The sequence below is a fragment of the Sinomicrobium pectinilyticum genome (assembly GCF_003725735.1).
In the GTDB taxonomy this organism is placed as follows: Bacteria; Bacteroidota; Bacteroidia; order Flavobacteriales; family Flavobacteriaceae; genus Sinomicrobium; species Sinomicrobium pectinilyticum.
Map to the genome: position 1 here is coordinate 1 of NZ_RJTM01000091.1, position 55,822 is coordinate 55,822.

The following is a 55,822-nucleotide window of genomic DNA, read 5'->3' on the forward strand; positions in this document are numbered from 1 at the left end:
CTAATCGGTTAGATGTAATTCGCCATTGAACATTTCGTCCCGATAGTCCCGATAGTTATCGGGATCGGGAGGGATCAACCCCAATTGTTATGGCTCATTTCATATAATGTGATTTTTTCCAAAGAAAATGTTAAACGGTTAACTGGAAGTTATTTCAGTAAGAAATTAATGTTAACATCCCATACTGTTCATTTCCGGATTTATACGACCCACCCCCTGATATGACCGCCTGACAGAATTTACCTTGCTCCCGCCTTTCGGCGGCATAGATTTGCAGTCAAACAAGCCGCTTATGAAGCTATCGGTCATTTTCACACTCTTTTGTATACTGCTTTTTTTCAGGAGTGCCGCTTCACAGGAACAGGGTTGGAAAACGGCAAGGAATGAAAAGGGCATTGTCATCAGCTATCGGTGGGTCCGGGCCCCGGAAGGAAGAAAGGTCCGGGAAATGAAGGCTGTTTTTACCGTAGATTCGGATGTACACGCTCTTATCCGCCAGTTCAAAGATGCCGAAAAGTTCCGGAAATGGTCCGTAACCGTTCATAGCTGTAATTTTCGGCTGAAAACCGAAGAACTGTGGGAAGCCCATATGGAGTTCCGTTTCCCCTGGCCCTTACGGTCCCGGGACCTGGTCACGAGAAACGAACTGATAACTTCCGGAAGCACTGTTCTCCTGAAAATGAACAGTATTCCACAGGCAAGACCCCAACTGCCCGGTATAAAGCGGATAGAATCCTACCAGGCTACCTGGCAATTTTCCGGAATTCCCGGAGGAAGGACGGTAATAACCCATCGCGTCATCACTTATGATCCCCCCGACTTCCCCAGGATAATTGCAGATCCCGTAATACAGGACAAGCTTATAGAATCCGTAGAGCAACTGCGGCAACAAATTTGAAAAAGTTTTTTTTTATGCGGGAAGTTTTGATTATCTTAAAGAAAAAGATTTTTGCTCTGAAAGGCAGTCCGGAGCAAATTGCCAGGGGGTTTGCCCTTGGCTCTTTTATTGGGATGATGCCCATACCCGGACTACAGGTTTTTGTATCCCTTGGTTTGGCAACCTGTATAGGTGTAAACAAGAAAGCCGCATGTCTCGCCGTTTTTAATACCAACCTCTTCACCGGGGCTTTCATATTTGCATTTAACTACTGGTTGGGTAAGACCATTTTGGGAGTATCTCCCGATTTTGTCTTTCCGGATAAGATCGGTACGGATTTCATATATGTCATGGCATCCTCCGGGGAAAATATTTTTTCTTCCCTTTTAACAGGCGGGTGCATCACCGGCATATGTTCTGCATGGATAAGCTACCATTTGGTTTTGCTTTGGTTTCAAAAAAAAACATATAGATAATGCGCTATCAAAATACATTTACAGTAATTACAGGGGCCAGCCAGGGACTGGGCAAGGCCCTTGCCGGAGTATGCGCCCGACAGGGCCGTAACCTCATCCTCATCTCCCTGCCGGGGGAACATATACACCTTACAGCCAAAGAACTCATGCGGCAACATGCCGTTGAAGTTATTTGTCTTGAAACCGACCTCACCCTGGAGGAAAACATATCGGAAATGGTTTCCAGTATTAAAAAATACAATATCAATATCCTTATCAATAATGCGGGAATCGGCGGAACAAAAAAGTTTATGGACGCTGACCTCGCTTATATAAACGGTATTCTGCAGCTGAATATGAAATCGCTGGTAATACTCACGCACCAGTTACTCCCTATCCTCAAAAAACAGAAGCAATCATATATACTCAATATCTCCAGCCTTGCGGCCTTTTCTCCCATGCCCTACAAAACCGTCTATCCCGCAACAAAGGCTTTCGTCTATTCTTTTTCCAGGGGGCTGAATGCCGAACTCAAAGAGAGCAACATTCACGTAGCCGTCGCCCATCCGGGCGGAATGCCCACCAACGGGGATACGACCAAAAGGATAAATACGCACAGTAAATTCATTCGCTTTTCCATACTATCGGCCGAAACGACGGCTGCCATCTGCATGGAAAAACTGCTCCAGGGAGAAAACATCATCATTCCGGGAAAAATGAACAGGTTCAGTTCCATTTTACAGAAATTTATGCCGGTAGATCTCCAGCTAAGGATTTTCAGCACTAAATTGCAACGCGAATTACAACAGTAGTATAATGACAGATACCGTATTGGTAACAGGTGCCAACGGCTTCCTGGGAAATCATATCGTAAGGATACTCCTGCAACGGAAATACCGGGTCATTGCCATGGTCCGTCCGGGCAGTGATATCCGTGGCCTGAAAGGAATGGATTGTACCATCCGCAGAGGTGAATTACACAACCCGGGAGACATCCGCCCGCCGGTCATGGAATCCGATTATGTCATCCATTGCGCTTCCATGACCTCACCGAACAGCACTGACCTCAACCTCTATAAAAAAGCCAATCTCGCTTCTACCGAATTACTGGTAAAAGCCTGCCGGGAGCACAATATCCGGCGTTTTGTTCTGGTAAGTACGGCAAATTGCTTCACCAACGGTACCCTCGACAAGCCCGGCAACGAAAACTCCGGCTTTATGCCGTGGCTCCGGTACTCCGGTTACGCTTACAGCAAACATCTTGCCCAGGAATACGTACTTCAGAAGAGCAGGGAAGAAAATTTTCCGGGAATAGTTGTAGCCCCTACCTTTTTGGTAGGTCCCTACGATATGAAACCGTCCAGTGGTGCACTGCTGTTATATGCCGTGAAGAACCGCATACTGTTTTGCCCGAAGGGAGGCAAAAGCTTTGTAGATGTCCGTGCCGTGGCCATTGCCACCGCAAATGCCCTTACCATGGGCAGAACAGGAGAATGTTACCTGCTTTCCGGTGTTAATCTCGACTACAGGACCTATTTCAGGAAGACAGGGCAAATTACCGGACGGCGCAAACGGATGATCCCCCTGCCGGGACAACTGGAAAACCTCTTTGGTATAGCATGCCGTATTTTTCCTCATCAGAGAATACGTCTTTTGAAAACACATATGCGGATGTTGTCCCTGGACAATTACTTCAGCAATGCCAAAGCAAAAGAAGAACTTCATATGCCAGATACCGACATAGATGAAGCCATAAAAAATTCCGTAAGCTGGTTTGCGGGAGAAGGTTATTTAAAAAAATAAGCCCTATTTTAGGATGAGCGTAATATATAACTGTGAAAAGTAAGGCCATACATATCTTTCTGGCACGTCTGCTCCTTATTTACGGGCTGCATCTTATTATAAAATGGGGAGATGAGACTTTCCATCATTTTTTTGATTTTACCCGTAGAGGAATTTATTTTTCCTTTTTTGTCATAAGCCTGTGGATGCTATGCCTGTACCTCCTGGACTATATAAAAAAGAAGTGGTTCACCCCCCGGAAAAAGCCTTTTGCCTACCTGCTTTTCTGCATAGCATACGGTTATGTTTTTGCGCTTATAACCAATGTGGTCTACAGGTATACCGATATCCGTTATTTCGGAACGGATTGGGGCGATATCGGGTACTTTAACCCCATGCTTATCCTGGGCATACTGATACTTTTTATTTCCGCCCTGAGTTTTTACGAATATTTTCAGACCGAACTGACCGTAAAGGAAAACCAGTTGCTCACGGAAAAACTGAAAAAAGAAAACGCCATTGCCCATTACAAATTATTAAAAGCACAGATAGAGCCGCATTTTTTGTTCAACAGTCTCAGCGTGCTGTCTTCGCTGGTTCACAAAGATGCCGATCTCGCATCCGATTTCATTCTGAAATTATCACGGTTGCTGCGTTTTTCCATAGACCGGAATGAGCAAATGTATGTCTTCCTCGATGAAGAAACCGATTTTATGAAGGACTACTTCTTTCTTATCAGGACCCGCTTCGGAAACTCCGTAACCCTGAAAAATGACCTGGACATACCGGACAGACGGGATGTTATCCTGCCTCCCGGCACCTTACAGACACTTACGGAAAATGCGGTTAAGCACAATGGCTACGGGCCGGAAAACCCTTTAAATATCCGGCTTTATAATGACAAAGAATTTATCTATGTAAGTAATAATATCATTCCGAAAGAAAATCCGTATGAGTCCACCGGGATAGGACTTGTCAATTTATCCCGAAGGTTTCATTTATTATGCCGGAAGGACCTGGATTTTGGTATTACGGGAGAAAATTTCACAGTTCGTTTACCACTCATCTCCAAAACCACAGACTATGCGTATCTTGATCATTGAGGACGAAACACATACGGCCGACCGGCTCCGTGACCTGCTGCTCGGATATGATAGAACGATAAAGATCGGAGGCATCCTGGCATCGAACAAAGATGCGGTTAAATGGTATCGCAGCAACGGTATGCCTGACCTGGTGTTCCAGGACATAGAATTGGCCGATGGCCATTGCTTCCGGACATTCGAGCAGGTAGAGGTAACGGCACCCGTTATTTTCACTACGGCATACAGCAACTATGCCCTGAAGTCTTTCCGCATGAACAGTATAGATTATATTGTCAAGCCTTACGGAAAAGAAGATATTTCGAGGGCACTCCAAAAACTGGACCGGATGAAAAATATATTCCGCCTTCCCGAAAAAGAAATCTTGAGAGAAGTACTAAGCCCCGATAAACCCAGAAACCGGGTGCTGGTAAAACTGGGCGATTTTTACAAATCGATCCGTACGGGAGATATTGCCTACTTTAAATCGGAAGACGGATTGACCTCCGCACATACTTTTTCAGGGGAAAGACATTTTGTAGACCCGCCGGTAAACAAACTGGCGGAAGAACTGGACCCGTTGGTATTCTTCCAGATAAACCGAAAGTTTATCCTGAATATCTCGGCAATAGCCTCTATCCGGCAATGGTTCGGGAACCGCCTGAAAATAGAGCTCAATGTACCGGGTGAAGAAGATGTTATCGTAAGCAGGGACCGTGTCCGGTATTTTAAAAGCTGGCTGGACCAGTAGCGAGGGGTTATTCCGGATTACATACCTTGCAGTCATCCTGGTGCTCACCTACCAGGTACCCCCGTTCGTTCAATTTATAATCACAGCAATCCATATATCCGTATTGCAATAACTTTCGCCCCCTTTGTATGCGCGATTTGGCACCGGAGACGGAGATTTGCAATATTCCGGCAACTTCCGCCTGCTTTTTCCCCTGTATCTCACTGAGCAGCAAAGCCTCCCTGTATTTTTCCGGCAATTGGTCAATAAGAGGCAAAAGGCAGTCCCTTTCTGTCATTCCTTTCCCTGTTTCAGGTTCGGCAGATACGACATCTTCCGGAAATAACACTTCGGTCCTGCTTTTCCTGTAATAATCAATGATTGCATTACGGGCAATCGCATATAACCACGATTTGAGTTTTGCCTCGTCCTCCAGGTCGCCCAGGCGAAGGTGTACTTTTGCAAAAACCTCCTGTAACAGGTCTTTCGCCGTTTCCGGATCATTGACCCTGTCACGGATATATGCTTTCATTTCACCGGAAAAGCGTTTCCATATTTCTGCTGTTTCCATAATCTTCAATATACGAAAAAATTAACTACCTCGGGGCAATCCCGATAATTATCGGGACGCGAGGCATAAATCGGAAAAACCGAAAAAAAGCGTTTCGACGCAAGCGTCGGAGCATTTTAAATCTCACTTAGTGAGTAAAAAAGTCTCAATCATAAATTACCGGGAGTTGCTGGTGGTGACCACTGCAAAAAACTCCCGGCACTTTCTGTCTTTTGCCTCCTGCCTTCTAGCATTCGCAATGCGCACAGGTACAGTTTTCGCAGGTGCATTCCGGACAATGCCCTTCTTTACAGGATGTACACTGGCATTTACAATCTTGTATTGTTTCCATAGTATAGAATTTTCGATTACATTTATTAAGACGGAACATCCCCAGAAAAGACGCATTTTTTTCTCCTTTTTTCGGTTGTGGTTCCCCGGGAAAGAAAATATCTGAAAAAAAACGGGAAAGGATAAAATATTTCCCCGGGTATTCCGACTATATAAGTATAACGCATCTTCATTGCATGGATCAACAGGAAAAAAATATTGTCATACAACGGGTAACAATCTCCGAGGAAGGCAAATTGATCCACTTTCTGAAACAATGGATACCTAACAGGGAAGATGCCAGAGATATAGTACAGGATGTCTTTTACAACCTGGTGCTTGGCTTTGAAGAGATCCGGGACCTCGACAAAATTTCTTCCTGGCTTTACAGTACAGCCAGGTTCAAGGCCATCGACTTTTTACGTAAAAAGAGGCCTACACCCGAATCCGACCTGGCGGGGCCTGCGGATACGGATGAGAACGAAACAAGTCTTTTCGAGTGGTTGCAGGAGCATATTCCGGCACACCAGGAGACTGAGATGTGGCAGGAAGAAGTATACCGGGTCCTGGAATACACCCTGGAGGCCCTTCCGGAGGAGCAGCGTGATGCCTTTGCCCTCCACGAACTGGAAGGTATCCCTATTGCAGAGATCGCCCGGAAACAGAACGTTTCGGTAAATACCGTCCTGTCCAGAAAACGATATGCCGTGGTCCGGCTTAAAAAAGAACTGCAACTTTTGTATAACGAATTAAATGATTGACCCATGAAACCGATATCATCGGAATGATGATTAACACAGAGAGAACGATTATTTCAAATATCAGAAGTTCCGTACGACCGATAAAAAACAATAAAAAATAAACAGATGAAAGTATTAAAGATCATAGGACTCGTAGTTGTAAAACTGGCCTGCATTGCGCTCTATGTATTTGTGGTAATGCAACTGTGGAACTGGTTAATGCCATACGTATTCGGTATTACCACACTTACCTTCTGGCAGACCCTGGGTGTTTTGCTGTTGTGCAAACTGTTATTCCTGGGAAGCGGCTGGAACTACAGACGAAGAAAATACGGACCTCCCGGTTATGCCAGACGCCAATGGAAATCCGGGTTCCGGCAAAAATGGAAAGAAAAACTGTGCAACCGTCAAGAAAACGACAATGAACAATAGAACTGCCCCTCTGGAAGTGCTGGTATTTGCCACCAGTATAAATTCCACCTATGAAGCCAATGCCATACTGGAAGCACTTTTGCTTCACAAAGGCGTAAAACAGGCCAATTTCGACCTGGAAGATGTGGATAATATTCTCCGTATCGTCTCCTGCGGGATTACGGAAGAAGAAGTGGAAAGCATCCTTACATACCGGAACACACAATGTAAAGCACTGGTGTAACCCGCGAAAACAAAGATCCCGGACATTCCCCGAAAGAAAGAGATCACGACTGAGGGAATGCCCGGAATCCGGTATTGAAAAGTATGACTATTGATCTTCTTTTCTTATCATATGTCTTTCCCTGGCCAGGAGTGTGTTTTTCAGGAGCATTGCTATGGTCATCGGTCCCACGCCGCCGGGTACCGGGGTAATATAGCTTGCTTTTTTACTTACATTTTCAAAATCGACATCCCCTACAATACGATATCCCCTCGCAGCCGATTCATCCGGAACCCGGGTTATGCCCACATCGATAATAACGGCATCGTCTTTTACCATTTCTGCTTTCAGGTAGTTGGGCTGCCCCAGTGCGGTAATAATAATATCGGCCTGTGAAGTGATCTGGGTGATATTCTTGGTATGGCTGTGCGTAAGGGTCACCGTGGAATTTCCCGGGAATCCTCTTCTTCCCATCAGGATGCTCATAGGCCTCCCCACGATATGGCTCCGTCCTATAACTACGGTGTGCTTTCCTTTGGTCTCTACATTATAACGTTCCAGCAGTTCCAGTATACCAAAAGGCGTTGCGGGAATGAACGTGGTCATATCCAGCGCCATTTTACCGAAGTTTACGGGGTGAAACCCGTCTACGTCCTTATCGGGGTCCACGGCCATCAGTACCTTTTGGGTATCTATCTGCTTTGGCAGTGGTAATTGTACGATAAAACCGTCTATATCGTCATCTTCATTGAGGTCCTTGATCTTCTTCAGCAACTCCACCTCACTGATGGTACTGGGCAGTTTAACAAGAGTGGACTCAAAACCAACCCTTTCGCAGGCTTTTACCTTACTTCCCACATAGGTCAGGCTGGCCCCGTCATTTCCTACCAGTACGGCTGCAAGATGCGGTACCTTCTCCCCTTTTTTCTTCATTTCCGCTACTTCTGCGGCTATTTCATCCTTAATTTGATTGGAAATTTTCTTCCCGTCGAGTAATTCCATGTTGTGGTTTGTATAGTTCCTGGTTTGTAGTTTATTGGTTTTGACGCCGGGGAATATTCCCTTTGCCTGCGGCACCTCCCCGAAGGGGAGAGTATAATTTTTTTAACGCATTCCCTTCATTCCGCTCATCATCTGCATCATTTTACGGCCGCTGCCTCCCTGCATCATTTTCATCATCTTGCTCATCTGGTTGAACTGCTTCAACAACTGGTTAACTTCCTGCACGGATGTCCCGGAACCTTTGGCTATTCTCTTTTTACGGGAAGCGTTCAGCATGGAAGGAGTGGAGCGCTCTCCCGGGGTCATGGAATGGATAATGGCTTCTATATGTTTAAATGCGTCATCGTCTATGTCCACATCTTTAAGTGCCTTACCAGCTCCGGGTATCATGCCCATAAGGTCTTTCATGCTACCCATCTTTTTGATCTGCTGTATCTGCGAAAGGAAATCATCAAAACCAAACTGGTTCTTGGCTATCTTTTTCTGTAATTTTCTCGCTTCTTCTTCATCGTACTGTTCCTGCGCCCGTTCCACAAGTGAAACCACATCCCCCATCCCGAGGATACGGTCGGCCATACGCGAAGGGTAGAAGACATCGATGGCATCCATTTTTTCTCCCGTACCTATAAACTTGATAGGTTTGTTCACTACGGATTTTATGGAAATCGCCGCCCCTCCACGGGTATCCCCGTCGAGTTTGGTAAGGATTACCCCGTCAAAATCCAGGCGGTCGTTAAATGCCTTGGCGGTATTCACCGCGTCCTGCCCGGTCATGGCATCTACCACAAACAGGGTTTCCTCGGGCGTAACGGCCTTGTGAATATCGGATATTTCCGCCATCATCTCTTCATCCACCGCAAGACGACCGGCCGTGTCGACGATCACCACATTATGTCCGTTGGCTCTGGCGTGTTGGATACCCGCTTTGGCAATGGCCACAGGATCGTTATTATCCCGGTCGGAATAGACTTCTACCCCTATTTGTTCTCCAACCACATGCAACTGGTCTATCGCCGCGGGGCGATATACGTCACAGGCTACCAGAAGAGGTTTCTTTGTCTTTTTATTCTTGAGGTAATTGGCAAGTTTTCCGGAAAAGGTTGTTTTACCGGACCCCTGGAGTCCCGACATGAGGATCACGGAAGGATTTCCGGAGAGGTTTATCCCTTCGGCATCCCCGCCCATTAGCTCGGTGAGCTCGTCTTTGACGAGTTTTACCATAAGCTGCCCGGGCTGTAAGGTGGTCAATACATTCTGCCCGAGAGCCTTTTCCTTCACACTATTGGTAAAATCCTTGGCTATCTTGAAATTAACGTCGGCATCGAGAAGTGCTCTTCTCACCTCCTTCAGGGTCTCCGCTACATTGATCTCCGTAATCTGCCCGTGTCCTTTAAGGACGTGAAGGGCTTTATCCAGCTTTTCACTTAAATTGTCAAACATAATTACCTGCTTCTTTTTTTACAAGACTACCACTTCGTTTCGCGGCAGGTGCAAATTTAAGAATTTGTACCGAAGACAACCAGGCTGAAGCCCTAATTTTAAACATTTTCCATTCACAGCCTGACAGGAAACCGGAAAGTTCAGGTCATTTTAACAAAAAATTTTCTTTTTCATAAATCTGCCGATACGGTCCGGGTGCTTTCAAAATAGTAACTTACCCTTCTTATAAACCACAAATCAAAAACTTATGAAAAAACCTGACCTGCTTTTGCTAACCGGAAAGATCCCGGTTTTATTGTTCTTGTGCACCCTGCTGGCCTGTAGTAATCCCGAAACGGAAGATCTAGCCCTCCCCGGAACAGAGGCCATGACCTATGCTTCCGGAAGCTCCGCCCTCGCCAAACGCTGGGCTCCTGTGCATTACATGGACGTCGATGCTACCGGCACATATTCCGAAGGCGGCAAATCCGATTACATTACCGCAATAGATTACGACGGCGACTGGAATGCGGAAAACAACTGGGAAAACCTGCCCGCCTATGGCAATGCCCTGTATGCTCACTGCTATTATTCTGTAGTGGAAACCACTACCCACTGGTTTATCATCTACGCCTTTTTTCATCCCAGGGACTGGACGGACATTTTTTTCCTTTACGAACTCGACCAGCATGAAAATGACCTGGAAGGGGTAATGATGATCGTACAAAAAGACGGCTCCGCTTACGGTTCCCTGCAGGGCGCCGTTACTGTAAGCCATTCGGATTTCTATTCCTACACCACAGCCGGCAGTCCCTTATACAGCGGACCGGAAAGTGTGGACGGTGTATTACAGACAGTGGAATACCAGGGAGAACAACACCCGGTGACCGCCCAGGAGGCCAAAGGTCACGGCCTGAAGGCCTGGCCCCAGTACGACATAAATGGCGACGGTGTCATCTACTATCCTTCCATGACCGACAATGCCCAGGCGCCCGCAGACAACTATGATACTCATGTGGAATACAAACTGGTAGACATTTTCGAAGCCGGGGGATTATGGGACCAACGGTCAAACACTCAATTGTTCTTCAATGCCGGGGGCGGTTTTAAAGGAAATAATTTCGGCACGGGAGGAGCAAATGCCCCGTGGGCGTGGAATGACGGGGACGACGGGCTGGTACAGTCGGGCGAAATGGCTACGGACCCGGCCAAACTCACGGATAATTATTTCTACGGATTGGGCAACTTTTCACACGTGTATCTCAACAACCCATACAACAATGCTGCCGGAGGGGTTGCTACATTCTATGAACACTGCAACTATGAAGGCTATGCCGTATCTCTCCCCCCGGGAGATTACACACTTGCCGATTTGCAGTCCCGCGGTATTTCAAACGATGAGATCTCCTCTTTAAAACTGGAAAACGGGTATGGGATCATCCTGTACCGGGACAATAACCTGAACGGCGGTTCCCTGGTAAAAACGGCATCCGACGAATGTCTCGGAGACGACGGGTTTAATGATGAAGTCAGCTCTGTAAGGATATCGGCAATATAGAGTACGGAGTGAAAAAGTCGGGAAGTCCCGGCATTCGGAGTTGTTTTTGTAATGATCTGGTCCCGTTTTGTTCCGGATAAATATTTAAGGTTCAGTACCAACTAAGTACCTGAGCAATCAGGTAACAACTACAACCTATCAACTCCAGAACTAACAACTCCCAAAAGACTAGTATAAAAGAGAAAGAGGCCTCACGGCCTCTTTTCTGGCTGCCAGGCACCCCTACCCGACAGCTCAATCCAAACAACCTAAATTTAACAGTTGATAATTGTATTGGTAAAAAATATAGACAGATTGTTAAACCAAAATATCAACTGTATATCTGTATATCTTCAAGTTCATTACTTTAAATGCGGTAACCGCTTTTTGTCCTTTTTTCCGATGCTGACTTCGTTTTTCACATGTCCGCATCCCACCGTTTTGTCACTCATCCTCCGTTGGAATCACAAATATTTTTGCCTTCCTTTACTACGGAGATCATTTCGCTGTTCGTACTTATTTCCACTTCCTCCCCGGTAATGTATTTTGCTACCAAAGGGTAATTTATGCTGGTATGCAGATTACCAATCTGGTCAATGAACTTATAAAAGTCCTCATCATCATCTATGGTAACGCTACCATTGGACTGGTTATTAGCGTTGTATGTCAGCATTTCCAGCGGATACTGAAAACTGACACAGGTAATCCGGTCTTCCGGAGTACGGGTACACATTTCTTTCAGCATGGCAAACTCTTCTGCGGAGTTCACTCTTATTTCTGTATATCCCTTTGACAATATCGTCACCGGGAATTGCAGTGTTACCGGTATCTCCAACTCCTCCGTTATCCGTTTCACGATGCTCAGGTCCCCTTCATTGTTTATCATTCGTACCGCCCCGTTCAGGGATACTGCTACGGGAAACTTTACGGTTCCGCAACTATAACCGTCCAGAAAATCATCAGCGCTTCCGTTATTGGCGGTAGCTCTCTGTATCCATACGGCCATTTCGGAACCGGATGTAATTACCAGGTCCGGATCTTCCCCTATCATCTCACTCACTTCGCTCTGGCAGGAAAAAAATAAAAAGAACGTTATCCATACTACCCGAAGGCTTCCCGGAAAACCTCTCTCTATTTTCCCGGCGTATTTCGTCATTAAAACAGTTGTAATTCCAAATACCCTACCCTTCATTTTAATTTTTTTGATTTTTTCCTGAAAAATATCCCTGCGGACATTTGCAGGATACAGATTTAACATTCGTTATCACCCTATGTGACTGCAATGTACACAGACGGTTTACAGTATACAAGTCCCCGTAGAAGAATAAAAATAAATATTGCTTTTTCCGAATACCTGCATTTTTCTCAGGTTTAATGTATATCGGGCTTCCCTTCTATTTTCAAAATAAATATCTTTGTTGCTAGACAGATGTTAGATCTATGTTACGACAAGACAGCCCGGTATGCTCGGAAAAGACATATACCTCTCTTTATAATACCTATGCGGAAACGCTGAACAACTTTATTTATTACAAATGCGGGGACAGCAAGGAGGCAGAGGACATTGTACAGGAATCCTTTGTCAGACTCTGGAAAAACTGTAGCAAGGTACCCTTTGAAAAAGCCAGATCCTTTTTATTTACGGTAGCCAACAATTTGTTTCTGAATATCGTGGCCCATAAAAAGGTCGTACTCCATTATGCCAAGGAAAAAACCGGTGATGTAGACAGTGAAAGCCCACAGTTTGTCCTGGAAGAAAAGGAATATATGGATAAACTGCAGACGGCCATTGCCAATCTCAGCGATGCACAGCGAACGGCCTTCCTTCTGAACCGGATAGACGGTATGAAATATGCTGAAATAGCGGATTCTCTCGGCATATCGGTAAAGGCTGTGGAAAAAAGGATCCACAAGGCCCTGATAAGCCTCAGGAGTGAAATAGAGGGGTTTTAGACGAAATGTCCCTGATGATGAAACAACAGAAACCGGAAGGTCCTTACACCTCCTTCCGGGTTGATAATAACAAACCTGAAAAGGTAGGGTTTTTGCCCTTCAAACTGTTAAATGATTAAATACCAGAAATGAAGAACGATATCTTGTTAGCAAAATGGTTGAGCGGTGAGATTTCTGAAGAAGAACTGGAAACCCTGAAAAAATCCGGGGATTTGGCTGCTTACGAGAAGATCGCCACATATGCGAGTAAGTTAAAGGCCCCGCCCTTTGACAAGGATGCCGTTTTGCAAAAAATACAACAGGGCAGACAACACGCTTCTTCCGGGGTACGGCAAATCCGTCCGTGGAAACGTTTTGCCCGGGTAGCTGCCGTAATAAGCGTTGTTCTGGTCTCCTATATCTTCCTCCTTGGGGAGGACACTGTGATCTCCACCGCCAATGCGGAAAAGACGGACCTGGTACTTCCGGATGAATCCCTGGTAATATTGAATGCCGGCTCCGTGCTGACGTACAACCGTAAAAAATGGGATGAAAGAAGAGAAGTACTACTGGAGGGAGAAGGCTTTTTTAAGGTGGTTAACGGTAGCACTTTCGATGTAAAGACTTATGCCGGAACGGTTTCTGTTCTGGGAACGGAATTCAATGTGAAAAACCGGGAAGACTATTTTGAGGTAAACTGCTATAAAGGGGCCGTCAGGATCATCCACCGGAAAGACACCCTAAAACTCCTGCCCGGCGGGACCTTCAGGGCCCTCGGAGGGAAAAAGGCGGAAACAAAAAATACCCCGGACACCGAACCTTCGTGGTTGCGTGACGAAAGTTCTTTTAAAAGCGTTCCTTACCCATTGGTTTTGAAGGAATTCGAAAGACAATATAACGTTCGTGTTCATCTACGGGCAGAAACGAACCTCGATTTTACCGGAAGTTTTAGTAATAAGGATATAGAAACCGCCTTAAAAAGTATTACCTTGCCATTCCGTCTAAAGTATAAGTTCACGGATGGCAAAAAGGACGAGATCACTATATACACCGATAAAGATTAGATTGGCAGGGGTTTTATTATCCCTATTTTTCCTTTGTTTTTCTCCTGGTCTTTCTGCCCAGGACAAGGAATCTCTTGCCCGTGTTTTACCCGCACTGGAAAACCATTTTCATATAAAGTTTTCTTATGCGGACGAAGATATCGCCCCGTACAGGATAGATCCTCCCGACCTGGAAAAACAGCTTCCGGAGATCCTCTCGGAGATAGAGGTCCAAACTTCACTGAACTTCAAAAAACTGGACAACCGGTACTATACCATTACCCGGAAAACAACAGACATCTGTATCACGGTAAAAGATGCTCTCAGCGGCGATCCGGTTATAGGTGCTACAGTAGAGGTTACGGGTAGTAACCGTTTTGCCGTGACCGATACCCTGGGGGATTTCCGTTTGGCCGGTATTTCGGGGAATGCGGAGCTCCTTATCCGGTCTATGGGATACGGGACTACGAACATCCGTGCAGCGGAATGGACAGCCTCCCCCTGTAAGCCCCTGTTGCTCCGGCCCGAATACCAGGAACTGGAAGAAGTTGTGGTTAAACAGTACCTTACAACAGGGCTTCAAAAGAAAATGGACGGGAGCGTAGGGATAAGCACCGAAAGTTTCGGTATACTTCCCGGGTTGGCAGAACCGGATATACTCCATACCATACAGGCCCTTCCGGGGGTAAAAAGCGTCAACGAAACCGTGTCTAATATTAATATACGCGGCGGCTCCCACGACCAGAACCTCATCCTTTGGGACGGTATAAAAATGTACCAGTCCGGCCACTTCTTCGGGTTGATTTCCGCTTTCAACCCTTATCTCACCCGGAACGTATCGGTAATCAAGAACGGGGCAAGTGCCCTTTACGGCGACGGCGTAAGCGGTACCATAGACATGCGGTCTGCCGACGAGATCGATAATGCCTTTACCGGCGGGGCAGGGTTTAACCTCATCGGGGCAGACGCTTTTGCACGCATACCCCTGGACAAAAAGCTGGCCGTACATATTTCCGCCAGGCGTTCCGTTACCGATTTTGTTTCCACCCCTACATACAACTCCTATTTCGACCGTGTTTTCCAGGATTCCAAAATAACCGACATAGATAACCAGGAAGTCTCCGAAGACATCCGGAGAAATGAAAATTTCTTCTTTTACGACGCCAGCCTGAAAATCCTCTACGACCCACATGAAAAGCACAAGGTACGGGCAAATGCCATTATATTCAAAAACAGCCTGTTGTACGATGAAAGTACGGCTTCTACATCCGAATCCAAACAGAGTACACTGGACCAGCAGAACCTCGCTTTCGGGGCCAGCGTGGAAAGCGAATGGTCTGCCAGGTTCACCTCTTCCGTAAATGCCTATTACACCAAATACAACCTCGATGCCATAAATTACACCCTTTTTACGGACCAGCGGCTCATATTGAACAACGAGGTACTGGAAAGCGGCGTAAGGCTGCATACCAATTATAAGATAACCAACACCATAAACCTGCTGAACGGGTACCAGTTTTACGAAGTGGGTATTACCAATACGGACGATATCAATACCCCGAGATTTCGGGTAAAAGAAAAGGATGTCATAAAAAACCACGCTTTTTTCTCGGAAGTCAGCTATCAGTCACCACAGAAAAAGACATATATCAGAGGCGGGCTCCGGGTCAACTACATCGGGAAATTTGAAAAATACATCTACGAACCCCGGCTGAACATACGCCAAAAACTCAACCGCCGGTTTGCCCTGGAACTACAGGGAGAAATGAGGAGCCAGGTCACGAACCAGGTCATCGACCTGCAACGCGATTTTCTGGGGGTAGAGAAAAGACGGTGGATATTGTCCAATAATGACGATCTCCCGGTAACCAGGAGCAAACAGGCCTCTGTCGGGATCAATTACAACAGAAGTAGTTTTTATACGGGCTTGGAAGTTTTTTACAAAACGGTAGACGGTATTACCACATCCGGACAAGAGTTCCAGAATGAAGGACAATACCTGAGAACAGCAGGAAGCTATACGACCAAAGGCCTGGAATTCCTCATCAACAAAAAGACGGAGAGATACAGTACATGGCTGAGTTATACCTATTCCGTGAACGACTACGAGTTTGAGGCCCTCGATCCGGCCTCTTTTCCGAATAACCTCGACATCCGCCATTCCGTTTCCTTTGCCGGCACCTATATTATAAACAAGCTGAAACTGGCCCTCGGACTCAACTGGCACTCCGGCCGGCCTTTTACCATGCCGCAGGAAGGCTATGAGGTCATAGAAAGACAAACGGGCAATACCATTAACTACAACAGTTCCAATAGCGACAGGCTTCCCGAATTCCTGCGTGCCGACCTGTCCTCCACCTATAATTTCTCCATAAGCGAAAAAGTGAATGCCACCGTAGGTATAGCCATATTGAACGTATTCAACAAAAAGAACACCCTGGATATCTATTACCGGCTGGAAGATGACCAGAGTACGGATATACAACGGGTGGAAAACCTTTCACTGGGTATAACCCCTAATATGACCTTCCGCGTTTTCTTTTAAGGAATTCCCTGAATACAAAACCCCGGCAACGCACAATTACCGGGGTTTCTGCAACTAAAAATAAAAAACTTAAAAACTAACTAACTTCAAAATAATTGATATGAAAACATCATTCTAATAATTCGTATTTAAATTGCGGATATCCGCGGTGCCCGAAAGCATTCATAAATGCGGTAAACTGTAATTTGTAATAGTTTCCGGAAGCATCTTTTACGACAAAGTACCTGTCATTCCTTACCTGTGCTGTTCCACCTCCAAAACCCGGGGTTTGTCTCCAGTCACTGCCAATAACAGCCCTGTCGTTGTATTTCAGTTCGGACTCTTTTACATCTGCCCTGGTAAATTCATCGAAAGAAGGTGCTCCGGTCTCAACGGTTTCCCCATCCGTGGTCTCCGCTGTAAATACGGTATATAATCCTACATTACCCAGAGTGTTGTGTAAAGCATAGTCTGAATAAGCCGCCCCTGCTACCAATCCTCCCATATTCCCGTAATAGGAATACACACTGGTAAAATTGATGTCCCAGTCTTCTTTTGGAGGCTCTACAGCTACCTCGGCCCCGTTTACTATGCTAAAAGCTTTTATATTATAACTGTCGTCTTTAGTAATAACCACTTCTTCATGGGTAGTAGCATCCAGTTCTGCATATTGCAGGGTGTAACTACTTCCGTCGGTCAGTATGCGGATCTTGTAGAAACCTCTATGATCTCCTGTAGTTAATATATCTCCGGGATCTGGTGTCCCCGCAGGGATCTCACTTCCTGCAGAAACGATATATACTTTATTGTTCGACTCCGTTGTAGAAACCTCTGCAATTGTTGTTCCGCTCAACGCTCCTTCTTTACTATCCGTAAAAATGATCCCGTTGTCCAGGTCCCCGTACATATAATAACTCAAAGGCAGACCTGCTTTCAATTCTTCAACCCCTGCAACGGACACATCTGCTAACTGGAACTGTGCATTCAGGCCTTTTAAGGCGAGAGGTGTTTCAAAAACCGTACTGCTGTTCACTTCATCTATATCGGTAAATTCCGAAAGTTCTGCAGCCGTTACCAGGATGGCGGCATTGAGGAACACCCTGTTTTGCGAACCGGAATAAAAGCCCAGCTCCCAGGTATCTCTTTTTACTACCGTGGTTTCGGAAGTACTCAGGTCTATGTACACCTGGTTGGGCTGGTTAGGCCCCCCGGACTCCACATCAATAGTCGCGGATTCCACCACAGGTATTTCGGGTGTTGTTCCCGGACTGTCATCATCGCTGCTACAGCCGGCGATCAATAAACCCGTAACAAGGATTTGTGAAATAAAAAATCGTTTCATATTTAGGTCAGAATTTAAAATTAAACAAAAGTTTGAGGTAAAAAGACCTTCCGTACCCCAGCAGGATATTGCCGGGAGGAGCACCATGTGCGGACCCTGCCATTGCGGTGGTATTTACACTAACCACATCGAGCAGGTTTCTCGCCCCCGCGGTGAGTTCCAGTTGCTTGTTGAAAAAGTTCCTGCGCACACTGGCGTCCAGCCAGGTAAAGGCATCCTGTTTTCCCTTGACATATACGGCATCACCGGAGTCGTTTGTTTGCTGCACGTACTGCTGCTCTTTACCGTTGTATTTTAACTGGGCAAAAAACGTAGTCTGTATGGAAGGAACCGTATAACTCAGCGATGCATTTGCGGTAAATGTAAACAGGTAATCGTCCTGCGCATTATTCTCCCCTCCCAGTTCCTGAGATACTCCGATGTAACTCAGCCCCAGCCCGGCACGCATATTTTTATAATACAACATATTTTCCAGGGAAGCCCCCAAAATCCGGTGCTTGTCCAGATTCATATAGCGGAAACTGCCTGCGGAATTATCGCCGCTGACCAATGCCAGGTTTATCTTGTCTTTGATATCATAATAAAATCCTTTAAAACCATTGACAAGCTTAACTTTCTTCAGATCGGACTTTTTCTCTGCGGAAAGTAATACCGATATACCGTCTTCCGGCTTCAGGTCGGTATTTCCCTGCACATCGTGGTTCGCGTCCACGAAGTAATAGAACAGCTGACTGAAAGTAGGCGTCTTGTAAGCAGAGCCGAAAACACCCTTCAATTCTATATCGTCCTCTGGTTTGAAAGCTGCGGTAAGTCCCCATATCCAATGATTGTCGTACATGGAGCTGTTATTGAGGCGGAGCCCGGGATACAGGGAGAACCGGTCTGTGAAATTAAGGTCTGCCGAAGCGAAAACATCGTAATTCTCCAGCCTGTTCTCTACGATATCTGCAGAATATCCGCTTGCGGTTACATCATATCCTTTTTGATTGGTAAATTCGTACCCGACAGCCAGGTCGAAAAAGTCCGATCGGGAAAAAATGCGGCTCAGGGTTCCTTTGGAAAACAGTAAGTCGCTGGATTGATCGGTAATATCAAGGGTTACTTCTTCTTTCCTTTTTTCTCCTATGTTATAGATGTATGCCATATTATTGCGTTCCTGTTTCTGAAATGAAAGGGAAAGCGTATAATTCATCGATTTCAGTTTCCCGTCTGCGTAAAACTGGTGTAAAAAACGGGACGAACTGTACCTGGTATCATTGGCAGTAATCCTGTAATTATTGTTTTCTATCCTGGCATTGACGGCGTGGTTGTATATATCCAGGGTCTCATCGAGATAGCCGAATTTATAATAGAAACTAAAATCCGGGGCCGTATAATTAAGACTTCCCGTAAGATTTATTTGCTCTTTGGGGTTCCATTCGTGCCCCCTCAGCCCGTCATTGATGACGCTGTTCCCCTGTACTTTAAAGTAGTCTTTACCGCGATAGTCATTAAAAAATCCCTGGAAATCATTCCGGTTAAACCCGGCGGTAACATATAGTCTGTTCGTCAGGTTATGCCCGATATTCAGGGTCTGAATGTGCCTCCCCTTGCGGGACCAGTCGTATTCCCCTCCTACCGTTTCTTCCTGAACAGCGGTTTGTATCTTCCATTTTCCCTCTATTCCCCTTTTGGTGATAATATTAATAACACCCGCTACGGCATTATCCCCGTACAGGACACCCATTGCCCCTTCCACGATTTCTATACGTTCCACATCATCCAGGTTGATCTGGGTTATGTCTATGTTGCTTCCGTACCCGTTATCACTTACCAGCGGAATATTATCTACCAGTATTTTCACATAATCCCCGCTAAGCCCGAACATCCTCACGGTAGACCTTCCGGACTGCGCATCGGGAATTACATTAATATTCAAGTAGTAGTGAAGTACATCGGCCAGGTTATTGCCGGCAACCTTGTCTATGGTTTGGCGGTCTATCTGGCTTACGGGGAATAATTTCCCCGGAATGTTCCTTCTCTTAAACTGGTCTGTTACAATAACCTCTCGGAGTTCGGTCAGCTTTGCGGAAGTAGTATCCGGTTGCGATTGTGCCCGGGCCGAAAACGGTATGGGTATCACGAAGAAAAACAGTAATATGTATTGACGTAAATGTGTAATCATTATCCTTTTACAGTAAATCCTATTATCCCTTTCTCTTTATCACCATATTTTATCCATCACAATTTGTTTCCATTTCGGATAGGCCGCTACGATCAGCCAGATATTTATAGCAAGCAGTCCCAGGGTCTGTAATAGCTCCCGTATTTGATCCGGCTCCAGGAAAAGGTGAAAAAAGAATATATTGAGGGTCACAGGCAAGGCAATTACAGCCCCCAGAATACCAAATACCTGGCTGAGCAGCAATATCCCGGCGAGAAATTCCACCACTCCCAGAAAGGGCCAGAAATACCCGGTTTGTTTCATCCCGAAAATATAATTCCGGATCTTCAGCACCTTAATATCCGAAGTAAGGTCTTCCCCGTTCCGGACCTGTTCTATCATTTGGGTAGGCTCCGGAACGGGCCTGGAGAACTTTGCTATTCCGCCATATGCCAGCATTCCTCCCAGTATCAACCGAAGCACAATATGGATGATCTTTACGGCCATTATCTTTTATTTAGAATGATTATCAATAATTTTGAGGCAAATATATAATTTATTTTTATTCAATCTAAATAAAATTACTAAATTTGTCCACAGATCACCGGATGATTTCCGGATAACAAGTCATCTGTAATATTTTAAACTAAACCACAAATTATGATGAAAAACGCCGTTTTGCTTCAGGCACTATTAGCATTCGGAGTCATTATCTCTAGCCATGCACAGACCGCAAAGAAAAAAGATATCCGATCTATCAAAGATATGTGCGGATGCTATGAAATAACCTTTAATTTCGCCGAGACTTTTGCCCCGGACAAGGACTACGAATTTCACGATCGTTATAAAGCGGGAGCCCTGGAATGGGTAACCCCGGTAGAAGAAGACAACAATAAGATTGTTCTGCAGCATCTTCTTATTGTAAATGACACTATGATCATCAAACACTGGCGGCAGGACTGGCTTTATGAAAATACCGACCTGTATACCTTCTATAAAGACAACCAGTGGAATTATACAAAACTGGACCCTGCCGATGTAAAAGGCCAGTGGACACAGAAAGTATACCAGGTAGATGACAGTCCCCGTTACGAAGGTTCGGCAACGTGGGTCCATGTGGACGGTAAGGATTACTGGGAAAATACCACGGATGCGCCCCTGCCCCGGAGGGAACACACCAAGAGGAACGATTATAATGTAACCAGGCGGACCAACCGCCAGGAAATTACCGGCTACGGCTGGCTGCACGAACAGGATAACGATAAGGTGATAAGGGATGATAACGGCGAAGATACCGTCCTTGCACAGGAAAAAGGTATGAATTACTACAGAAAAGTAGCAGATTCCAAATGCGAACCTGCCCGAAAATGGTGGAAAGAAAACCAGGATTACTGGGCCAGAGTCCGCGCAGAATGGGATGAGATTTTCGCAAGGAAAACCACTTTAAAACTGCTCCCCAAAGCCAATGACAAAAGATTATACGAAGTATTGTTTGACATGGACACCAATGCTTCTGCCCAGGATATTAAAAATGCAATAGTGCCCTTTATTGCCCCCGATAATTATCGGGATTAGTTTTCATCTATGGTTAACTATGAACCGTCTTGTCCCAAGCAAGGCGGTTTTTTTAGTTTGGAGTTGATGAAGGGCTATATAACTCCGGGAATGTCCGAAACTAAAAAATTAATACCTCCTCAACCAGATACGCTCCACACTTCGCGCTTCATGCTCCGTACTTCCCACTTCATCCTCACATCCTTTCCGGCACATCGATACCCAACATACGCAGACCGGACGCTATCACTTCCCCCACTTTCTTGGAAAGTAAGACCCGGAATGCTTTACGGCTCTCTTCTTCTGCTCCCAGTATGGAAACATTCTGATAAAAAGAATTAAATTCCCTCACGAGGTCATAGGTATAATTGGCAATCACCGCCGGGCTGTAATTTCCCGCCGCACTACTAATGATCTCCGGAAAGGCTTCGAGCAGTTTCAGTAATTCCTTTTCCTTCTCATGCAGTACAATTTCTCCTGTCTCCCGGTTCAGGTCCGTATCTTCCGCCTTTCGTAATATGGATTGTATCCTCGCATAGGTATACTGTATGAACGGCCCTGTATTTCCCGCAAAATCCACAGACTCTTCAGGATTGAAAAGTATCCGCTTTTTAGGGTCTACTTTCAGAATATAGTACTTCAAGGCCCCGAGACCGATTATCCGGTACAATTCCTTTTTTTCTTCTTTCGAATAACCGTCCAGTTTACCAAGCTCCCTGGATATTTCTTCGGCGGTATCTGTCATTTCCACAATAAGATCATCGGCATCCACTACCGTCCCTTCCCTGCTCTTCATTTTTCCGCTGGGCAGGTCTACCATGCCATAACTCAAATGGTACAGGCGCTGTGCCCAGTCATAGCCAAGTTTCTGCAATATAAGGAAGAGCACCTTAAAGTGATAATCCTGCTCATTTCCCACCGTATATACCATACCACCGATATCCGGGTAATCTTTTACCCGCTGGATTGCCGTACCGATATCCTGGGTCATGTACACAGCGGTACCATCTGCCCGCAATACGATCTTCTCGTCCAGGCCTTCATCAGTGAGGTCTATCCATACGCTTCCGTCCTCCTTTCTGTAAAATACACCCCGCGCCAGGCCGTCTTCCACGACATCTTTACCTAAAAGGTAGGTATTGCTTTCGTAATAGTAAGAATCAAAATCTACGCCCAGATTCTTATAGGTAATCTCAAATCCGTCATATACCCATTGGTTCATGGTCTTCCACAAACTGACCACTTCTTCGTCTCCTGCTTCCCACTTCCTGAGCATTTCCTGGGCCTCCAGCAAAAGGGGTGCTTTTTTGGCCGCCTCTTCCCTGTTCACACCTTCGGAAACAAGGGTTTCTATTTCCTTTTTATATTCCTTATCGAAAATCACATAATAATTTCCCACCAGTTTATCTCCCTTCAGCCCGGTAGATTCGGGGGTAGCACCATTTCCAAACTTCTTCCAGGCCAGCATGGACTTACAGATATGTATCCCCCTGTCATTGATTATCTGAGTTTTATATACTTTCTTCCCGGCTGCCTTGAGTATCTCCGCTACCGAATATCCGAGCAGGTTGTTCCGTATATGACCCAGGTGCAGAGGTTTGTTGGTATTGGGAGAAGAATATTCCACCAAAACGGCTTTCCCTTCCGGATCGGGGGTGACGTACCCGTAATTCTCCCGGTCTTTGATCTCCCGAAAGAAATCCAGGTAGTACCTGTCGCTTATCACCAGGTTCAAAAAACCTTTAACCACATTAAAGCGGGCTACTTCTTCTACATTTTCCTCCAGGAATGTCCCGATCTGTTCCCCGATAGCCTGCGGATTCCCCTTGACCTGGCGGAGCATAGGGAAAACAACTACAGTTATATCTCCTTCAAAATCCTTCCGGGTAGGCTGTAGTTCTACCGTTGTAATTTCGGTATCAAATATCTTTTTTACGGCTTCTTTTACTCTGGTAATGATAAGGTCTTGTATATCCATCTACATATTTTTTGTCCTGTACAGGCGTGCAAAGATAAAAAGACTTTGGCTTTTTCGGGTGAGAGAGGGTGAGAAAGTGAGAGCGGGTGAGAAGGTGAAAGAAGATGTGGAACAGGTAATAGGCTCATATGGACCGGGAGATACCTCTTATACGATGACATTATACCACAACAAATAAAAATCCCGTCTGAATCCCGCCTCTCACCTGTCATCCTCTCATATCCAAAAAAATAGTATCTTTATAAAAAAAATTCCCATGCTTCTTTACGCTTCTTGTAATGACACCAAAAACAAGAAAAAAATCGAAAAGGCAGTAGGCAAACCCTGTACTATTGCAGACAGAGTAAAGATCGGGGGAGTCCACTCCCCGAAGATGGATATTGTATCGTCTTCCGTACAACTTCACAACCTGCTTATCTTAAACAAGGCGATCAGCACATCGTGTACCATAGAGCTGAGACCAGGGGGAATTATTCTGCGGTTTTACGCTATCCTGGACAAGTACCTCCTCGTGATTCCCTATCACAAGCTTTCCATTCACAAGATCAATACCAATATTTACGCTATCCACAAAGATGATTATCATGTAAAAATAGATGTCAGAAGTGAAGAGGGGCGCGATTTTATCAAAAAAATCCTCAAATCCAAATCGGATAGTTATCCGACTTTTGTCGATGATCTCTAAGAAACGGAGAGCCTGTTTACCACTCCTGTCATTTTTGTTACTCTTGTTTATCTTCAAACCAGGCTTTGAAACAACATGCCCGGGGACCTTTCCCGGAAATTAATAACCAGGTATAAATATCCGCTGCGCTATGCCGTATCTTCCGGGAAATTCAAAATCAGAGGAAACAAAAAGCCCGGGAATACAAGACCCCCGGGCTTTTTTATATTAAGATTAACTTATTATGGCTTCTTTTATACCGCCTGCTTTTGTGCGGGTATATGCAATCCGCACTCCCTGTTCTCCAGAACTTTGGTAGGGTCATAATACTTGAATTCGTTTTCCAGGTTGTTTTCTTCCAGGTATTCATCCAGTTGCTCGTCCGACCAGTAAAAGAAAGGGGAAACTTTTATTACCCCGTCATTTCCCAGGGTAACAATGTCCAGCGAATCCCGGAATGCTGTCTGCCCTTTTCTGAGATTGGTAAACCATACATCCGGCTGGTGCTCTTCCATTGCTCTCCGGAAAGGCTCCAGTTTTACCTGTTCCGTAAACTCTTTATGCAAAGGAGAATCTATATCGGGTATCCCCATCACCGCATCGCGATGTGCTGCTGTTTGTTTAGGAACAAATAAATGAATCCGCAGGTCCAGTTTTTCTATAAGTCTTTCTGCGTGTTTATAAGTCTGCGGAGTATTGTACCCCGTATCGCACCAAATCACGGGGATATCGTTTTTCACTATGGTGGTGGCGTGCAGAATCGCCGCTTCATATGGCCTGAAATTAGTGGTTACCACAGGACGGTTTGCAGTTTCCAGCGCCCATTCCACGATCTCTTCGGGAGATTTGTCTTTCAGATATCCGTTTATCTTTTTTAAGTCCATGATCATTTGTTTTTTGTGATTCGCAACCAGGCTCTTTCATGCAAATAATAGAGTACCATTTTGGAAACGACTTCTATACTCCCGATTCCCAGAGCGATCTTAATATCTCCGGTAAGGATATAGGAAATAACCATAGTATCTATTGTTCCGACCAGACGCCATGAAACAGCCTTTAAAACAGACACCCTGTGACTGTCCGATGCCGGTTTTAATTTCTGTGTTTTTAGCAAATCGAGTATCATAATAACGGTAATAGGATACAAATATACTATTAATCTATCGATTTACTAGAGTTTAAAAAGATTTTTTTTTTCAACTTTCGGCCGAAAGGTCTGCCAGGGTCTTCTTTTCCAACACGCTGAGCATGCTGTCCCTGAGTTCTACCATAACCCGGTTCAGAGAGCATGCTTCCTCTGTTTTGCAATCACTGCACTTTTCATAGAAATGCAGGCTGACGCATGGCAACGGCGCAATGGGTCCCTCCAGTATACGCATCAGGGCGGCAATAGTTATCTGTTCGGGATCTTTCAACAGGTAGTACCCTCCGCCCTTCCCTTTTTTGGAACCGAGAAAGCCGGAATTTTTTAATTGTAGTAATATGATTTCCAGGAATTTTTTGGAAATATTTTCACTTTCCGCAATTTCCGATATCAATACCGGTTTGCTATCTTCCCTCCTGGCCATATAAACCAGGGCCTTCAGCCCGTATTTGGTCTTTTTTGATAACATATCTTAACTTGCCCTTAACTGTACTTCCGGAAGCGGGTCCCGGAAGTAAGTTCTGCTCTAATATAACAATTATTTTTCGGTCTGTCCTTTTTCCAGGAACACCTCGGCCATCATACATCTCGCGCTCCCACCCCCGCAGGCTTCTATAACATCCAGCGAAGATGACAATATCCTGCAATGCTTTTCTATGGCCGCTTTTTGTCCGGGTGTCAGGCTATTGCGGGCAGCAGTACTCATAACGAGATATTTCGTACCATCCTGTCCCGCTACCTGCAGCATATTACCTGCAAAATTATTGACCTGATCTTCCGTGATACTGATAATTTCCTTTCCGTCTTCCTTAAGATGGTTTACTACATTCCTGCGCTCTTTTTTGTCATCGAGGGAATCCAGGCAAATGACGGCAAAATCCTCGGCAATACACATCATTACGTTAGTGTGATATATTACCCTCCGCTTGCCTTCCACTGTCTGATAAGCGGTGAAAATGACCGGTGTATATTCGAAATTTTCACAAAATTCGATAAACAGTTCTTCATTTGCACGGGGGGATAATGCACAGTAAGCTTTACGGTTTACCCGGTCCAGCACCATACTTCCGGTCCCCTCCAGGAAAACCTCATCTTCTTCGGCCTCGGTATAATCGACAATCGTTTCTATACGGAACCCCTGTTCTTCTACGACATCGAGTACTTCTTCGCGGCGCTCCGCTCTTCGGTTTTCGGCAAACATGGGGTACAGGGCCACAGTAGCCTCGGCATGGAAGGATATCCAGTTATTGGGAAAAATGGAATCCGGCGTGTCCGGTTCGCGGGTATCTTCCACAACGATAACGGAGATCCCTGCCGCCCTAAGTTCTTCCACAAAAGTATCGAATTCCTGCAAAGCCTTTGCCTGAACCGTTTCCGGAAGCAGGTTATCCAGGACTTTCTGGTAATAATTGTTTACTGCGGTCTGTTCGTTCATCCGGAAATTCACCGGACGGATCATCAGAATGGTATCGGTTATCTGTCTTTCCATAGTTAATCCCTGGTTAATGGCATTGTTGAGCAACGAAATAACCCTTCCTGTTTGGCTATTTCGGCATAGGCTACTTCTTCCACTACAAATCCGTTCTCCCTGAGCCAGTTGTTCAGACGTGTAAAATTACGTTCGGAAACCACTACATTGGTATCTATTGAAAATACGTTGGAGAACATATAATACATTTCATCCCTGGTAATGTGAAACAGGTTGTCTTTTCCGAAAAGGCCCAGCAGATATTCATAATCTTCCTGCACCCGGAAACCTCCTTTGTAAATGATCCCCCTGTCTTTTCCTACGGGCTGGAAACAACAATCCAGGTGCAGGGCATTATCCCTGGCATCGGTCTTTGATTTCACCAGGTCAAACTCTTTTACTTTCTTGTTCGGGAACATATCGCGGATAAACCCGACACCATGCATATTGGTCCTTGCCGTTATCTGGTCAGGATAATCATCGCCCTTATAGGTCCCCACAAAAATATGGTCGTTCCACAGCATAACATCTCCGCCCTCTATATGTGCTTCTTCGGGCGGTGTGATGATCTTCCCCGGGGGTATCTCATCCATGACATACTGAATGGCTTTCAGTTCCTTTTCCCTGTCGGGCAGGATATTGGATTTTATAAACAGGTCATCGATCACAAAAGCGATATCCCTGGCAAAAATCTGGTTACAGTCTGTTATAATTTCAGGGCGGAAAACCTGTATATCATATTTGTTCAACACACTGGCAAAGGCTTCTATCTCTGTTACCATATCTTCTTCCTTCGGATAGGTCCCGGCCAGAATATGTTCCAGTGATTTAGGATCATAGGCTTCTTCGGGTCCGGGCACGGGGCCGTTACTTTTTGCTGTCCCGAGTACCAATGCCCTTAACCTGGAGGTCTCGTCTTTTACATTCAGCTTCAACATAAAGGTGATGATTTGTTACAAATATAAAAAAAGCAGGGATGCACAGCCGTGCGTCCCTGCCTGTTTTTCCAAAAAAGATCGAGAAAATTTCCGGTCTTTTATGCTTGTTATTTTATCTTTTGGCTATATCCTCGAACGGACGTTGGTTTTCCCCGATATACACTTGTCTCGGTCTTCCGATAGGTTCATTGCGCAGACGCATTTCCCTCCATTGTGCTATCCATCCGGGAAGTCGTCCCATAGCGAACATTACGGTAAACATTTCCGTAGGGATGCCCAGTGCCCTGTAGATAATTCCGGAGTAGAAATCCACATTCGGATAGAGTTTTCTGTCGACGAAATACGGATCTTCCAACGCTTCTTTTTCCAGGCCTTTTGCAATATCCAGTACCGGGTCTACAACGCCGAGGTCCCCGAGAACTTCATCTGCCGCTTTTTTAATAATCCTTGCACGGGGATCGAAATTCTTATATACCCTGTGACCAAATCCCATCAGTCGGAAAGGGTCTTCTTTATCCTTGGCCTTGGCCATATATTTTTTAGTATCTCCTCCGTCGGCCTTGATGCCTTCGAGCATTTCTATAACGGCCTGGTTAGCGCCGCCGTGAAGCGGCCCCCAAAGCGCCGAAATACCCGCAGAGATCGAGGCAAACAGACCTGCATGGGAAGATCCTACGATCCGGACCGTAGACGTGGAACAGTTTTGCTCATGATCCGCATGAAGTATCAGCAACTTGTCCAGGGCATTGATGACAATCTCATTTCTTTTATATTCCTTGTTAGGTCTTTTGAACATCATTTTGGCGATGTTTTCTACGTATCCGAGGGTATCATCCCCGTAGTCCAGCGGAAGTCCTTCTTTTTTGCGCAGTGTCCATGCCACGAGGACCGGAAATTTCGCCATCAGTTTCACTATGGCCTTATACATATCCTCCTCAGAAGATACGTTGACCGAAGAAGGGTTAAATGCAATAAGAGCACTGGTTAAAGACGCCAGGACTCCCATAGGATGAGCAGATTTCGGAAAGCTGTCGAGTATTTTCTTCATTTCCTCATCTACCACGGCCTGGTCTTTTATATCATCGTGGAATTTCTCCAGTTGACTTTTTGTAGGCAACTCGCCAAAGATCAAAAGATATGCAACCTCAAGGAAATCGGCCTTCTCGGCCAGTTCTTCGATAGTATAACCCCGGTAACGGAGAATTCCTTTTTCACCGTCCAGATAGGTAATAGCACTCTCACAAGATCCGGTATTCTTATACCCGGGATCAAGAGTTATGATCCCGCTTTTTGCCCGGAGCGTCTTGATATCTATCGCTATTTCATCTTCTGTTCCTATGGTTACAGGAAACTCATATTTCTCACCGTTATACTCTAAGGTAGCAATTTTTGACATAATAATTCTATAGATTTTAGATTCACTTATTTCCCCATCCCGGTAATCCGGCAGAAGCCCGGACAAGAGATGTGGACGAGAGTTGCGAAAATACAAAATAATGTGTTAATATAAGGTTAATTACCACTATTTTTGCTTGTTTCACGACACAAAAAAAGGATATTCCGTACCGGTACGGCACGAGCTGTTCGCCTTGAATTATAACGCATTCTCTGTATGCTCCGGGACCGGCTTCTGCACATTTCAAAAAAACCGCAGGGAACGATGTTTAACCCGAAATCCGAACAAGGGGAAAAGCTTCAAAAGCAAAAACCCCGGGCGTTCTGTTTCCGGGGTTTTTCTTATCTGTCATACTTCCGGGCGGAAATACTTATTTCACTTTAAAAGCCTTTTCTTTCGGATAATACGCTACATCTCCCAGTTCTTCTTCTATACGGAGCAACTGGTTATATTTGGCCATACGATCACTTCGGGAAGCAGATCCGGTTTTTATCTGACCTGTGTTCAGTGCCACGGCAAGATCGGCAATAGTATTGTCTTCGGTTTCTCCGGAACGGTGTGACATTACGGAAGTATAACCGGCATTATGTGCCATGTTTACCGCCGCAATAGTTTCGGTAAGGGTACCTATCTGGTTTACTTTAATAAGAATAGAATTGGCAATTCCGTTCTCTATACCGCGGGAAAGTCTTTCTACGTTCGTTACGAACAGGTCGTCTCCTACCAGCTGAACTTTGTCCCCGATCTTCTCGGTAAGGTATTTCCAGCCTTCCCAGTCGTTCTCATCCATACCGTCCTCGATAGAGATGATAGGATATTTACCTGCCAGTTCGGCCAGGTAATCCGCCTGCTCCTGCGATGTCCTCACTTTTCCTTTGTCTCCTTCGAATTTAGTATAGTCGTACTTGCCATCTACATAGAATTCGGCAGAAGCACAATCCAGGGCGATCTTTACTTCATCACCGGCTTTGTAGCCTGCCTTTTCAATAGCTTTTATTATAGTCTCGAGCGCATCTTCGGTACCATCCAGGGTAGGTGCAAAACCGCCTTCATCTCCCACGGCTGTACTAAGGCCTCTGTCGTGTAATACTTTTTTGAGATTGTGGAATATCTCCGTTCCCATCTGCATGGCATGCGTAAAGCTTTCGGCTTTTACTGGCATAATCATGAACTCCTGGAAGGCAATAGGAGCATCGGAGTGAGATCCGCCATTAATAATGTTCATCATAGGCACCGGAAGTGTATTGGCACTTACCCCTCCGACATAACGGTACAAAGGCATCCCCAGTTCGTTTGCTGCAGCTTTCGCTACGGCCAGGGAAACCCCGAGTATGGCATTAGCGCCCAGCTTGGATTTGTTCGGTGTACCATCGAGCGCTATCATTTTTTTATCGATAGCGTTCTGCTCGAAAACGGATGTCCCTACAAGCTCTTCTGCAAGGATGTTGTTTACATTGTCTACTGCTTTGGAAACTCCCTTGCCCATATAAGAAGAACCTCCGTCTCTAAGTTCAACGGCTTCGTGCTCTCCCGTAGACGCTCCCGAAGGTACTGCTGCCCTTCCCAGGATTCCACTTTCGGTAACTATATCTACTTCTACGGTAGGGTTACCTCTCGAATCTAAAATCTGCCTTGCGTGAACACTAATAATTATACTCATAATATTACTTTGTTATATTCTTTTTCTTTTTCGTTTGTTATGGCTGAATATTATTACACTAACTGTTTACTATTGGCCTTTTGGCGATCATTTCTATGAACTGATCAAAAAGGTAAGAGGCATCGTGAGGTCCGGGACTGGCTTCCGGGTGATATTGAACAGAAAAGCAGTTCTTCCCTTTGATACGGATACCTGCAACGGTATTGTCGTTCAGATGCAGGTGTGTGATTTCCACTTCCGGATGGTTCTCTACTTCTTCCCGGTTTACCGCAAACCCGTGGTTCTGCGACGTTATCTCTCCTTTACCGGATATCTCATTTTTTACGGGGTGATTGATCCCTCTGTGCCCATTGTGCATTTTGTATGTGGATATACCCTGGGACAGGGCTATGATCTGATGCCCGAGGCAAATACCGAAAAGAGGAAGGTCCTCGTCGATTATCCTTTTTGCTACTGCAATGGCACTATCCAGCGGTTCGGGGTCTCCCGGGCCATTGGACAGGAAATAACCGTCCGGATTCCATGCCTGTAATTCCTCAAAGCCGGTATCGTAAGGAAAAACTTTAACATAAGCATCTCTTGCCGCAAGGTTTCTCAGAATGTTCTTTTTGATCCCCAGGTCCAGTGCTGCAATTTTGTATGTAGCATCCGGATTACCGAAGTAGTAAGGTTCTTTTGTGGACACTTTCGAGGATAATTCCAGTCCCTCCATATCGGGAACCTCTGCCAGCTGTGCTTTCAATTCGTCAATTTTTTCTATCTCCGTGGAAATTACGGCATTCATGGCGCCATGGTCCCTGATGTAACTCACCAAAGCCCTTGTATCCACATCGGAAATAGCGAACAGGTTATTTTCTTCCAGAAACTCTTTCAGGGAACCTTTGGCATCCACCCGTGAGTAATCGTAACTGAAGTTCTTGCAAACAAGTCCTGCTATTTTAACCGAATCCGATTCTACCTCTTCCTCGTTAACGCCATAGTTACCGATGTGTGCATTTGTGGTTACCATGATCTGACCGAAATAGGAGGGGTCCGTAAAGATCTCCTGATAACCGGTCATCCCGGTATTAAAACACACTTCACCGAAGGCAGTTCCTTCTTTACCTACTGCTTTTCCATAAAAAATGGTCCCATCCGCAAGGATAATGACCGCTTTCTTTCTTGATTGATACTTCATGTACGGATAAGTATTTTTATAAAAATTCTTCCGGAGTCCTTTTGATCTCAGGCCTTACCTGGTATTACAGAATTATTCAGACCATCTGTTCCGGACATTCCGAAGAACTTTAAAAAGTTTTACAAAATAACATAAAAAAAAGGATAAACTAAAATGTTTATCCTTTTGATATGTAATGATTTCGTTATCATTTGTTATTCCTCCGACGAAGGTTTTTTATCTTCTCCTTCCGCGGCTTTATCGGCTTTTTCTGCCTTAGGTTCTTTCTTAGGGGCCTCTGCTTTCTTTTCTTCAGTAGCTTTTTCTTCCTTTACGGCAGTTTCGGCTTTTGCAGTTTCCTCCTGAGATTTTTTGCTTCGTCCCCTTCTGGTAGACTTCTTCTTGGCTCCTTTACCTGTTTCGTAAGTTTCGTTGTAATCTACAAGTTCAATAAGGGCCATATCTGCGTTATCACCTAAACGATTACCCAGCTTAATAATCCTGGTGTATCCTCCGGGACGATCCGCAACTTTAACAGCCACATCCCTGAAGAGCTCGGTTACGGCATATTTATTTCTCAGCTTGCTGAAAACTACTCTCCGGTTATGGGTAGTATCTTCTTTGGACTTGGTTACCAAAGGCTCGATAAATTGCTTCAGAGCTTTAGCCTTTGCTACTGTTGTGTTAATACGCTTGTGTTCTATTAAAGAGCACGCCATATTTGCCAACATAGCCTTCCGGTGTGCTGATTTCCTCCCTAAGTGGTTTATTTTCTTTCCGTGTCTCATCTTAATTCCCTAATTGTTCTTTTCCGAAAATGTACTCCCCTGACGGGGAATACATTCGAAAAAGGAAAAGATTAATCTTTATCTAATTTATATTTTGACAAATCCATCCCGAAGCTCAGTCCTTTCACGCTTACCAGTTCTTCCAGTTCAGTCAGGGACTTTTTACCGAAGTTTCGGAATTTCATTAAATCGTTCTTGTTAAAGGACACCAGGTCTCCCAGGGTATCCACCTCTGCGGCTTTCAGACAGTTCAATGCACGTACGGACAGGTCCATGTCCACCAGTTTGGTTTTCAGCAATTGCCTCATGTGCAGGGATTCCTCATCATAAGTTTCTGTCTGTGCAATCTCATCGGCTTCGAGTGTTATCCTCTCATCGGAGAACAACATAAAGTGATGGATCAGTATTTTGGCCGCTTCGGTAAGGGCATCTTTAGGATGAATGGAACCGTCGGTGATAATTTCAAAAACCAGTTTTTCATAATCAGTCTTCTGTTCCACACGATAGTTCTCTATACTATATTTTACGTTCTTTATCGGAGTAAAGATAGAATCCGTAAAAATAGTTCCTATAGGAGCGTTGGGCTTTTTGTTTTCTTCAGCAGGAACATACCCCCTTCCTTTTTCTATGGTGAGCTCCAGGTTGATGTTAACACTTGGCTCCATATTACAGATTACCAGATCCGGGTTCAGCACCTGAAAACCGGAAATGAATTTCTGAAAGTCTCCTGCTGTCAACTGCTCCTTACCGGTAACGGAAACAGAAACCGTCTCGTTATCCACATCTTCTATCTGTCTTTTAAAACAAATCTGCTTCAGATTGAGGATGATTTCCGTAACGTCTTCTACCACACCGGATATAGTGGAAAATTCATGTTCCACACTATCTATTTTTACCGATGTAATAGCAAAACCGTCCAAAGAAGCCAGCAAGACTCTTCGCAATGCGTTACCAACGGTCAATCCGTATCCGGGTTCCAAAGGACGAAATTCAAATTTCCCTTCGAAATCGGAAGAATCGATCATTATAACTTTATCGGGCTTTTGAAAATTAAATATTGCCATAATACGACAGCTGTCTGATTATTATTTAGAGTATAACTCGACGATTAATTGTTCTTTGATGTTTTCCGGAATTTGTATTCTTTCCGGAACGGCTACGAAAGAACCTTCTTTTTTCTCTGTATTCCAGGTAATCCATTCATACACGCTGGAGTTGTTTGCCAGGGAATTCTCTATAACTTCAAGAGATTTTGACTTTTCACGAACTCCAACAACATCGCCGGGTTTTAAAGTATAAGAAGGAATATTTACGATTTCCCCGTTTACGGTAATATGACGGTGTGACACCAATTGTCTTGCCCCCCTTCTGGAAGGTGCAACTCCCATCCTGTAGACCACATTGTCCAGACGGGACTCACATAATTGCAGTAATACCTCACCGGTAACCCCTTTGCTTCGGTTAGCCTTTTCAAACAGGTTCCTGAATTGTTTTTCGAGGATTCCGTAAGTATATTTTGCTTTTTGCTTCTCCATTAACTGGATAGCATATTCTGATTTTTTCCCTCTCCTGCGGTTGTTACCGTGTTGTCCAGGAGGGTAATTTTTCTTTTCAAAAGATTTGTCGTCTCCAAAGATCGGCTCTCCGAATTTTCTTGCGATCTTCGTTTTTGGACCTGTATATCTTGCCATGTTTTTAAATATTTTTGAGGATGATTATGAATTAAGGCTTATCCTTCGATAATCGTTAACTATCCCCGTTGTATAACTGATTAAATTACTTAAACTCTTCTTCTTTTCGGCGGACGACATCCGTTGTGAGGTAACGGAGTAACATCAATGATTTCTGTTACTTCTATACCTGCATTGTGAATGGTACGGATAGCTGATTCTCTTCCGTTACCCGGTCCTTTCACATAAACTTTTACCTTCCTCAGACCGGCTTCCTGCGCTATTTTAGCAGCATCTTCCGCAGCTACCTGGGCGGCATAGGGCGTATTTTTCTTAGATCCCCTAAAACCCATTTTCCCGGCAGATGACCATGACACCACGTCTCCTTTTTTATTGGTCAGAGATATGATGATATTGTTGAATGATGCAGAAATATGCGCCTCACCTACAGATTCTACAACGACCTTGCGTTTTTTAGAAGTTTTTGTATTTGACTTTGCCATATTACCCTACGTATTATTTAGTTGCTTTCTTCTTGTTGGCAACAGTTTTTCGTTTACCTTTTCTAGTCCTGGAATTATTCTTGGTCCTCTGTCCTCTCAGCGGTAAACCAATCCTGTGACGGATACCTCTGTAACATCCGATATCCATCAATCGCTTGATGTGAATCTGCACTTCAGAACGCAACTCTCCTTCAATCTTGAAAGCACCTACGGCTTCACGGATACGGTTAATTTCGTCATCGGTCCATTCAGACACTTTGGTATCTTCATTTACTTCCGCTTTAGCCAAAATTTCTTTGGCCCTGCTTTTTCCAATACCAAAAATATAGGTTAACGAAATAACCCCTCTTTTGTGTTTTGGTATATCAACTCCTGCGATTCTTGCCATAATTACCCTTGTCTTTGTTTAAATCTAGGATTCTTTTTATTAATTACGTACAATTTCCCCTTACGACGCACAATCTTGCACTCGGGACTTCTCTTCTTTAATGATGCTCTTACTTTCATGATAATTCAATGTTCAAGGTTCAAGGTCCAAGTTTAACTTTGAGGTCCGAACCATTTAATATCTATAAGTGATTCTTGCTTTTGAAAGGTCATAAGGACTCATCTCCAGTTTTACCTTATCGCCAGGCAACAGTTTTATATAATGCATACGCATTTTACCGGATATATGAGCAGTAACCACATGACCGTTTTCCAGTTCTACCCGAAACATTGCATTGGACAATGCTTCGATTATCGTTCCGTCTTGCTCTATTGCTGCTTGTTTAGCCATTTATATACTTCTCAATTTTTTGACCTGCCTGTGCGGCAGATAGGTTTATGATTTATGATGTCGTCGATATTCCCAACCCATAAAGCCATCGCTATCTTTACGCCACTACCTTTCTGTTTTTACCGGTTTTCATCAAACCGTCATAATGCCTGTTCAGCAGATACGAATTTACCTGTTGCATCGTATCTATCGCAACTCCAACCATAATAAGCAATGAAGTACCTCCGTAAAACAAGGCCCATCCTTGCTGCATTCCCACGATCTTTACCACAAAAGCGGGCAAAATAGCTATAATGGCCAGGAATATGGATCCGGGGAAAGTGATCAAAGACATTATTCTGTCCAGATAATCTCCGGTTTCCTTTCCGGGTTTTATACCGGGTATGAACCCTCCGCTTCTTTTAAGATCGTCTGCCATTTTATTGGTAGGTACCGTAATGGCGGTGTAAAAATACGTAAAAACTATGATCAGCAATGCAAAGACCAGGTTATACCAGAAACCGAAGATGTCCATAAAAGCCGTTTTCACCGATTGTGCAGCTTCGGAATTGGACAATCCTGCCAGTGCTCCCGGAACGAACATAATGGCCTGTGCAAAAATTATAGGCATTACTCCCGAAGCATTGAGCTTCAAAGGAATGTATTGCCTTGATCCGAATACATTTTTCTCATAACCCCCGGAAGCTGTTCTCCTGGCATATTGTACCGGTATCTGTCTTGTTGCCATAACCAGCATAATACTGGCCAGAATAACTACAAACCAGATGACAAGTTCAATAAGGACAAGCATCAGCCCTCCGTTATTCTCAGAGACCCTGGATGCGAATTCCTGGGCGAAAGACTGGGGTAACCGGGCGATAATCCCCACCATAATAAGCAGTGAGATACCATTACCGATACCTTTATCCGTAATCTTTTCACCGAGCCACATCGCAAATATCGTACCGGTCACCAAAATAATTACCGACGGAATGATAAAGTCGAGCCCTTTACCCAGCAGGAAAGCGCTGTCGGGCACACCTAATGCTCCGAGTCCGTACAAATATGCCGGTGCCTGAACCACACATATGGCAATGGTAAGCCAGCGTGTGATCTGGTTAATGGTCTTCCTGCCGCTTTCTCCCTCCTTTTGCAGCTTTTGCAGGTATGGAATAGCGATTCCCATAAGCTGTACCACAATAGAGGCCGATATATAAGGCATAATACCCAAAGCGAAAACGGAAGCATTGGCAAAGGCCCCTCCCGTAAAAGCATTAAGGATTCCCAATAAACCGGTGTCTGTTTTGCTCGACAGTTCCGCCAGTTGTACCGAATCAACACCCGGAAGCACAATTTGCGTACCGAAACGGTACACCAGCAGTAACCCCAGGGTTACTACTATTCTGCTTTTCAGCTCTTCTATCTTCCAGATGTTGCTAAGTGTCTCTAAAAATTTCTTCATGGTCGGTTTTTTCTTATAAAGTTACCGCTTCTCCTCCTGCCCCTTCTATGGCAGCTTTAGCACTTGCAGTAAATTTATGTACAGATATTTTCAGCTTTGCCTTTAGTTCTCCGCCACCCAGTATTTTTACCAGGTCAGATCTTTTAACTATTCGGTTGTTTACTAAGATATCCATGTCCACGGTATCGGTGATAACACCTTTATCTACCATGTCCTGTAATTTCCCCAGATTTATCCCAACGTACTCTTTACGGTTTATGTTCTTAAACCCGAACTTGGGAACACGTCTCTGAAGTGGCATCTGCCCACCTTCAAAACCGATTTTCTTAGAGTATCCGGAACGAGACTTAGCCCCTTTGTGACCTCTTGTGGCGGTACCGCCTTTTCCGGATCCCTCTCCACGGCCAACTCTCTTCCCGTCCTTATGTACTGAACCTTCTGCAGGTTTTAAGTTACTTAAGTTCATAACTATATTGTTAATTAAGCCTCTTCTACAGAAACTAAGTGTTTAACTTTATTTACCATACCAAGGATATTAGGTGTAGCATCGTGCTCTACAACCTGTCCTATCTTTTTCAGGCCAAGAGCTTCTAAGGTTCTCTTTTGATCCTGAGGACGCTTAATGTTGCTCTTTACTTGTGTAACTCTGATCTTTCCCATTTTTAATCCTTGTTTATCCTTTAAAAACTTTCTCCAGAGAAATACCCCGCTGAGCAGCTATGGTACCGGCACCTCTCAACTGCAATAAAGCATCGAAAGTAGCTTTCACCACATTGTGAGGGTTGGATGATCCCTGAGACTTAGACAATACATCGTGTACCCCTACGGCCTCCAGTACGGAACGAACCGCACCTCCGGCTATAACTCCGGTACCGTGAGAAGCAGGCTGAAGATACACCCTTGCTCCGCCGTACTTTCCTTTTTGTTCATGAGGCAGTGTGCCTTTGTTCAAAGGAATACGGACCATGTTTTTCTTAGCATCTTCCACAGCTTTGGAAATAGCGTCGGCAACTTCTTTGGACTTACCCAATCCGTGACCAACAACACCGTTTTCATCTCCGACTACCACAATAGCAGAAAATCCGAATGCTCTACCTCCTTTAGTAACCTTAGTAACTCTCTGTACGCCAACCAGACGGTCTTTCAGTTCCAGCCCGCCGGGTTTTACCAATTCTGCGCTTTTGTATTTCTGATACATAATTTCTTAGAATTTTAGTCCTGCTTCCCTAGCTCCTTCTGCTAATGATTTTACTCTTCCGTGATACAGATAACCACCCCTGTCAAAAGAAACGGTTTCTATCCCGGCTTTCAATGCTTTCTCAGCAATCGCCTTTCCAACCAAAGCAGATACTTCTGTCTTTGTGCCTTTAGAGTCGGCAATGTCCTTATCCCTGGAAGATGCCGATGCCAAAGTAACTCCCTGTACATCATCTACCAGCTGTGCATAAATCTCTTTATTGCTTCTAAAAACAGCCAGTCTCGGCTTTTCAGCAGTTCCGCTGATAACCTTTCTGATCCTGTTTTTGATACGTATTCTTCTTTCCGTCTTTGATAATGCCATAATGCTAATTATTAAGCTGATTTACCTGCTTTTCTCCTTAATTGCTCACCGACAAATTTAATCCCTTTCCCTTTATAAGGTTCAGGTTTACGGAACGAACGGATCTTAGCCGCCACCTGGCCGACCAATTGTTTATCGTACGATGTCAGTTTAATAATAGGGTTCTTCCCCTTTTCGGAAATGGTTTCTACCTTAACTTCAGGCGCCAGTTCCAAAACTATATTGTGAGAAAAACCAAGAGCTAGATCAAGTTTCTGACCCTGGTTGCTGGCTCTGTATCCCACACCTACCAGTTCCAATTCCTTGGTAAACCCTTCAGAAACTCCTATCACCATATTGTTGATCAAAGTACGGTAAAGTCCGTGCTTTGCCCTTTGGTCTTTGCTTTCTTCCTTAGTTTCCAATATAATCTGTCCATCCTCTTGCTTAACAGCAATGTCTTTAACTTCTTGAGTTAATTCGCCTAATTTACCCTTTACAACAACATTATCACCGTCTATGGTAACGGTAACTCCGTCAGGTATATTAACTGGACTTTTTCCTATTCTTGACATTTTCTTTGTCTTTATTTGTTAGTAAACGTAACACAACACTTCACCACCAACATTATCCTGCTTGGCCTGCTTGCTGGTCATTACTCCGTGAGAAGTAGAGACAATAGCTACTCCCAGACCGTTCAGGACCCTGGGCAGATCGGCAGAACCAACATACTTACGCAACCCGGGTTTACTCACACGTTGTATCTTTTTGATAACGGGTTCCTTCGTAGCTTTGTCATATTTCAAAGCTATTTTTATGGTTCCCTGCACAGAGTTATCCTCAAATTTATAACTGAGGATATATCCCTGATCAAACAAGATCTTGGTTATTTCTTTTTTCAAATTAGAAGCAGGAATTTCCACTACACGGTGTCCCGCACTGTTAGCGTTCCTGATTCTTGTCAAATAATCTGCTATAGGATCTGTATACATCTGTATTTATTTGCGGTTGCAGTTTTCAGGCAAGGCCCGAACTTACTACCAGTTAAAATCTACCAACTTGCTTTTTTAACGCCCGGAATCAATCCCTGGTTAGCCATTTCCCGGAAGGTAACCCGGGATATACCAAAAACTCTCATATACCCTCTGGGTCTACCTGTAAGCTTACATCTGTTGTGAAGTCTTACGGGTGAAGCGTTTTTAGGCAGTTTTTGCAAAGCCTCATAATCTCCGGCTTCTTTAAGAGCCTTGCGCTTCTGAGCATATTTTGCAACCAGCTTTTGTCTCTTCTCCTCGCGGGCTTTCATGGATTCTTTAGCCATACTTAATTCTTTTTAAAAGGTAATCCTAATTCGCTTAACAATGATTTTGCCTCTTTATCAGTCTCGGCAGAGGTTACAAAAGTGATATCCATACCGGAAATCTTATTTACCTTATCGATATCTATCTCCGGGAATATAATCTGCTCGGTTACCCCCAGGTTATAATTTCCTCTTCCGTCAAAACCAGTAGCCTTAATACCGTTAAAGTCTCTTACCCTGGGCAATGCACTTGTTACCAATCTGTCCAGGAACTCATACATCCGTTCTCCTCTAAGGGTCACTTTGGCCCCGATGGGCATCCCCTTACGAAGTTTAAAAGAAGCAACGTCCTTTTTAGACACGGTAGACACCGCTTTTTGCCCAGTTATCCTTCCCAGCTCCTCTACGGCATGGTCTATAAGTTTCTTATCGGCAACAGCAGCTCCGACACCACGGCTAACTACGATCTTTTTCAGTTTAGGCACTTGCATTACGTTCTTGTACCCGAACTCTTCTGTAAGAGCAGCAACTATCCTGTCCTTATACTCTTGTTTCAATCTCGGAATGTAAGCCATAACTAAATTACTTCATTAGATTTCTTTGAAACTCTCACTTTCTTACCGTCCTTTACTTCATATCCTACCCTGGTTACTTCTTTCGATTTAGGATCGATCAAAGACAGGTTGGATATATGTATAGGAGCTTCTTTTTCAACGATTCCTCCCTGAGGGTTGTTAGCACTCGGCTTTTGATGTTTGCGAACCGTGTTCACTCCCTCAACAATCGCTTTATTCTTCTCACGATCTACTTTAAGGACTTTACCTTCCGAACCTTTGTGGTCTCCGGCAATAACCTTTACAGTATCTCCTGATTTTATTTTTAGCTTTGTCATTTTGCAATCTATTACAGCACCTCAGGCGCTAATGATACGATCTTCATAAACTGCTTGTCGCGAAGTTCTCTGGCAACCGGACCGAAAACACGTGTTCCACGCATTTCACCGGCAGCATTCAACAGCACACAAGCATTGTCATCGAAACGAATGTAAGAACCATCAGGTCTTCTTACCTCTTTCTTGGTACGAACAACCACTGCAGTGGATACTTGCCCTTTTTTAACGTTTCCGTTAGGAGTGGCCTCTTTTACAGTAACCACAATCTTATCACCTACAGAAGCATATCTTCTTTTTGTACCACCGAGAACACGAATTGTCAGAACTTCTTTAGCTCCTGTATTATCGGCCACTTTTAATCTGGATTCTTGCTGTACCATAACTACTTAGCTCTTTCAATGATTTCAACTAACCTCCAACACTTGGTTCTACTCAACGGACGTGTTTCCATTATCTTCACAGTATCTCCAATATTGCAATCGTTCTTTTCGTCGTGTGCGACATATTTTTTAGTCTTCAACACGAACTTTCCGTACATAGGGTGCTTTACTCGTTTCACTTCGGAAACAACAATGGATTTCTCCATTTTATTACTGGTAACAACACCTATTCTTTCTTTTCTTAATTTTCTTTTTTCTTCCATCTTAAAGCAGCATAGAATTATTGTAATTCTCTTTTAGTGAGCTCAGTGGCCAACCTTGCAACCGTTCTTCTTGCTTTTCTAAGCTGAAGCGGATTTTCCAGCGGGGTAATAGCGTGAGCCATTTTTAAGTCTGCATAATTCTTTTTGAATTCACCAAGCTTTTCCTGCAGCTCGGCAACAGATAATTCTTTAATTTCTGACTGTTTCATAATTCCTCAAGTATTAAGCTGAATAATCCCTTGCCACAATGAATTTGGTCTTTACCGGAAGTTTTTGAGCTGCGAGACGCAATGCCTCTTTAGCAACATCTAACGGCACACCTCCGACTTCGAACATAATTCTGCCTGGTTTAACAACTGCAGCCCAGTATTCCACTGCACCTTTACCTTTACCCATACGTACTTCAAGAGGTTTCTTGGTTATAGGTTTATCCGGAAATATCTTAATCCACAACTGCCCTTCCCTTTTCATATAACGGGTAGCCGCGATACGCGCAGCTTCGATCTGACGTGCAGTTATAAATGAAGAATCCATAGATTTTATACCAAACATTCCGTTGGAAAGTTCATGTCCTCTTTGGGAAATCCCTTTCATACGCCCCTTCTGCTGTTTGCGATATTTGGTTCTTTTTGGCTGTAACATTTTTTCTTACTTTAAAAAATTACTTTCTGCGACGAGCTTTTTTCGGACCGCTTTTTCCTCCCTGCTGTTTCTTGGACATCCCAACCAGCGGAGATAATTCTCTCTTCCCGTAAACCTCGCCTTTCATGATCCACACTTTCACTCCAAGCCTACCATAAGTGGTATGGGCCTCGACAAGCGCATAATCGATATCAGCTCTGAAGGTAGACAAAGGTATCCTTCCTTCTTTATAGGATTCAGAACGCGCCATTTCCGCTCCGTTCAAACGGCCGGAAATCTGCACTTTAACACCTTCCGCATTCATTCGCATTGCAGCCGCAATAGCCATTTTAATGGCACGTCTGTAGCTGATCCTGCCCTCTATCTGACGTGCTATACTTGCAGCAACGAGATTAGCGTCCAGTTCCGGCCTTTTAATCTCGAAAATGTTAATCTGAACTTCCTTATCGGTAATTTTCTTAAGCTCTTCTTTCAGCTTGTCTACCTCCTGACCGCCTTTCCCGATAATTATGCCGGGACGCGCTGTGGTGATAGTAACGGTTACAAGCTTCAGGGTACGCTCAATAATTACCCTTGAAACACTAGCTTTTGACAAACGAGCATGAACATATTTTCTGATCTTATCGTCTTCGGCGATCTTATCACCGTAGTCTTTACCGCCATACCAGTTAGATTCCCATCCTCTGATAATACCAAGGCGATTTCCGATTGGATTTGTCTTTTGTCCCATTTATCTCCTAGCTTTGTGTGTTATTATTAGCCCCAAGTACCAATGTCACATGGTTGGAACGTTTTCTTATCCTGTGAGCACGGCCCTGAGGCGCCGGACGAAGTCTTTTCAGCATACTTCCGCCATCCACACGGATCTCTTTTACAAACAGGTCTGCTTCTTCTATGCTTGCATCCTCGTTTTTAGCCTGCCAGTTAGCTATTGCAGATAACAACAGTTTTTCCAAACGACGGGATGCTTCCTTTTGACTGAATTTCAAAATAGCAAGCGCTTTTTCTACTTTCTGTCCCCTTACCAGATCCGCAACAAGACGCATCTTTCTGGGGGAAGTAGGGCAGTTATTCAACTTTGCAAATGCTAATTCTTTCTTAGCTGCTTTTATTTGCTCTGCTCTTTCTCTTTTGCGAACTCCCATAGCTTCCTATTATTTTTTTCCTTTATTTTTCGCACCGGCATGCCCCCGGAAGGACCTTGTCGGTGAAAACTCTCCTAACTTATGTCCCACCATGTTTTCTGTAACATAAACAGGAACAAACTGACGACCATTGTGTACGGCTATAGTCTGTCCGACAAAATCCGGCGTGATCATAGAGGCCCGAGACCAGGTTTTGATAACCGTCTTTTTCCCTGACTCTATATTTTGCTGTACTTTTTTCTCGAGACTATAGTGAACGTAAGGTCCTTTCTTTAACGAACGTGCCATCTGTAATTTCTTTTATTTCTTTCTACGTTCTACAATATACCTATTACTTGCCTTGGTGCGTGTACGGGTTTTGAATCCTTTGGCAGGAACTCCGTTTCTGGACCTCGGATGTCCTCCGGAAGCCCTTCCTTCACCACCACCCATCGGGTGATCTACCGGGTTCATAGCCACAGGCCTTGTTCTCGGCCTTCTGCCAAGCCATCTGCTTCTACCCGCTTTACCAGACACAATCAACTGATGATCGGAGTTAGACACTACCCCAACGGTAGCAAAACAAGCTCCTAAAATCAACCTGGTCTCTCCGGAAGGAAGCTTAACCGTAGCATACTTCCCTTCCCTTGCCATCAATTGAGCAAAGGCACCGGCACTACGAGCCATAACAGCTCCTTGTCCCGGGCGCAGTTCTATACAAGAAATCACTGTACCCAATGGAAGATCAGACAAAGGCATAGCATTACCGATCTCAGGCGCACTACCCGGACCGGAAACTACAGTCTGACCAACTTTTAAACCGTTCTGAGCAATAACATATCGTTTCTCACCATCGCTGTATTTCAGCAAAGCGATAAACGCTGTTCTGTTCGGATCGTACTGAATAGACTCCACTGTAGCCTCGACACCAACTTTCTCCCTCTTGAAGTCTATAACACGATACTTTCTTTTATGACCACCACCTCTGTAGCGCATGGTCATCTTCCCTTGACTGTTTCTCCCCCCGGACTTTTTTAACGGAGCGAGCAAACTCTTCTCCGGCTTATCAGTAGTAATCGCGTCAAATCCGTTTACTACTCTAAAACGCTGCCCCGGGGTTATCGGTTTTAATTTTCTAACTGACATTTTTGTCTTTCCTTATATATTACTATAAAAATCAATAGTATCTCCTTCCGCTACCTGAACAATGGCTTTTTTATAAGCATTGGTCTTGCCGTATTGTATACCAGCTTTAGTGTAGCGCACACTTCTCTTGGGACCGTAATTCATTGTCCGAACTTTCTCCACGGAAACTCCGTAAGCAGCCTCAACGGCATCCTTGATCTCCAGCTTATTGGCGTTACCGTTTACAATGAAACCAAAGCGATTGTTTACCTCGCTGTCAGCGGTCACTTTTTCCGTAATTATAGGCTTGATTAACACACTCATGGTCCATTTATTTACTTAAATTCGACTCAATTCCTTCCAAAGCACCCTCCAGAAGCACAACATTGTTAGCGTTGAGTATTTTGTAAGTGCTTAATTCTGAAATACTTACAACCTCAGACGTCTTTAAATTGCGTGACGACAAATATACATTTTTATTTGGCTCACCCAATACAAACAACGATTTTTTATTCTCTAACCCTAAGGCTTTCAGGACAGAAGTAAAATCTTTAGTCTTCGGACCATCCAGTTTGAAATCTTCCAAAACCACGATCGCCTCTTCTTTTGCCTTCATGCTTAAAGCAGATTTACGCGCAAGGCGCTTCAGCCCTTTATTAAGTTTTTGCGTGTAATCCTTAGGTCTCGGTCCGAAAATTCGTCCACCTCCGACAAATACAGGAGATTTTATACTACCCGCACGTGCGGTACCGGTACCTTTTTGTTTCTTAATCTTTCTGGTACTACCGGCAATCTCTCCTCTTTCTTTGGCTTTATGGGTCCCCTGACGCTGATTTGCCAGGTAACGTTTTACATCGAGATAAACAGCATGATTGTTTGGCTCTATTGCATAAACAGCATCAGAAAGACTAACCTTTCTACCTGTTTCTTTTCCGTTTATATCTAATACTGCTATTTCCATTACTTCTGAACTATTACGTAAGCGTTCTTATGCCCGGGCACACAACCTTTAATCACTATAAGGTTTTTTTCCGGAACCACTTTCAACACTTTCAGGTTTTCAACTGTTACTCTTTCAGCACCTGTTCTACCGGCCATACGCATTCCTTTGAATACCCTGGCAGGATAAGATGCCGCACCAATGGATCCGGGCGCCCTGAGACGATTATGCTGACCGTGAGTAGCTTGACCTACACCGCCAAAGCCATGTCTCTTTACAACACCCTGAAATCCTTTTCCTTTGGATGTACCTGTCACATCGACAAATTCTCCCTCCCGGAAGTGCTCTACCGTAATGGTATCACCCAATTTAAAATCCCCTTCAAAGCCCTGGAACTCGACGATCTTTTTCTTAGGCGAAACCCCTGCTTTCTTAAAATGACCTACTTCGGCCTTACTAGCACGTTTTTCTGCCTTGTCATCGAAACCAAGCTGAAGAGCCTCATACCCGTCAACCTCATTGGTTCTGACTTGGGTAACTACGCAAGGACCTGCTTCAATAACGGTACAGGGAATATTTTTCCCGTTCTCGTCAAAAATGCTGGTCATGCCAATCTTTTTACCAATTAACCCAGACATACTGATTTTAGATTTTAGATTTTAGATTTTATACTGACTGCATAAAACCCAAACCCACGTTATTAATTAAATTACTATTCCAAAAAATTCAGGGTCAAAAAACATATTTCAACCCTGAATATATTTTTATCTCCGTTTTTCCTTTGCGAAACGCTCCGGACATGTACTTCGGTTCCGCCCGGGAACCGACGATCTGCTTCAGTTCGGCTTCTCTACTATCGCACAACCCCTTTCCGGGTTGTCGGGCGAAGCCGAATCATCACACTTTGATCTCCACTTCAACTCCACTCGGCAATTCGAGTTTCATCAAGGCATCGATAGTCTTTGACGAGGAGCTGTAAATATCGAGCAATCTTTTATAAGAACTCAACTGGAACTGCTCCCTGGACTTCTTATTTACGTGAGGCGAACGCAATACCGTAAAGAGTTTTTTATGGGTAGGCAACGGAATAGGTCCGGTTACCACAGCTCCGGTAGTTTTTACCGTTTTTACGATTTTCTCTGCAGATTTATCTACCAGGTTATGATCGTATGATTTTAATTTTATTCTTATTTTCTGACTCATTTTCGTAAAGTTTAAGCTTCAACTCCTTTTGCTTTCTTAATCACTTCTTCAGCTATATTCGGAGGAGTTTCCGCATAGTGAGAAAATTCCATGGTAGAAGTTGCCCTACCGGAAGACAAAGTCCGAAGCGAAGTCACATAGCCAAACATCTCGGAAAGCGGGACCAAAGCCTTGATCACTTTGGCACCGGCCCTGTCATCCATATTGTTTACCTGACCACGACGACGGTTAAGGTCTCCTACGATATCTCCCATATTTTCTTCAGGAGTAAGAACCTCCAGCTTCATTATAGGCTCCATCAGAACAGCTCTTGCCGCTTTGGCAGCGACCTTATAACCCATTCTGGCAGCAAGTTCGAACGAAAGCGAATCCGAATCCACAGGGTGGAAAGATCCGTCTTTCAGGACAATCTTCATGGCATCCATTTCGAATCCTGCCAAAGGACCATTCTTCATAGCCTCTCTGAACCCTTTCTCTACGGAAGGCACATATTCTTTAGGAATGTTACCACCTTTAATCTCGTTAACAAACTCAAGGCCTGTTTTTCCTTCCTCTGCAGGCTGCATAGTAAACACGATATCCGCAAATTTACCACGACCACCCGTTTGTTTCTTATAAACCTCCCTGTGATCTGCAGAAGCCGTAATAGCTTCTTTGTACTCCACCTGAGGCTGACCCTGGCTAACTTCTACTTTAAACTCACGTTTCAAACGGTCTACGATAATATCCAGGTGAAGCTCACCCATTCCGGATATAATTGTCTGACCTGAAGCTTCATCGGTTTTTACCTGGAAGGTAGGATCTTCTTCGGCAAGCTTGGAAAGCGCCATACCCAGTTTATCCACATCCGCCTTTGTTTTAGGCTCCACCGCAATACCGATAACCGGATCGGGGAAATTCATGCTTTCCAGAACGATCGGGTGTTTCTCATCACTCAGAGTGTCCCCGGTCTTGATCTCTTTAAAACCGACAGCAGCCCCGATATCACCCGCAGAGATAGACTCTATGGCATTTTGCTTATTGGAGTGCATCTGATAGATCCGCGAGATACGCTCTTTTTTCCCGGAACGCGTGTTTAACACATAAGATCCGGCATCCAGTTTTCCTGAATACGCCCTGAAGAATGCCAGGCGCCCAACGAACGGGTCGGTAGCAATCTTAAATGCCAGAGCAGCAAAAGGAGCATTTACATCCGGCTTACGGGAAATCTCTTCACCGGTATCCGGGTTGGTTCCCACGATAGCATCCTTATCCACAGGAGAAGGCAAATACCTGCAAACGGCATCCAGCAAAAACTGAACTCCTTTGTTCTTAAAGGAAGAACCACACACCATAGGTATTATACTCATATCCATAACCGCAGCACGCAGCGCAGCATGAATTTCATCCTCGGTAATGGAATCTTCATCTTCAAAGAACTTCTCCATCAAACTCTCATCATACTCGGCAACAGCTTCTATCAGCATGGCCCTGTACTCGTCTACTTCCTCTTTCATATCTTCCGGTATATCCACCACATCGAAGGTAGAACCGAAATTATCTTCGTGCCATACAACAGCCCTGTTCTTAATAAGGTCAACTATACCTTTAAAATCAGCCTCTTCACCGATAGGAAGCACGATCGGCACCGCATTGGACCCTAACATTTCCTTCACTTGCTTACAAACATTGAGGAAGTTGGAACCCTGACGGTCCATTTTATTCACGAATCCCATCCTCGGGACCTTATAGTTATCGGCAAGCCTCCAGTTGGTTTCGGACTGCGGCTCAACACCGTCTACCGCACTAAACAAGAAAACCAATCCATCAAGAACTCTTAAAGACCGGTTTACCTCCACTGTAAAGTCAACGTGACCGGGAGTATCTATAATATTAAAGTGATACGGCTTCGTCTCCGGAGTAGGCTGTGCATTTTCCATAGGGAAATTCCAGGTACAGGTAGTCGCTGCCGATGTAATGGTAATACCGCGCTCCTGCTCCTGCTCCATCCAGTCCATAGTAGCTGCCCCATCGTGCACCTCTCCTACTTTATGACTAACACCGGTATAAAACAAGATACGTTCCGTAGTCGTTGTTTTCCCCGCATCGATGTGCGCAGCGATACCGATATTTCTAGTATATTTTAAATCTCTTCCCATTTCTTATTTATGTTCTTAGCAATTAAAATCTAAAGTGCGAGAATGCTTTGTTAGCTTCAGCCATTTTATGCGTATCCACTCTTTTCTTAACTGCTGCTCCTTCTTCTTTGGCAGCAGCAAGGATCTCTCCTGCAAGCTTTTGCGCCATAGACTTCTCATTACGCTTACGGGAGAACCCGATAAGCCATTTCATAGCCATAGACACTTTTCTATCCGGCCTTATCTGCATAGGTATCTGGAAAGTTGCCCCACCAACACGACGGCTTCTCACCTCTACGTGCGGCATAACATTAGACAGCGCATCTTTCCAAAGCTCTAGAGCCGTTTTATCTTCGTTTTGCTTTTTTTCCTCGACGATATCAATAGCGTCATAAAATATTTTAAACGCCACTGACTTTTTACCGTCCCACATCAGATTATTCACGAAGCGGGTTACCAACTGATCGTTAAATCTCGGGTCCGGTAAAAGAGGCCTTTTTTTCGCCTTTCTTTTTCTCATTTCTTTTCTCTAATTGTATTTGACCATTTTTTAATTAAAGACGGAACGCGTCTTCTAAACAGTGAGGTGCCCGGCACCTCACACAACACAAAAACGACTATTTCTTATCCTTAGGTCGTTTCGCACCGTATTTAGACCTTCGCTGCGTCCTTCCTTGCACACCGGCAGTATCAAGTGCACCACGCACAATATGATACCTTACACCCGGCAGGTCTTTTACCCTTCCGCCTCTTACCAATACTATCGAGTGCTCCTGGAGGTTATGTCCTTCACCGGGGATATATGCGTTCACCTCATTACCGTTAGTCAAACGCACACGAGCAACTTTACGCATCGCTGAGTTTGGCTTCTTCGGTGTAGTAGTGTAAACACGCGTACAAACCCCTCTTCTTTGAGGACACGAATCCAAAGCAACCGATTTACTCTTCTTGGTAATTCTGGCTCTTCCTTTTCGTACTAATTGTGAAATTGTTGGCATAATTTACTATACAATAAATGTTTGAATTAAACAAAGCCTCTTTTTAAGAGGGTGGCAAAGGTAGAAATATTTTTCAACAATTCAAACCATAAATAATTAATTTTCTTCAAAGTAGCTTCATTTTTTATTTTCCCGAACCCAAACACGACAAACACCAACCAAAACAACATCCGACAAGAGCTATCGCGCGGAACTAAAAAAAAATAAAAAACATAACGAAATCCTTCTAACCTATACCATGTTACAAAACAGCATCTGCATCATCACAAAATCCAAAACTTTCACAACCCCTTCCTTTTTTACAAAAAATTCACAATAACCGATTACTTTTCCTATTAAATAAAGAGAAATTAACACATTAACTAAAACCAGTTATTTTTACATTATTATTCATAAAAAATCAGTTTTTATAAAAAAAACTCAATTTTAAGAATGAAAAACAAAACTTAATAATTAACTTTAACTTAAAATTCTGACGATAACATTAGAACAGAGTATCTGTATTTCTGTTAATAAATTGTTACCGTTAGGTTTTTTCCACATATTTGGGGCACTAATTCAAAATAATTTTCAAAACATGAGAACAAAATTTAGCGGAATCTTGACGCTCTTACTAGCGTTCATGGTGCAAATTGGTCTTGCACAGGAAAAAGCGGTTTCCGGTACGGTTACGGATACGGGAGGTATGCCGTTACCCGGCGCAAATGTTATTATAAAAGGAACAAGCACCGGAACCCAAACGGATTTTGACGGCAACTTTACCATCAACGTAAGTGAAGGGGAAATATTGCAGATTTCTTATATAGGTATGAAAACTGCGGAAGTTACTGTCGGGGCTTCCTCTACGCTCAGTATACAATTAGAGGAAGATGCTCAGAACCTGGAGGAAGTTGTGGTTACGGCCCTCGGTATTAAAAGGGAAAAGAAATCCCTGGGTTATGCTTCACAGGAAGTGAGTGGAGAAAAACTGGCCCAGGTTCCGGTTGCAAACATGAGTGATGCCTTAACCGGTACTGTTGCCGGACTGAACATAACACAATCGGGAACTATGGGAGGTTCTACCAACATAGTACTGAGAGGTGTGAGTTCATTAGTAGGTAATAACCAGGCGTTGATTGTTATTGACGGAACTCCCATTAATAACGAAACTTTTAACCAAACCAATATTGGTTCAGGAACAGGGGCCTATGACTACGGAAACGGTCTTTCCGATGTTAACCCCAACGACATTGAGGATGTCAACGTATTGAAAGGTGCTGCGGCCACAGCTTTGTATGGTTCCAGAGGGATGAATGGGGTAATTATGATTACCACTAAAAGAGGAAAGTCCAGTGAAAAAATCGGAGTTGAGTTTAATAGTGCAATAACAGTAGGAAATGTAAATAAAAAGACATTACCTAAATACCAGAACGAGTATGGTGGTGGTTATGACGGTGGTTCTTTTTACAGCGGGGACATCGATGGAGACGGAGTCGTAGAGAACAACATTGTTTATACATATGATGATGCTTCATTCGGTAATAGATTCGACCCGAACAAACTGGTGTACAACTGGGATTCCCAGTATCCGCAATTACCCGGTTATCTTCAGCCAACTCCTTTTGTCGCTGGAGCTTCAACTCCAAACGATATTTGGGGAACCTCAACAACTTATGTTAACTCCGTTGCTTTCAACGGTGGTAGTGAAAAGGGTAATTACAGATTAAGCTACACGAATTTCTTACAGGAAGGCGCTCTGCGTAATAACAATATTACCAGAAATACTATCGATTTCTCTGCAGATTATAACCTTACTGAAAAATTAAATGTTTTCGGAAATATTACATATACCAATACCCGAGGTAAAGGAAGGGTATTAACAGGATATGACAGCAGAAACCCTATGCAAGGGTTCAGACAATGGTGGAACATGTCCGTAGACATGCAGAAGCAAAAAGAAGCCTATGAATTGACAGGTCAAAACGTAACCTGGAACCTCAAAGACTGGATAAACCAAGAAGTCGGTTATACGGACAACTACTATTTCAACCGTGATCACAATTACCAGACAGATAGAAGAAATCGTTATTTCGGTAATTTCGGTTTGAACTACGAGATCAATGACTGGATGAGTGTTTTAGGTCGCTTTACTTTTGATACTTTCAATGAATTAAGAGAAGAAAGAGTAGCCATGGGGTCATCCGCAGGACAAGGAAGAAGTAGCCATGGCGGAGCCGGTGAGTATTACTTCATGACACACACAGTAAGTGAATACAACTACGATTTAATATTGAACATCGACAAAGATCTCAACGACGATCTGAACTTAAATGCCAACGTTGGATGGAACTTAAGAGCCAATAGCAGATATGGGAACGATGCCAGAACAAATGGTGGTTTAAAAATTCCAGGACTATATTCCATAACAAATACAGCCAATCCATTGACAGAAGAAGATATTAATGATTTCAATATCAGGAAAAAGGTAGATGGATTTTTTGCACAGGCAAATTTAGGTTTCCGACGTATGTTATATGTAGGCGGGTCAATCAGAACGGACAGGTCATCTGCTCTTCCTTCCGACAATAACAGATATTGGTACCCATCAGGGTCCCTGAGTTTTGTCTTTTCAGAACTCTTAGACTCAAGAGAGACCATCAATTTTGGTAAATTCAGATTTAACTATGCCCGGGTAGGTAATGACACTGATCCTTACCAACTTATCAATACCTATGTTTTAAATGCCAAACTTGGTAATTCTTACAATGCAACAGCTCCGGCTACCTCCAACAATCCCAATTTGAAATCGGAGACAATGCAGGAGATTGAAGCAGGGCTTGAGATGAACTTTTTCAATAATAGGTTGAGTTTTGATGTATCTGTATATAATCGTAAAACTTTTGACCTGATTACCAATACCGATATCTCAGGCTCCAGTGGCTTTACAGGTCTTTGGGTAAACTCGGGAGATATCGAGAACAAAGGTATTGAAACAAGGGTAACCGTTGTTCCTATTCAAACAGAGGATTTCAGATGGGAGATGACTGCCAACTGGTCCAAAAACGAAAATAAGGTAACAAAGATTTTCGGAGACAGTGAATACCTCGAAATGGGATCTATGTGGAATGTATCTGTAGGAGCTAAATTAGGAGAATCAGCTGGTACCATACGCGGAACAGACTTCCAGTATATTAATGGCCAGCGGGTTGTAGGCAGCGATGGTAAATACCTGATCAGCGAGAGCAGCCAGGAGGTTATCGGAGATGCTAACCCTGACTGGATCGGTGGACTGAACAACTCTTTCACATATAAAAACTTTAACCTGAGCTTCCTCATCGATATAAAACATGGAGGAGATGTTTACTCTCAGGACATGGCTTTTGGTCTGGCAACAGGTTTATATCCGGAAACAGCAGGGCTTAACGAGTTAGGAATTCCTAAGAGAGACCCTGTAGCAGATAACGGAGGAGTAATCCTGAAAGGAGTTAAAGAAGACGGTTCAGCAAACGACATAAGGGCAGATTTTTCTACATATGAAAACCCTTACGGATACTACGGAGCTCCAGAAGCAATGCATGTTTACGATGCATCTTATATTAAACTGAGAAATCTTTCTTTATCATATCGCATGCCAAAAGATATATTCGGAGAAGATTCTGTTATTAACAACATGACCCTCTCCTTTATCGGAAGAAACCTATGGATTATTCACAAAAATCTTCCCTACTCAGATCCGGAAGCAGGAATGTCCGCAGGTAATGTTCAGGGGTTCCAGAACGGAGCACACCCGACGTTTAGAGAAATCGGAGCAAGCGTAAAAATTGAATTCTAAAAGAGCATACAATGAAAAAAATAATATTAATATTATCCTCGGCTCTTGTTTTGTCAGCATGTACGAATGAGGATTACGAGAGGCTGAATGTTGATCCTAAGAATCCATCATCGGTTCCGGGTAGCTTTCTTTTCACCAATGGTACCAAATCATTATTTGATCAAATGGGATCTACAAGTGTGAACCGAAACGTGTTTCGATTATTCGCACAACAATGGACTGAATGCCAGTACGTTACTGAAACAAACTATGATATAAGGAACAGGTCCATCCCATCTTTTCACTGGAATGAGGTGTATTCTAATGTATTATATGATTTGCAACAGGCGAAAATATCCGTTCAGGAAGATATCAACCTGTTAGATGGTGAAAAGGCAAATCAATCTTCCATCATAACCATTATGGAAGTATATGCATGGCAACAATTAGTTGACACCTTTGGAGACATCCCCTATACCGAAGCGTTACAGGGACCGGATAATACGGTAGCCGCATATGACGATGCCGCAACCATATATGAAGACCTGTTAACACGTATTACTGAGGCATACAATAATTTTGATACCGGCTCAGCTGGTTTGGAAAATGATTTTATTTATGACGGAGATATCACCAAGTGGCAAAAGCTAGCCGCCTCTGTTAAATTCAAACTGGCTATGAGACTTGCAGATGTAAATCCATCACTCTCTCAGCAGCACGCAAACGAAGCTATAGGTTGGGGATTGATAGGGTCAAACAGTGAAAATCTTACCCTACCTTATGAAACCAATCCTACAAATGCTCATCCCCTATATGCGGATTTAGTACAAAGTGGAAGGAATGATTTTGTCCCTGCAAACACTTTTGTCGATTATTTGAATGATTTGGAAGATCCTCGAAGGACAGTATTTTTTGATGACAATAAAACTCCTTACATAGGAGGGGTCTATGGTGACTTTAACACTTATACAGAATTTACCCATATTGGAGATGTTTATTACGAACCCGATTTACCAGGAGACTTAATGGACTACTCCGAGATATCTTTCTTACTGGCTGAAGCTGCAGAAAGAGGAGGTTATAATGTAAATGCTACAGCAGAGGAATATTACAACCAGGGAATTACTGCCAGTATGGAATATTGGGGATTAAGTTCCGGTGACATCTCTGCTTACCTGGCTAAACCGGATGTGAATTATGCTACTGCATCAGGTACCTGGAAAGAAAAGATCGGTAAGCAATTCTGGATCGCCATGTACAACAGAGGCTTTGAGGCCTGGAACGTTTGGAGAAAATATGATGCTCCCGCTCTCAGATTGCCGGCATCTACCGGAAACCCGGTACCGCTAAGGTTTACCTACCCGGTTAGAGAATACAGGCTCAATGAAGCCAACGTTTCTGCCGCCGCTTCTGCCATCGGAGGAGACGCACAACAAACTCCTATATTCTGGGATGTAAATTAATCATCTTATTAAATAGCTTAAAAACGCTCTTTTGAATATTCAAAAGAGCGTTTTTTTATTTCCGGAAATCATCGAAATAATCTAAAGGGAGAATAATCATTATATTTTTCATAAATTTATAGAGATTCTTTTGTTGAATAAAAACAAAAGAATCTCCCAAGAAACCGACACAAGCCCTGAGTGTCTTTAAATGTTCAGGTATTAACATTAATCAAATCCTTTAGCTATGTTAAAAAACATCTTAACCTTAAACGGCGTAAAAAAATTAAGCCAGAAAGAACAGGAATTAATTAAAGGTGGCTATGCCTGCAAACTAGAGTCCGACGGTACATATTCCTGTCCGAACGGCACCTATTGTGACTGGGACAGTATGCGCTGCCTGCAACCTTAGAATAATCTTTACATCTGAAACAAAAGATTATTTGTTTTATTTTTTCCATTACCCACGATAGTCCCCGGAATAAAAGAGAATCATATCATACTTCTGTAACCGAATAAAATTGTCCGTTCACTATGGTGGGTTATTTATTGCCATTATAAAAAGCAGGATTAAAATTTCAAATGCTTTTTAAGCATATAAAATCCGGATCAATATCTCTTGGTCATAGAGCACTATTATATTGGCCATATAAAACCATAAGCTCCCCTATTGCAGTCTTAATAAACCTCCTTTGTAATAACCGTAGTTAGGGCAACAAAATGTGATTGGCAAGCGCCATGTATATTAGCATAGTTTTGTTGTTTTTACAGGTAATTTACAAAAATGTCACTCATGCTATAAAACA

General features: G+C 43.9%; 66 protein-coding genes. 18 read left to right on the top strand and 48 right to left on the bottom strand.

Annotation, left to right across the window (positions count from 1 at the left end):
• The first annotated feature begins 292 nt into the window (after positions 1–292).
• The 6 genes from ED312_RS12670 to ED312_RS12695 are packed head-to-tail and all read left to right on the top strand — an operon-like array spanning position 293 to position 4,947.
• The gene (locus tag ED312_RS12670) at positions 293–898 is read left to right on the top strand and encodes an SRPBCC family protein (protein ID WP_123216389.1); all 606 of its coding nucleotides are present in this window, start codon (positions 293–295) and stop codon (positions 896–898) included.
• Positions 899–912: 14 nt separating this feature from the next.
• Positions 913–1,353 (top strand): DUF2062 domain-containing protein, encoded by a 441-nt coding sequence (locus tag ED312_RS12675; RefSeq protein ID WP_123216390.1) that lies wholly within the window; start codon positions 913–915, stop codon positions 1,351–1,353.
• A complete protein-coding gene (locus ED312_RS12680) occupies positions 1,353–2,144 on the top strand; it encodes an SDR family NAD(P)-dependent oxidoreductase (RefSeq protein WP_123216391.1) in 792 nt (263 codons plus the stop codon). The genes ED312_RS12675 and ED312_RS12680 overlap by 1 nt, the downstream gene beginning before the upstream one ends.
• Before the next feature lie 4 nt (positions 2,145–2,148).
• Positions 2,149–3,135, top strand: coding sequence for an NAD-dependent epimerase/dehydratase family protein (locus tag ED312_RS12685; protein WP_123216392.1), 987 nt, complete (start codon positions 2,149–2,151; stop codon positions 3,133–3,135).
• A 32-nt stretch (positions 3,136–3,167) separates the two neighbouring features.
• On the top strand, positions 3,168–4,217 hold the full coding sequence (locus ED312_RS12690; RefSeq protein ID WP_123216393.1) for a sensor histidine kinase: 1,050 nt from the start codon (positions 3,168–3,170) through the stop codon (positions 4,215–4,217).
• Complete coding sequence (locus tag ED312_RS12695) at positions 4,198–4,947, top strand: LytR/AlgR family response regulator transcription factor (protein WP_148044284.1); 750 nt, start codon at positions 4,198–4,200, stop codon at positions 4,945–4,947. The genes ED312_RS12690 and ED312_RS12695 overlap by 20 nt, the downstream gene beginning before the upstream one ends.
• A 7-nt stretch (positions 4,948–4,954) precedes the next feature.
• Here ED312_RS12695 and sigZ read toward each other — a convergent pair whose 3' ends face one another.
• On the bottom strand, positions 4,955–5,497 hold the full coding sequence (sigZ, locus tag ED312_RS12700) for an RNA polymerase sigma factor SigZ (protein ID WP_123216395.1): 543 nt from the start codon (positions 5,495–5,497) through the stop codon (positions 4,955–4,957).
• Positions 5,498–6,003: 506 nt separating this feature from the next.
• On the opposite strand from sigZ, the gene ED312_RS12705 reads away from it, so the two are divergent.
• From ED312_RS12705 to ED312_RS12715, 3 genes are all read left to right on the top strand, one after another.
• Positions 6,004–6,567, top strand: a complete 564-nt coding sequence (locus ED312_RS12705) for an RNA polymerase sigma factor (protein WP_123216396.1) — start codon at positions 6,004–6,006, stop codon at positions 6,565–6,567.
• 105 nt (positions 6,568–6,672) lie between these two features.
• A complete protein-coding gene (locus tag ED312_RS12710; RefSeq protein WP_123216397.1) occupies positions 6,673–6,978 on the top strand; it encodes a hypothetical protein in 306 nt (101 codons plus the stop codon).
• Positions 6,968–7,201, top strand: a complete 234-nt coding sequence (locus ED312_RS12715) for a hypothetical protein (RefSeq protein ID WP_123216398.1) — start codon at positions 6,968–6,970, stop codon at positions 7,199–7,201. Before ED312_RS12710 ends, ED312_RS12715 begins: the two co-directional genes overlap by 11 nt.
• A gap of 87 nt (positions 7,202–7,288) precedes the next feature.
• On the opposite strand, the gene folD is transcribed toward ED312_RS12715, so the two are convergent.
• Positions 7,289–8,182: a bifunctional methylenetetrahydrofolate dehydrogenase/methenyltetrahydrofolate cyclohydrolase FolD gene (gene folD, locus ED312_RS12720; protein WP_123216446.1), complete on the bottom strand. Its 894-nt coding sequence runs from the start codon at positions 8,180–8,182 to the stop codon at positions 7,289–7,291.
• Between the two features lie 102 nt (positions 8,183–8,284).
• Positions 8,285–9,622 (bottom strand): signal recognition particle protein, encoded by a 1,338-nt coding sequence (ffh, locus tag ED312_RS12725; RefSeq protein ID WP_123216399.1) that lies wholly within the window; start codon positions 9,620–9,622, stop codon positions 8,285–8,287.
• Between the two features lie 247 nt (positions 9,623–9,869).
• On the opposite strand from ffh, the gene ED312_RS12730 reads away from it, so the two are divergent.
• The gene (locus tag ED312_RS12730) at positions 9,870–11,159 is read left to right on the top strand and encodes a hypothetical protein (protein ID WP_206363254.1); all 1,290 of its coding nucleotides are present in this window, start codon (positions 9,870–9,872) and stop codon (positions 11,157–11,159) included.
• A 427-nt stretch (positions 11,160–11,586) separates the two neighbouring features.
• Here ED312_RS12730 and ED312_RS12735 read toward each other — a convergent pair whose 3' ends face one another.
• Positions 11,587–12,294, bottom strand: a complete 708-nt coding sequence (locus ED312_RS12735) for a hypothetical protein (RefSeq protein WP_148044285.1) — start codon at positions 12,292–12,294, stop codon at positions 11,587–11,589.
• Positions 12,295–12,578: 284 nt separating this feature from the next.
• Here ED312_RS12735 and ED312_RS12740 point away from each other — a divergent pair, with 284 nt between their 5' ends.
• From ED312_RS12740 to ED312_RS12750, 3 genes are all read left to right on the top strand, one after another.
• Positions 12,579–13,091, top strand: coding sequence for an RNA polymerase sigma factor (locus ED312_RS12740; RefSeq protein WP_123216401.1), 513 nt, complete (start codon positions 12,579–12,581; stop codon positions 13,089–13,091).
• Between the two features lie 128 nt (positions 13,092–13,219).
• Positions 13,220–14,134, top strand: coding sequence for a FecR family protein (locus ED312_RS12745; protein ID WP_123216402.1), 915 nt, complete (start codon positions 13,220–13,222; stop codon positions 14,132–14,134).
• Positions 14,091–16,658, top strand: a complete 2,568-nt coding sequence (locus ED312_RS12750) for a TonB-dependent receptor (RefSeq protein WP_123216403.1) — start codon at positions 14,091–14,093, stop codon at positions 16,656–16,658. Before ED312_RS12745 ends, ED312_RS12750 begins: the two co-directional genes overlap by 44 nt.
• Before the next feature lie 109 nt (positions 16,659–16,767).
• Here ED312_RS12750 and ED312_RS12755 read toward each other — a convergent pair whose 3' ends face one another.
• From ED312_RS12755 to ED312_RS12765, 3 genes are read right to left on the bottom strand one after another with little or no spacing between them, the layout of a single operon-like run.
• Complete coding sequence (locus ED312_RS12755; protein WP_170164509.1) at positions 16,768–17,979, bottom strand: HmuY family protein; 1,212 nt, start codon at positions 17,977–17,979, stop codon at positions 16,768–16,770.
• Positions 17,980–17,986: 7 nt separating this feature from the next.
• Positions 17,987–20,143, bottom strand: a complete 2,157-nt coding sequence (locus tag ED312_RS12760) for a TonB-dependent receptor plug domain-containing protein (RefSeq protein WP_123216405.1) — start codon at positions 20,141–20,143, stop codon at positions 17,987–17,989.
• 39 nt (positions 20,144–20,182) lie between these two features.
• Positions 20,183–20,629 (bottom strand): DoxX family membrane protein, encoded by a 447-nt coding sequence (locus ED312_RS12765; RefSeq protein WP_123216406.1) that lies wholly within the window; start codon positions 20,627–20,629, stop codon positions 20,183–20,185.
• A gap of 156 nt (positions 20,630–20,785) precedes the next feature.
• Between ED312_RS12765 and ED312_RS12770 the strand changes: the two genes are divergently transcribed.
• The gene (locus ED312_RS12770; protein WP_394342864.1) at positions 20,786–21,697 is read left to right on the top strand and encodes a DUF6607 family protein; all 912 of its coding nucleotides are present in this window, start codon (positions 20,786–20,788) and stop codon (positions 21,695–21,697) included.
• A 175-nt stretch (positions 21,698–21,872) separates the two neighbouring features.
• On the opposite strand, the gene argS is transcribed toward ED312_RS12770, so the two are convergent.
• Positions 21,873–23,654, bottom strand: a complete 1,782-nt coding sequence (gene argS / locus ED312_RS12775) for an arginine--tRNA ligase (protein ID WP_123216408.1) — start codon at positions 23,652–23,654, stop codon at positions 21,873–21,875.
• 256 nt (positions 23,655–23,910) lie between these two features.
• Between argS and ED312_RS12785 the strand changes: the two genes are divergently transcribed.
• A complete protein-coding gene (locus ED312_RS12785; protein WP_123216410.1) occupies positions 23,911–24,339 on the top strand; it encodes a hypothetical protein in 429 nt (142 codons plus the stop codon).
• Positions 24,340–24,572: 233 nt separating this feature from the next.
• Here the strand turns inward: ED312_RS12785 and ED312_RS12790 are convergent, their stop codons facing one another.
• From ED312_RS12790 to rpsL, 40 genes are all read right to left on the bottom strand, one after another.
• Positions 24,573–25,202, bottom strand: a complete 630-nt coding sequence (locus ED312_RS12790; RefSeq protein WP_394342863.1) for a phosphoadenosine phosphosulfate reductase domain-containing protein — start codon at positions 25,200–25,202, stop codon at positions 24,573–24,575.
• A 2-nt stretch (positions 25,203–25,204) separates the two neighbouring features.
• Positions 25,205–25,444: a DUF2061 domain-containing protein gene (locus tag ED312_RS12795; protein ID WP_123216447.1), complete on the bottom strand. Its 240-nt coding sequence runs from the start codon at positions 25,442–25,444 to the stop codon at positions 25,205–25,207.
• A 70-nt stretch (positions 25,445–25,514) separates the two neighbouring features.
• Entirely contained in the window at positions 25,515–25,931 is a 417-nt protein-coding gene (locus tag ED312_RS12800; protein WP_123216412.1) for an RrF2 family transcriptional regulator, read from the bottom strand.
• A 69-nt stretch (positions 25,932–26,000) separates the two neighbouring features.
• Positions 26,001–26,951, bottom strand: a complete 951-nt coding sequence (ctlX, locus tag ED312_RS12805) for a citrulline utilization hydrolase CtlX (protein WP_123216413.1) — start codon at positions 26,949–26,951, stop codon at positions 26,001–26,003.
• 2 nt (positions 26,952–26,953) lie between these two features.
• Positions 26,954–27,868, bottom strand: a complete 915-nt coding sequence (locus tag ED312_RS12810; RefSeq protein ID WP_123216414.1) for a dimethylarginine dimethylaminohydrolase family protein — start codon at positions 27,866–27,868, stop codon at positions 26,954–26,956.
• Positions 27,869–27,980: 112 nt separating this feature from the next.
• On the bottom strand, positions 27,981–29,264 hold the full coding sequence (locus tag ED312_RS12815) for a citrate synthase (protein WP_123216415.1): 1,284 nt from the start codon (positions 29,262–29,264) through the stop codon (positions 27,981–27,983).
• A gap of 370 nt (positions 29,265–29,634) precedes the next feature.
• The gene (gene eno / locus ED312_RS12820; RefSeq protein ID WP_123216416.1) at positions 29,635–30,924 is read right to left on the bottom strand and encodes a phosphopyruvate hydratase; all 1,290 of its coding nucleotides are present in this window, start codon (positions 30,922–30,924) and stop codon (positions 29,635–29,637) included.
• Positions 30,925–30,982: 58 nt separating this feature from the next.
• Entirely contained in the window at positions 30,983–32,101 is a 1,119-nt protein-coding gene (gene carA, locus ED312_RS12825) for a glutamine-hydrolyzing carbamoyl-phosphate synthase small subunit (protein WP_123216417.1), read from the bottom strand.
• Positions 32,102–32,295: 194 nt separating this feature from the next.
• Positions 32,296–32,868, bottom strand: a complete 573-nt coding sequence (gene rplQ, locus ED312_RS12830) for a 50S ribosomal protein L17 (RefSeq protein ID WP_123216418.1) — start codon at positions 32,866–32,868, stop codon at positions 32,296–32,298.
• Between the two features lie 71 nt (positions 32,869–32,939).
• Positions 32,940–33,932: a DNA-directed RNA polymerase subunit alpha gene (locus ED312_RS12835; RefSeq protein WP_123216419.1), complete on the bottom strand. Its 993-nt coding sequence runs from the start codon at positions 33,930–33,932 to the stop codon at positions 32,940–32,942.
• Positions 33,933–33,953: 21 nt separating this feature from the next.
• Positions 33,954–34,559 (bottom strand): 30S ribosomal protein S4, encoded by a 606-nt coding sequence (gene rpsD / locus ED312_RS12840; protein WP_123216420.1) that lies wholly within the window; start codon positions 34,557–34,559, stop codon positions 33,954–33,956.
• An 89-nt stretch (positions 34,560–34,648) separates the two neighbouring features.
• Positions 34,649–35,041: a 30S ribosomal protein S11 gene (gene rpsK / locus ED312_RS12845; protein ID WP_123216421.1), complete on the bottom strand. Its 393-nt coding sequence runs from the start codon at positions 35,039–35,041 to the stop codon at positions 34,649–34,651.
• 13 nt (positions 35,042–35,054) lie between these two features.
• On the bottom strand, positions 35,055–35,429 hold the full coding sequence (rpsM, locus tag ED312_RS12850) for a 30S ribosomal protein S13 (RefSeq protein WP_123216422.1): 375 nt from the start codon (positions 35,427–35,429) through the stop codon (positions 35,055–35,057).
• A gap of 2 nt (positions 35,430–35,431) precedes the next feature.
• The gene (ykgO, locus tag ED312_RS12855) at positions 35,432–35,548 is read right to left on the bottom strand and encodes a type B 50S ribosomal protein L36 (RefSeq protein WP_112369842.1); all 117 of its coding nucleotides are present in this window, start codon (positions 35,546–35,548) and stop codon (positions 35,432–35,434) included.
• 55 nt (positions 35,549–35,603) lie between these two features.
• The gene (gene infA / locus ED312_RS12860; RefSeq protein WP_123216423.1) at positions 35,604–35,819 is read right to left on the bottom strand and encodes a translation initiation factor IF-1; all 216 of its coding nucleotides are present in this window, start codon (positions 35,817–35,819) and stop codon (positions 35,604–35,606) included.
• 97 nt (positions 35,820–35,916) lie between these two features.
• Positions 35,917–37,260: a preprotein translocase subunit SecY gene (secY, locus tag ED312_RS12865; protein ID WP_123216424.1), complete on the bottom strand. Its 1,344-nt coding sequence runs from the start codon at positions 37,258–37,260 to the stop codon at positions 35,917–35,919.
• A 13-nt stretch (positions 37,261–37,273) separates the two neighbouring features.
• Complete coding sequence (rplO, locus tag ED312_RS12870) at positions 37,274–37,726, bottom strand: 50S ribosomal protein L15 (protein ID WP_123216425.1); 453 nt, start codon at positions 37,724–37,726, stop codon at positions 37,274–37,276.
• A 14-nt stretch (positions 37,727–37,740) separates the two neighbouring features.
• Positions 37,741–37,920 (bottom strand): 50S ribosomal protein L30, encoded by a 180-nt coding sequence (gene rpmD / locus ED312_RS12875; RefSeq protein ID WP_123216426.1) that lies wholly within the window; start codon positions 37,918–37,920, stop codon positions 37,741–37,743.
• 13 nt (positions 37,921–37,933) lie between these two features.
• Positions 37,934–38,458, bottom strand: coding sequence for a 30S ribosomal protein S5 (gene rpsE / locus ED312_RS12880; protein WP_123216427.1), 525 nt, complete (start codon positions 38,456–38,458; stop codon positions 37,934–37,936).
• 6 nt (positions 38,459–38,464) lie between these two features.
• Entirely contained in the window at positions 38,465–38,821 is a 357-nt protein-coding gene (gene rplR, locus ED312_RS12885) for a 50S ribosomal protein L18 (protein WP_123216428.1), read from the bottom strand.
• Positions 38,822–38,832: 11 nt separating this feature from the next.
• Positions 38,833–39,375: a 50S ribosomal protein L6 gene (gene rplF, locus ED312_RS12890; RefSeq protein WP_123216429.1), complete on the bottom strand. Its 543-nt coding sequence runs from the start codon at positions 39,373–39,375 to the stop codon at positions 38,833–38,835.
• Between the two features lie 18 nt (positions 39,376–39,393).
• Entirely contained in the window at positions 39,394–39,792 is a 399-nt protein-coding gene (gene rpsH, locus ED312_RS12895) for a 30S ribosomal protein S8 (RefSeq protein WP_123216430.1), read from the bottom strand.
• Between the two features lie 59 nt (positions 39,793–39,851).
• Positions 39,852–40,121: a 30S ribosomal protein S14 gene (gene rpsN, locus ED312_RS12900; protein WP_123216431.1), complete on the bottom strand. Its 270-nt coding sequence runs from the start codon at positions 40,119–40,121 to the stop codon at positions 39,852–39,854.
• Between the two features lie 2 nt (positions 40,122–40,123).
• Positions 40,124–40,675, bottom strand: a complete 552-nt coding sequence (rplE, locus tag ED312_RS12905; protein ID WP_123216432.1) for a 50S ribosomal protein L5 — start codon at positions 40,673–40,675, stop codon at positions 40,124–40,126.
• Positions 40,676–40,677: 2 nt separating this feature from the next.
• Entirely contained in the window at positions 40,678–40,992 is a 315-nt protein-coding gene (rplX, locus tag ED312_RS12910; protein ID WP_123216433.1) for a 50S ribosomal protein L24, read from the bottom strand.
• A gap of 11 nt (positions 40,993–41,003) precedes the next feature.
• Positions 41,004–41,372: a 50S ribosomal protein L14 gene (gene rplN, locus ED312_RS12915; protein WP_072318076.1), complete on the bottom strand. Its 369-nt coding sequence runs from the start codon at positions 41,370–41,372 to the stop codon at positions 41,004–41,006.
• 2 nt (positions 41,373–41,374) lie between these two features.
• Positions 41,375–41,635 (bottom strand): 30S ribosomal protein S17, encoded by a 261-nt coding sequence (gene rpsQ, locus ED312_RS12920; protein WP_072318077.1) that lies wholly within the window; start codon positions 41,633–41,635, stop codon positions 41,375–41,377.
• A 17-nt stretch (positions 41,636–41,652) separates the two neighbouring features.
• Entirely contained in the window at positions 41,653–41,844 is a 192-nt protein-coding gene (gene rpmC, locus ED312_RS12925; protein ID WP_123216434.1) for a 50S ribosomal protein L29, read from the bottom strand.
• A gap of 13 nt (positions 41,845–41,857) precedes the next feature.
• A complete protein-coding gene (gene rplP, locus ED312_RS12930) occupies positions 41,858–42,277 on the bottom strand; it encodes a 50S ribosomal protein L16 (protein ID WP_123216435.1) in 420 nt (139 codons plus the stop codon).
• Positions 42,278–42,296: 19 nt separating this feature from the next.
• Positions 42,297–43,007: a 30S ribosomal protein S3 gene (gene rpsC, locus ED312_RS12935; protein ID WP_123216436.1), complete on the bottom strand. Its 711-nt coding sequence runs from the start codon at positions 43,005–43,007 to the stop codon at positions 42,297–42,299.
• A 7-nt stretch (positions 43,008–43,014) separates the two neighbouring features.
• Positions 43,015–43,422 (bottom strand): 50S ribosomal protein L22, encoded by a 408-nt coding sequence (rplV, locus tag ED312_RS12940; RefSeq protein ID WP_123216437.1) that lies wholly within the window; start codon positions 43,420–43,422, stop codon positions 43,015–43,017.
• Between the two features lie 9 nt (positions 43,423–43,431).
• Complete coding sequence (gene rpsS / locus ED312_RS12945; protein ID WP_112369858.1) at positions 43,432–43,710, bottom strand: 30S ribosomal protein S19; 279 nt, start codon at positions 43,708–43,710, stop codon at positions 43,432–43,434.
• A 12-nt stretch (positions 43,711–43,722) separates the two neighbouring features.
• On the bottom strand, positions 43,723–44,547 hold the full coding sequence (gene rplB / locus ED312_RS12950; RefSeq protein WP_123216438.1) for a 50S ribosomal protein L2: 825 nt from the start codon (positions 44,545–44,547) through the stop codon (positions 43,723–43,725).
• 12 nt (positions 44,548–44,559) lie between these two features.
• The gene (gene rplW, locus ED312_RS12955; RefSeq protein ID WP_123216439.1) at positions 44,560–44,850 is read right to left on the bottom strand and encodes a 50S ribosomal protein L23; all 291 of its coding nucleotides are present in this window, start codon (positions 44,848–44,850) and stop codon (positions 44,560–44,562) included.
• Positions 44,851–44,857: 7 nt separating this feature from the next.
• Positions 44,858–45,487, bottom strand: a complete 630-nt coding sequence (gene rplD, locus ED312_RS12960) for a 50S ribosomal protein L4 (RefSeq protein ID WP_123216440.1) — start codon at positions 45,485–45,487, stop codon at positions 44,858–44,860.
• Entirely contained in the window at positions 45,487–46,104 is a 618-nt protein-coding gene (rplC, locus tag ED312_RS12965; protein ID WP_123216441.1) for a 50S ribosomal protein L3, read from the bottom strand. Before rplC ends, rplD begins: the two co-directional genes overlap by 1 nt.
• Before the next feature lie 259 nt (positions 46,105–46,363).
• Positions 46,364–46,669, bottom strand: coding sequence for a 30S ribosomal protein S10 (rpsJ, locus tag ED312_RS12970; protein WP_072318085.1), 306 nt, complete (start codon positions 46,667–46,669; stop codon positions 46,364–46,366).
• Between the two features lie 11 nt (positions 46,670–46,680).
• Positions 46,681–48,807 carry an elongation factor G gene (fusA, locus tag ED312_RS12975; RefSeq protein ID WP_123216442.1) on the bottom strand — a complete coding sequence of 709 codons (2,127 nt, stop codon included), beginning with the start codon at positions 48,805–48,807 and terminating at the stop codon, positions 46,681–46,683.
• A 22-nt stretch (positions 48,808–48,829) separates the two neighbouring features.
• A complete protein-coding gene (rpsG, locus tag ED312_RS12980) occupies positions 48,830–49,306 on the bottom strand; it encodes a 30S ribosomal protein S7 (RefSeq protein WP_123216443.1) in 477 nt (158 codons plus the stop codon).
• Positions 49,307–49,403: 97 nt separating this feature from the next.
• On the bottom strand, positions 49,404–49,784 hold the full coding sequence (rpsL, locus tag ED312_RS12985) for a 30S ribosomal protein S12 (RefSeq protein ID WP_072318088.1): 381 nt from the start codon (positions 49,782–49,784) through the stop codon (positions 49,404–49,406).
• Positions 49,785–50,361: 577 nt separating this feature from the next.
• On the opposite strand from rpsL, the gene ED312_RS12990 reads away from it, so the two are divergent.
• The 3 genes from ED312_RS12990 to ED312_RS23785 all read left to right on the top strand — a co-directional run bounded on the left by ED312_RS12990 (position 50,362) and on the right by ED312_RS23785 (position 55,428).
• Entirely contained in the window at positions 50,362–53,595 is a 3,234-nt protein-coding gene (locus ED312_RS12990) for a SusC/RagA family TonB-linked outer membrane protein (RefSeq protein WP_123216444.1), read from the top strand.
• 11 nt (positions 53,596–53,606) lie between these two features.
• Positions 53,607–55,037: a SusD/RagB family nutrient-binding outer membrane lipoprotein gene (locus ED312_RS12995; RefSeq protein WP_123216445.1), complete on the top strand. Its 1,431-nt coding sequence runs from the start codon at positions 53,607–53,609 to the stop codon at positions 55,035–55,037.
• A gap of 226 nt (positions 55,038–55,263) precedes the next feature.
• The gene (locus ED312_RS23785) at positions 55,264–55,428 is read left to right on the top strand and encodes a hypothetical protein (RefSeq protein ID WP_170164510.1); all 165 of its coding nucleotides are present in this window, start codon (positions 55,264–55,266) and stop codon (positions 55,426–55,428) included.
• Positions 55,429–55,822 lie beyond the last annotated feature (394 nt).

What these genes read in the sequence shown, in the direction of transcription:
- ED312_RS12670 (WP_123216389.1), top strand. Translation starts at nt 293, where the DNA reads ATGAAGCTATCGGTCATTTTCACACTCTTTTGTATACTGCTTTTTTTC.
- ED312_RS12675 (WP_123216390.1), top strand. Translation starts at nt 913, where the DNA reads ATGCGGGAAGTTTTGATTATCTTAAAGAAAAAGATTTTTGCTCTGAAA.
- ED312_RS12680 (WP_123216391.1), top strand. Translation starts at nt 1,353, where the DNA reads ATGCGCTATCAAAATACATTTACAGTAATTACAGGGGCCAGCCAGGGA.
- ED312_RS12685 (WP_123216392.1), top strand. Translation starts at nt 2,149, where the DNA reads ATGACAGATACCGTATTGGTAACAGGTGCCAACGGCTTCCTGGGAAAT.
- ED312_RS12695 (WP_148044284.1), top strand. Translation starts at nt 4,198, where the DNA reads ATGCGTATCTTGATCATTGAGGACGAAACACATACGGCCGACCGGCTC.
- sigZ (WP_123216395.1), bottom strand. Translation starts at nt 5,497, where the DNA reads ATGGAAACAGCAGAAATATGGAAACGCTTTTCCGGTGAAATGAAAGCA.
- ED312_RS12705 (WP_123216396.1), top strand. Translation starts at nt 6,004, where the DNA reads ATGGATCAACAGGAAAAAAATATTGTCATACAACGGGTAACAATCTCC.
- ED312_RS12710 (WP_123216397.1), top strand. Translation starts at nt 6,673, where the DNA reads ATGAAAGTATTAAAGATCATAGGACTCGTAGTTGTAAAACTGGCCTGC.
- ED312_RS12715 (WP_123216398.1), top strand. Translation starts at nt 6,968, where the DNA reads ATGAACAATAGAACTGCCCCTCTGGAAGTGCTGGTATTTGCCACCAGT.
- folD (WP_123216446.1), bottom strand. Translation starts at nt 8,182, where the DNA reads ATGGAATTACTCGACGGGAAGAAAATTTCCAATCAAATTAAGGATGAA.
- ffh (WP_123216399.1), bottom strand. Translation starts at nt 9,622, where the DNA reads ATGTTTGACAATTTAAGTGAAAAGCTGGATAAAGCCCTTCACGTCCTT.
- ED312_RS12730 (WP_206363254.1), top strand. Translation starts at nt 9,870, where the DNA reads ATGAAAAAACCTGACCTGCTTTTGCTAACCGGAAAGATCCCGGTTTTA.
- ED312_RS12735 (WP_148044285.1), bottom strand. Translation starts at nt 12,294, where the DNA reads ATGACGAAATACGCCGGGAAAATAGAGAGAGGTTTTCCGGGAAGCCTT.
- ED312_RS12740 (WP_123216401.1), top strand. Translation starts at nt 12,579, where the DNA reads ATGTTACGACAAGACAGCCCGGTATGCTCGGAAAAGACATATACCTCT.
- ED312_RS12745 (WP_123216402.1), top strand. Translation starts at nt 13,220, where the DNA reads ATGAAGAACGATATCTTGTTAGCAAAATGGTTGAGCGGTGAGATTTCT.
- ED312_RS12750 (WP_123216403.1), top strand. Translation starts at nt 14,091, where the DNA reads ATGGCAAAAAGGACGAGATCACTATATACACCGATAAAGATTAGATTG.
- ED312_RS12755 (WP_170164509.1), bottom strand. Translation starts at nt 17,979, where the DNA reads ATGAAACGATTTTTTATTTCACAAATCCTTGTTACGGGTTTATTGATC.
- ED312_RS12760 (WP_123216405.1), bottom strand. Translation starts at nt 20,143, where the DNA reads ATGATTACACATTTACGTCAATACATATTACTGTTTTTCTTCGTGATA.
- ED312_RS12765 (WP_123216406.1), bottom strand. Translation starts at nt 20,629, where the DNA reads ATGGCCGTAAAGATCATCCATATTGTGCTTCGGTTGATACTGGGAGGA.
- ED312_RS12770 (WP_394342864.1), top strand. Translation starts at nt 20,786, where the DNA reads ATGAAAAACGCCGTTTTGCTTCAGGCACTATTAGCATTCGGAGTCATT.
- argS (WP_123216408.1), bottom strand. Translation starts at nt 23,654, where the DNA reads ATGGATATACAAGACCTTATCATTACCAGAGTAAAAGAAGCCGTAAAA.
- ED312_RS12785 (WP_123216410.1), top strand. Translation starts at nt 23,911, where the DNA reads ATGCTTCTTTACGCTTCTTGTAATGACACCAAAAACAAGAAAAAAATC.
- ED312_RS12790 (WP_394342863.1), bottom strand. Translation starts at nt 25,202, where the DNA reads ATGGACTTAAAAAAGATAAACGGATATCTGAAAGACAAATCTCCCGAA.
- ED312_RS12795 (WP_123216447.1), bottom strand. Translation starts at nt 25,444, where the DNA reads ATGATACTCGATTTGCTAAAAACACAGAAATTAAAACCGGCATCGGAC.
- ED312_RS12800 (WP_123216412.1), bottom strand. Translation starts at nt 25,931, where the DNA reads ATGTTATCAAAAAAGACCAAATACGGGCTGAAGGCCCTGGTTTATATG.
- ctlX (WP_123216413.1), bottom strand. Translation starts at nt 26,951, where the DNA reads ATGGAAAGACAGATAACCGATACCATTCTGATGATCCGTCCGGTGAAT.
- ED312_RS12810 (WP_123216414.1), bottom strand. Translation starts at nt 27,868, where the DNA reads ATGTTGAAGCTGAATGTAAAAGACGAGACCTCCAGGTTAAGGGCATTG.
- ED312_RS12815 (WP_123216415.1), bottom strand. Translation starts at nt 29,264, where the DNA reads ATGTCAAAAATTGCTACCTTAGAGTATAACGGTGAGAAATATGAGTTT.
- eno (WP_123216416.1), bottom strand. Translation starts at nt 30,924, where the DNA reads ATGAGTATAATTATTAGTGTTCACGCAAGGCAGATTTTAGATTCGAGA.
- carA (WP_123216417.1), bottom strand. Translation starts at nt 32,101, where the DNA reads ATGAAGTATCAATCAAGAAAGAAAGCGGTCATTATCCTTGCGGATGGG.
- rplQ (WP_123216418.1), bottom strand. Translation starts at nt 32,868, where the DNA reads ATGAGACACGGAAAGAAAATAAACCACTTAGGGAGGAAATCAGCACAC.
- ED312_RS12835 (WP_123216419.1), bottom strand. Translation starts at nt 33,932, where the DNA reads ATGGCAATATTTAATTTTCAAAAGCCCGATAAAGTTATAATGATCGAT.
- rpsD (WP_123216420.1), bottom strand. Translation starts at nt 34,559, where the DNA reads ATGGCAAGATATACAGGTCCAAAAACGAAGATCGCAAGAAAATTCGGA.
- rpsK (WP_123216421.1), bottom strand. Translation starts at nt 35,041, where the DNA reads ATGGCAAAGTCAAATACAAAAACTTCTAAAAAACGCAAGGTCGTTGTA.
- rpsM (WP_123216422.1), bottom strand. Translation starts at nt 35,429, where the DNA reads ATGGCAAGAATCGCAGGAGTTGATATACCAAAACACAAAAGAGGGGTT.
- ykgO (WP_112369842.1), bottom strand. Translation starts at nt 35,548, where the DNA reads ATGAAAGTAAGAGCATCATTAAAGAAGAGAAGTCCCGAGTGCAAGATT.
- infA (WP_123216423.1), bottom strand. Translation starts at nt 35,819, where the DNA reads ATGGCTAAACAAGCAGCAATAGAGCAAGACGGAACGATAATCGAAGCA.
- secY (WP_123216424.1), bottom strand. Translation starts at nt 37,260, where the DNA reads ATGAAGAAATTTTTAGAGACACTTAGCAACATCTGGAAGATAGAAGAG.
- rplO (WP_123216425.1), bottom strand. Translation starts at nt 37,726, where the DNA reads ATGAACTTAAGTAACTTAAAACCTGCAGAAGGTTCAGTACATAAGGAC.
- rpmD (WP_123216426.1), bottom strand. Translation starts at nt 37,920, where the DNA reads ATGGGAAAGATCAGAGTTACACAAGTAAAGAGCAACATTAAGCGTCCT.
- rpsE (WP_123216427.1), bottom strand. Translation starts at nt 38,458, where the DNA reads ATGTATCAGAAATACAAAAGCGCAGAATTGGTAAAACCCGGCGGGCTG.
- rplR (WP_123216428.1), bottom strand. Translation starts at nt 38,821, where the DNA reads ATGGCATTATCAAAGACGGAAAGAAGAATACGTATCAAAAACAGGATC.
- rplF (WP_123216429.1), bottom strand. Translation starts at nt 39,375, where the DNA reads ATGTCAAGAATAGGAAAAAGTCCAGTTAATATACCTGACGGAGTTACC.
- rpsH (WP_123216430.1), bottom strand. Translation starts at nt 39,792, where the DNA reads ATGTATACAGATCCTATAGCAGATTATTTGACAAGAATCAGGAACGCT.
- rpsN (WP_123216431.1), bottom strand. Translation starts at nt 40,121, where the DNA reads ATGGCTAAAGAATCCATGAAAGCCCGCGAGGAGAAGAGACAAAAGCTG.
- rplE (WP_123216432.1), bottom strand. Translation starts at nt 40,675, where the DNA reads ATGGCTTACATTCCGAGATTGAAACAAGAGTATAAGGACAGGATAGTT.
- rplX (WP_123216433.1), bottom strand. Translation starts at nt 40,992, where the DNA reads ATGACAAAGCTAAAAATAAAATCAGGAGATACTGTAAAGGTTATTGCC.
- rplN (WP_072318076.1), bottom strand. Translation starts at nt 41,372, where the DNA reads ATGGTACAGCAAGAATCCAGATTAAAAGTGGCCGATAATACAGGAGCT.
- rpsQ (WP_072318077.1), bottom strand. Translation starts at nt 41,635, where the DNA reads ATGGAAGAAAAAAGAAAATTAAGAAAAGAAAGAATAGGTGTTGTTACC.
- rpmC (WP_123216434.1), bottom strand. Translation starts at nt 41,844, where the DNA reads ATGAAACAGTCAGAAATTAAAGAATTATCTGTTGCCGAGCTGCAGGAA.
- rplP (WP_123216435.1), bottom strand. Translation starts at nt 42,277, where the DNA reads ATGTTACAGCCAAAAAGAACCAAATATCGCAAACAGCAGAAGGGGCGT.
- rpsC (WP_123216436.1), bottom strand. Translation starts at nt 43,007, where the DNA reads ATGGGACAAAAGACAAATCCAATCGGAAATCGCCTTGGTATTATCAGA.
- rplV (WP_123216437.1), bottom strand. Translation starts at nt 43,422, where the DNA reads ATGGGAGTTCGCAAAAGAGAAAGAGCAGAGCAAATAAAAGCAGCTAAG.
- rpsS (WP_112369858.1), bottom strand. Translation starts at nt 43,710, where the DNA reads ATGGCACGTTCGTTAAAGAAAGGACCTTACGTTCACTATAGTCTCGAG.
- rplB (WP_123216438.1), bottom strand. Translation starts at nt 44,547, where the DNA reads ATGTCAGTTAGAAAATTAAAACCGATAACCCCGGGGCAGCGTTTTAGA.
- rplW (WP_123216439.1), bottom strand. Translation starts at nt 44,850, where the DNA reads ATGAGTGTGTTAATCAAGCCTATAATTACGGAAAAAGTGACCGCTGAC.
- rplD (WP_123216440.1), bottom strand. Translation starts at nt 45,487, where the DNA reads ATGGAAATAGCAGTATTAGATATAAACGGAAAAGAAACAGGTAGAAAG.
- rplC (WP_123216441.1), bottom strand. Translation starts at nt 46,104, where the DNA reads ATGTCTGGGTTAATTGGTAAAAAGATTGGCATGACCAGCATTTTTGAC.
- rpsJ (WP_072318085.1), bottom strand. Translation starts at nt 46,669, where the DNA reads ATGAGTCAGAAAATAAGAATAAAATTAAAATCATACGATCATAACCTG.
- fusA (WP_123216442.1), bottom strand. Translation starts at nt 48,807, where the DNA reads ATGGGAAGAGATTTAAAATATACTAGAAATATCGGTATCGCTGCGCAC.
- rpsG (WP_123216443.1), bottom strand. Translation starts at nt 49,306, where the DNA reads ATGAGAAAAAGAAAGGCGAAAAAAAGGCCTCTTTTACCGGACCCGAGA.
- rpsL (WP_072318088.1), bottom strand. Translation starts at nt 49,784, where the DNA reads ATGCCAACAATTTCACAATTAGTACGAAAAGGAAGAGCCAGAATTACC.
- ED312_RS12990 (WP_123216444.1), top strand. Translation starts at nt 50,362, where the DNA reads ATGAGAACAAAATTTAGCGGAATCTTGACGCTCTTACTAGCGTTCATG.
- ED312_RS12995 (WP_123216445.1), top strand. Translation starts at nt 53,607, where the DNA reads ATGAAAAAAATAATATTAATATTATCCTCGGCTCTTGTTTTGTCAGCA.
- ED312_RS23785 (WP_170164510.1), top strand. Translation starts at nt 55,264, where the DNA reads ATGTTAAAAAACATCTTAACCTTAAACGGCGTAAAAAAATTAAGCCAG.